Here is a 56,259-nt window from a genome sequence, read left to right as displayed (position 1 = left end):
AGCCGGCCCCGGGGCGGCGCGGACGCCGGCCGGCGAAGAAGAAGTCGAAGGGCAAGAAGGCCCTGCTGTGGACCGGCGGCACCACGGCGTTCGTCGTGCTCGTGGCCGGCGTCGGCGGTTACGTCTACCTGAAGCATCTCGAGGGCAATGTCGCGACGACGGACGTCGGCAACGCCGGCGCCAGCAGCTTCAGCAAGGACGAGGCCTTCAACATCCTCGTCATCGGCACCGACAAGCGCACCGGTGCGGGCAACGAGGGCTACGGCGACAAGGGCAGCGCCGGCCACGCCGACACCACGATCCTGCTGCACGTGGCCAAGGACCGCTCCAACGCCACCGCGCTCAGCATCCCCCGTGACCTGATCGTCGACATCCCCGACTGCCCGACGAAGCAGGCGGACGGAACGGAGACGGTCGTCCCCGGGGAGCAGGACGTCCGCTTCAACACGAGCCTCGGCGAGAGCGGCCGGGACGCCGGCTGCACCATGCGCACGGTGAAGGAGGCGACCGGCATCCAGCCGGACCACTTCATGATGGCCGACTTCAACGCGGTCAAGACGCTGACCACCGCCGTCGACGGCGTCGAGGTCTGCGTGGAACACGCCGTCGACGACGAGAAGTCCCATCTCAAGCTCCCCGCGGGCAAGTCCATGGTCGAGGGCGAGCAGGCCCTCGCCTTCGTCCGTACCCGGCACGCGTTCGGCAACGAGGGCGACCTGGACCGCATCAAGGTGCAACAGCAGTTCCTCGGCTCGCTGATGCGGAAGATGTCCTCCAGCGACACCCTCACCAGCCCCACCAAGCTGGTGAAGCTTGCCGAGGCCGCCACCAAGGCACTGACCGTGGACAGCGCCATCGGCAACGTGGGCACACTCAAGGACATCGCCCTGGAACTGAAGAAGGTGCCGACGAAGAACATCACGTTCACGACGGTGCCGGTTATAGACAACCCCGCCGAGAAGGTCAAGGCGACGGTGGTCGTGAACGAGGCGAAGGCTCCGCAGGTCTTCGACATGATCCGGAACGACATATCGTTCACGGAGGTCAAGCAGCAGGAGAAGAAGGAGGTCGCAGCCGTCGCGGCCCGCCTCAAGGGCGAGAAGTCCGCCCCCTCCGAGGTCCGCGTCCGCATCCTCAACGGCGGCGCCCCGGCCGGCAGCGCCCAGCAGGAGCTGCAGTACCTCCAGACCGAGGCCGGTGTCACCAAGTCCGAGAACGCGGGCAACGCACCCGCGGACGTGGCGAAGACGACCCTGGAGTACGCCCCCGACCAGGCCGCCCAGGCCCGCGCCCTCGCCGAGATCCTCGGCCTCTCCGGCGCCGCCATGAAGCCCGGCGAGAGCGTCACCAACGCCCAGGGCCTGCCCACCATGACCCTCACCCTCGGCAAGGACTTCAAGGGAGCCGGAGTCAAGCTCAACGCCTCCGTCAAGAAGCCGGACCTGGACAACGAGTCCACGGCCGACCAGCAGTTGTGCGCCAGTTGACCTGACGGGTCTGTCGTACGTCTCACAGAGCGGCGAAGGGCCCGCGCGGGGGCGCGGGGTGGGGGAGGGACGCGGAAGTGACACAAAGCAGTGTGCAGCGGGAGGACACGCGGCCCGGCGCATCGGACGCCGCCGAGCGGGGCGGGGCGACCGACGAGGACGCCGAGGCCGGCAGACGCCGGACGCGCAGAGGACACCGTGCGCTGCGCTGGACCGCGGCGACGCTCGCCGTGCTCCTGGCCGGCGCGGCCGGTGCCGGGTACCTCTACTACCAGCACCTGAACGACAACCTCAAGAAGGACGTCCTGAACCTGGGCGACCACAAGGTCGCCGCCCCGACGCCGAACGCGGCCGGGCAGACCCCGCTGAACATCCTCGTCATCGGATCGGACGCCCGCGACAGCGAGGAGAACCAGCAACTCGGCGGCGCCCGCGAGACGTTCGGCTCCACGCCGCTGGCGGACGTGCAGATGCTGGTGCACCTGTCCGCCGACCGCAGCAACATGTCGGTCGTCAGCATGCCGCGCGACACCCTCGTACAGATCCCCAAGTGCACCGACCCGGACGACGGGAAGGTCTACCCGGCGAGCGAGGGCCGGGTGATGACCAACCAGAGCCTCGGACACGGCGGCCCCGGCTGCACGGTGGCCACCTGGCAGGAGCTCACCGGCATCCACATCGACCACTTCCTGATGGTCGACTTCGCGGGCGTGGTGTCGATGGCGGACGCCGTCGGCGGCGTCCCGGTCTGTGTGGACGCCAACATCCACTCACGCGACGGCGCGGGCCACGGCTCCGGTCTGAAGCTGGAGAAGGGCACGCACCCGGTCCAGGGCGAGCAGGCCCTGCAGTGGCTGCGCACCCGCTACGGCTTCGAGGACGGCAGCGACCTGGCCCGCGCCAAGGCGCAGCACATGTACCTGAACTCGATGGTCCGGACGCTGCGCGAGAACTCGACCCTGAGCAGCCCGAACAAGCTGCGCAGGCTCGCCGAGGAGGCCACCGGGGCGCTCACGGTCGACCCGGGCCTCGACACCGTCAAGAAGCTGTACGACCTCAGCACCGAGCTGCGCAAGGTGAAGCCGGAGCGCATCACCATGACCACGATGCCCAACCGGTACGTGGGCGCGCGCGTGGAGCCGACCGAGGACGCGCAGCAGCTCTTCCGGCTGGTGCGCGAGGACATCGCGCTGGACGGCAAGGACGCGAAGAAGAAGACCGACGGGACGGCGGGCGAGGAGACGGCGAAGGTCTCCGACGACCCGGCCGCCGACGACGACGAGATCGCGGTCCAGGTACGCAACGGCACCCGCACCGACCGCCTGGCCGCCGCCCGCGGACGTGCCAACACGGTCGCCGGGCTGCTGGTGGAGCAGGGCTTCGCCAAGGCGGTCGCCGACCCCTCGGTACTGCCGAGCGAGGACCGTACGGTCGTCCGCTACCCGAGCGCCGACCTGGAGGGCGACGCGCAGCGCATCGCCAAGGCCCTGGGTGTCCCGGCGAGTTCGGTGCAGCGCTCGACGGACGTCTCGGGTGTCACGCTCGTCGTGGGCGCCGACTGGCGCGAGGGTACGGCGTACAAGGCGCCCGCGTCCGACGACAGCACCCCGGAGTCGGCCGAGGCACTCAACGGCGCGGACGACGAGGCCTGCATGCACGTGAACCCGGCGTTCACCTGGTCCTGAGCGGCGTCACCGGGTCCCGGCGGCGTCCGCGTCCGGCTGGACCGCCGGGCGCCGCGAGGCGATGACCCGCTTCGCCAGCGACCGCGGGCTGGTCAGGAAGCCGTAGCCCCAGGACATGTGCATGGTCGCCAGCGCCACCGGGATCTGCGCCCGCGCCTTCAGCCCCAGCCCCTTGCCCGCCGGGAGCGACCCGGCGACGATCGCCGCGAGGTAGCCGCCGGGGACGACGAAGCCCCACGGGGTCAGCGCCGCGCCCACCACGACGCCGGCGGCTATGGCGCACACCGCGGTCGGCGGGGCCAGATAGCGCAGGTTGATGGAGCCGGAGTGGTAGCGGGCGACGACGTGCCGCCAGCGGCCGTAGTCCTTGTACTGCTTGGCCAGCGCCCGCACGCTCGGCCGGGGCCGGTAGGACACCTTCAGCTCCGGCGAGAACCAGATCAGGCCGCCGGCCTCGCGGATGCGGAAGTTCAGCTCCCAGTCCTGGGCGCGGATGAACTCCTCGTTGTACCCGCCCTGCTGCTCCAGCGCCTCGCGGCGGAACACGCCGAGGTAGACGGTCTCGGCGGGCGCCGCCTGGCCTCCCGTGTGGAAGGCCGCGTTGCCCACGCCGATCTTCGACGTCATCGCGGCGGCGACGGCGTCCTCCCAGGCGTTCTCGCCCTCGGCGTGCATGATGCCGCCGACGTTCTGCGCGCCGGTCTCCTCCAGCAGCCGTACGGCCGTGGCGATGTAGTTCGGCGACAGCATGCCGTGGCCGTCGACGCGGACGACGACCGGATGGCGGGAGGCCTTGATCGCGGCGTTCAGCGCGGCGGGCGTACGGCCGGTGGGGTTCGGCACGGTGTGCACGCGCGGATCCTCGGCGACGAGTTCGGCAGCGATCTCTTCCGTACGGTCCGAGGAGGGACCGACGGCGATCACGACCTCCATCTCGCCTGCGTACTCCTGGGCGAGGATGGCGCGGACGGCGCCGCGCAGGTGCCGCTCCTCGTTGAGGACGGGCATGATCACGGAAACGGCGGGCAGCCGCACGTCGGACTTGGCGTTCATCGGTGCTCACGTTACCGCGAACGGGGGACACGGTCGCGCGCCGCGGGGGTGACAGCTCCGGGCAGCAGATCGTATGGGCCTACGGTGCTCACGGATCCCACGTCCGGCCTCGGGTTCGTCCCGCAGGGCCCGTCCTCGCGGAGGTGCCACCTTGCCCACGCCGCCCCGCTCCCCCCGGGTCCCGGCCCCCACCCCCCGGGGCGGCCCCCGGGCCTCCCACCGCCCGCAGAAACCCCCCGTACGGAGGAAGAAGCCGCGGCGGGCCATGCGGGTGGTGACCGCGCTGTCGGTGGTCGTGCTCGCCTCCGCCGGGATCGGTCACGCGGTGCTCGCCGGCCTGGACGCGGACATCGCGCGGGTCGACGCCTTCAAGGACATGAAGAACCGGCCCCGGGCCGGGGACGGCATGAACGTGCTGCTGGTCGGCACCGACGGCCGCGACCGGATCAGCGAGGAGGAGCGGAGGAAGTACCGGCTCGGCGGCGCCCCCTGCCACTGCACCGACACGATCATGATCGTGCACATCTCGGAGGACCGGGAGCGCGCCAGCGTCGTCAGCCTGCCCCGCGACTCGTACGCCGAGACGCCGGGCCACACCGACGCGACGACCGGCGAACACCACGAGGGGCACCCCCTCAAGCTGAACGCGGCCTACGCCGAGGGCGGACCGCAGCTGACCATCCGCACCGTGGAGAACATGACCCACGTGAAGATCGACCACTACCTGGAGGTCGACTTCACCAGCTTCATGAAGACGGTGGACGTGCTCGGCGGCGTGCAGATCTGCACCGTCCAGCACCTCAAGGACAGCTACACGGGGCTCGACCTGGCGCCCGGCACCCACAGGCTGATGGGCGGGCAGGCGCTGCAGTACGTCCGCGCCCGCCACCTCGACGGGGCCTCCGACCTGAGCCGGATGCAGCGGCAGCAGCGCTTCCTGGCCGCCCTGATCGACCGGGCGACCTCCTCGGGGCTGCTGCTGAACCCGCTCAAGTTCCGCGACGTCACCCACGCGGTGCTCGGCTCGGTACGGGCCGACAAGGGCTTCGGCACCGACGAACTGCTGGCCCTCGGACGGGCGATGCGCACCTTCTCGCCGTCCTCCTCCGAGTTCACGACCGTGCCGATCGGGCAGATGGGCTACGCCGTGAAAGGGGTCGGCTCGACCCTGAAGTGGGACCCCGCCAAGTCCGAGCGGCTCTTCGCCGCCCTGCGCGAGGACAAGCCGCTGACCGCGCACAAACCGCGGCCGAAGGGACCGGCCCCGGCGCGCGTCCCGGTGGACCCGGCGCAGATCCGCGTCCAGGTCGAGAACGGCACGCACACCGCCGGGCTCGGCAAGCGGGTGGACGACGCCCTGGCGGCCACCGGGTTCCGCACCACCCGGACACCGAGGAACGCCACCGACCGGGCCGTCGGGCGGACCGTCGTCGCCTACGACCCGCACTGGGACCGTTCGGCGAAATCCCTGGCCGCCGCGCTGCCCGGCAGCGAGCTGCGGCCGGTCGAGGGCCAGGGCGCGACACTGAAGGTGATCGCGGGGGCCGACTTCAAGGAGGTCGTGAAGGTGAAGCCGGCCGACCCGCCGCAGGAGTCGGGCACGGTGGTGCGCGGCGACGAGGTGGTGTGCGGGGACCGGTGACCAGCCGGGGTCTGCTGCGGCCCCCTGGGCCCCTCAGTCGCCGGAGACGGTGACCTTCTCGTCGTTCTTCAGCTGGTCGACCAGCGTCTTCACCTTCTCGGTGTCCCACTTCAGATTGCCGCCGACGGTGCCCGAGACCGGCATGTTCATCGACGTGCCGTCGCCGCCGCTGACGCTCTTCATCGCCCAGAACATGCTCGCCAGGTCGAACAGGCCCATGTCCTTGTCGACGACGAGGGAGTCCAGGCCGGCGCCCATGGTCGGGTACAGCGTGAACGGGTTGAGGACCGTCGACGGGGTGGCCACCTGGTTCGCCAGCGCCGACAGGAACTTCTGCTGGTTCTTCGTCCGGTCCAGGTCGGAACCGGCCAGCGCGTACCGGGTGCGGACGAAGGCCAGGGCCTCCTCGCCGTTCAGGGTCTGCTTGCCCTTCTTGAGGTCGGCGCCGGACTTGGTGTCCTTGATGTCCTGCGGGATGTCCATCTCGACGCCGCCGACCGCGTCCACGATGTTGGCGAAGCCGGCGAAGCCGATCTCGACGTAGTGGTCGATGTGCAGCCCGGTGTTGTGCTCGACGGTGCGGACCAGCAGCTCGGGCCCGTCCTCCGCGTAGGCGGCGTTCAGCTTCACCTGCCGGCCGGTGCCCGGGTACTTCTTACCGGACTCGGAGCCGACGAAGCTCGGGATCTCCACGTTGGAGTCGCGGGGCAGCGAGACCAGCGTCGACCCGTTGTCCCCGGTGTGCAGGATCATCATCGAGTCGGTGCGCTTGCCCTCGGCGGAGCCGGTGTGCAGGTCCTTCTTCTGCTCGTCGGTCATGCCCTCGCGGCTGTCGGAGCCGACGATCAGGTAGTTCGTGCCCTCGCCCGCCTCCGGCCGCTCGATGACCTTGGACAGGTCGACCTCGCGGTTGAGCTTGGAGTCGGCCCAGAAGTAGGTGCCGACGGTGGTCACGACCAGCGCGGTCACCACCGTGATCGCGGTCCACTTGATGCGGCGCCGCCAGTCCGGCGCGGGCCGCCCCGGACGCGGGCCCTGGCCCGGGCCCGCGGGGCCACGGCCGCCGGGGGTGCCGTAGACCTGGCCGGTGTTGTAGCCGCTGTCGTATCCGTCCTGACCGCCGTGGCCCTGGCCGTCGACGTAGGACGGCTGCTGCGGCACCCCGCTGCTGTACGGCGGGGCCGACGGGCCCGGGCCGGGCGGCGGCGTCGCGCCGCGGCGGACCTGCCGCATCACGCGTGCGCTCTCGGGCCGTGCGCTCGAGCTGCCGCGTCCGTATCCGCCGCCGCGGTTGTCGCCGGACCATCCCTCGGGCCAATCATTCATGCGCACCAGTGTGCAGGTCCGCACTGCGGGCCATACAAGGGTCGTCGGAAAATAGGGTCGGCGCTGTTGCGAAGCTGACACAAAAATACTCGTACGTCGCCCCGGCATAAGGTAGAGGCCATGACAGACCAGGCAGAACAGGCCTCGGCCGCACACTCGGCGACACCGGAGATCCCGGGCAAGCCGACCTCGGCCTCCCGCACCACCCTCAGCCACATCATGACCCACAGCGACACCAACCTGCTGGGCACGGTGCACGGCGGCGTGATCATGAAGCTCGTCGACGACGCCGCGGGCGCCGTGGCCGGACGGCACTCCGGCGGCCCCGCCGTCACCGCGTCCATGGACGAGATGGCGTTCCTCGAACCGGTCCGCGTCGGCGACCTCGTCCATGTGAAGGCCCAGGTCAACTGGACCGGCCGCAGCTCCATGGAGGTCGGCGTAAGAGTCATGGCCGAGCGCTGGAACGAGTCCACGCCCGCCACCCAGGTCGGTTCGGCCTACCTGGTCTTCGCCGCGGTGGACGCGGACGGCAAGCCACGCACGGTCCCGCCGGTCCTCCCGGAGACCGAGAAGGACAAACGCCGCTACCAGGAGGCCCAGATCCGCCGCACCCACCGCCTGGCCCGCCGCCGCGCGATCATGGACCTGCGGGAGCGACGGGCGGCGGAGGGGTACGAGGACTGAGCCCTCCCGGACTCCCCCGGCGCGCGGGTGCCGGTTACGGCAGGTTGCGCGCCATGACGATGCGCTGGACCTGGTTGGTGCCCTCGTAGATCTGCGTGATCTTCGCGTCGCGCATCATGCGCTCCACCGGGTAGTCCCGGGTGTAGCCGTAGCCGCCGAGGAGCTGGACCGCGTCCGTGGTGACCTCCATCGCGACGTCCGAGGCGAAGCACTTGGCGGCGGCGCCCTGGAAGGTGAGGTCGCTGTCGCCGCGCTCGGACTTGGCGGCGGCGGCGTACGTCAGCTGGCGGGCGGCCTCGATCTTCATGGCCATGTCGGCGAGCATGAACTGGATGCCCTGGAAGTCGGCGATCGGCTTGCCGAACTGCTTGCGCTCCCTGACGTAGCCCTTGGCGTAGTCGAGGGCGCCCTGGGCGATGCCGAGGGCCTGGGCGGCGATGGTGATGCGGGTGTGGTCCAGCGTCTTCATCGCGGTGGCGAAGCCGGTGCCCTCCTCGCCGATCATGCGGTCGGCGGGGATGCGGACGTTGTCCAGGTAGACCTCGCGGGTGGGCGAGCCCTTGATGCCGAGCTTCTTCTCCGGGGCGCCGAAGGAGACGCCCTCGTCGGACTTCTCGACGACGAAGGCGGAGATGCCCTTGGAGCGCTTGGTCGGGTCGGTGACGGCCATCACCGTGTAGTACTCCGACTCGCCGGCGTTGGTGATCCAGCGCTTCACGCCGTTGAGGATCCAGAAGTCGCCGTCGCGGACGGCCTTGGTCTTCATGCCGGCCGCGTCGGAGCCCGCGTCGGGCTCGGAGAGGCAGTAGGAGAACATGCCGTCGCCCTTGGCGAGCGGGGTCATGTACTTCTTCTTCAGCTCCTCGGAGCCGGAGAGGATCACCGGGAGCGAGCCGAGCTTGTTCACGGCGGGAATGAGGGAGGAGCTGGCGCAGACGCGGGCGACCTCCTCGATGACGATCACCGTGGCGAGCGCGTCGGCGCCCGCGCCGCCGTACTCCTCGGGGACGTGCACCGCGTGCAGGTCGTTCGCGGTCAGGGCGTCGAGGGCCTCCTGCGGGAAGCGGGCCTCCTCGTCCACCGCGGCGGCGTACGGCGCGATCTTCGCCTCGGCCAGGGAGCGGACGGCGTCCCGGAGCATGTCGTGCTCCTCGGACGGGCGGTACAGGTCGAAGTCAGCCGATCCGGCCAAGGTCTCTCACGCTCCAAAACGCTGTGATGCTGGGCACGCTAACTACCGTTAAGTAACCCAAATTTTAGAGCCCCTCCGGGTTCGTGGGTAGGTGAGCTTGGCGACAGCCGCCCGCGGGCCGTCCCGACCGGCCGCGGCACCGCCCCCGATATGCTCGGGCGCGCACCTCCGCCGTACATCTCTGGAGTACCCATGGCCCTCAAGATCACCGTGATCGGCACCGGCTACCTCGGCGCGACCCATGCGGCGGCCATGGCCGAGCTCGGTTTCGAGGTGCTGGGTCTGGACGTCGTCCCCGAGAAGATCGAGATGCTCCAGCGGGGCGAGGTCCCCATGTACGAGCCGGGGCTGGAGGAGCTGCTGCGCCGGCACGTCGCCGGGATCGAGGGCGCCAGCGGGCGGCTGCGCTTCACCACCGACTTCGCCGAGGTCGCGGCCTTCGGCGACGTGCACTTCCTGTGCGTGAACACACCGCAGAAGCACGGCGAGTACGCCTGTGACATGTCGTACGTCGACTCCGCGCTGGCCTCGCTGGCGCCGCACCTGACGGGGCCCGCGCTCGTCGTCGGCAAGTCGACCGTGCCCGTGGGCTCCGCCGACCGGCTCGCCGCCTACCTCGCCGCGCACGCGCCGGCCGGCGAGGACGCGGAGCTGGCCTGGAACCCGGAGTTCCTGCGCGAGGGCTTCGCCGTCCAGGACACGCTGCACCCCGACCGGATCGTGGTCGGCGTGCGCAGTGAGCGGGCCGAGAAGCTGCTGCGCGAGGTGTACGCGACGCCGGTGGAGGAGGGCTCGCCGTTCGTCGTCACGGACTTCCCGACGGCCGAGCTGGTGAAGACCGCCGCGAACTCCTTCCTCGCCACCAAGATCTCCTTCATCAACGCGATGGCGGAGGTCTGCGAGGCCGCGGGCGGCGACGTCGCCAAGCTGGCCGAGGCGATCGGGTACGACGACCGGATCGGGAAGAAGTTCCTGCGGGCCGGGATCGGGTTCGGCGGCGGCTGTCTGCCGAAGGACATCCGGGCGTTCATGGCGCGCGCCGGTGAGCTGGGCGCCGACCAGGCGCTGACCTTCCTGCGCGAGATCGACTCGATCAACATGCGCCAGCGGGGTCAGATGGTGGAGCTGACCCGGCAGGCGCTGGGCGGCGGCCCCTTCCTGGGCAAGCGGGTCGCGGTGCTCGGCGCCACGTTCAAGCCCGACTCGGACGACGTACGGGACTCGCCCGCGCTGAACGTCGCCGGGCAGGTCCACCTCCAGGGCGCGCAGGTGACGGTGTACGACCCCAAGGGCATGGACAACGCCCGCCGCCTGTTCCCGACCCTCGGCTACGCCGACTCCGCGCTGGAGGCGGTGCGGGGCGCCGACGTCGTCCTGCACCTGACGGAGTGGCGGGAGTTCCGCGAGCTGGACCCGCAGGCGCTGGGCGAGGTCGTGTCGGCCAAGGTCGTCCTGGACGGCCGCAACGCCCTGGACCCCGAGGTGTGGCGGAAGGCCGGCTGGACGTACCGGGCGATGGGGCGCCCGACGGCATAGCCGTAGGGGGACGAACGGGTGACGCCGGTTCGGCCGAGGCTCAGTCGGCCGAACCGGCGTCCGTCGCATTGTGCACCACGGGGCGGCCCGCCGGCCGGTGAATCCCCCTGTGGATCACACGTCTGACCACACGTCCGATCACACACCTTTGGCCCGGTACCGGCGCATCTTGGCGCGGGCCCCGCACACCTGCATGGAGCACCAGCGGCCGCGTCCGGCCGGGCTGCGGTCGTAGTACGCCCAGTGGCAGTCGGCGGCCTCGCAGGCCTTCAGCCGGGTCCAGGTGCCCGCGAGCAGCGCCTCGGCGACGGCGGCGGCGACGCGGGCGGCCAGGGAGCCCTCCCCCGCCGGGGCGAGGGCGGCTGAGCCGTCGGCCCGGTCGACGGTGACCACCAGCGGGGCCTCGGCCAGCAGCTCGCCCAGCGGGGTGACCGCGCGGTGCGGCGGGTGGCCGGCGTGGGCGAGCAGGGTCGCGCGCAGGGACTCGCGCAGTGCACGCGCCCCGGGTACGCCGTCCTCCGTCAGGCCGAAACACGCCCGGTTCTCCGGCGTGTCCAGCGAGTCGGCGCCCGTCTCGATGTCCAACGTGTTCACCAGGGTCCGGATCAGCTCCAGACCATCCGGCGCCGGCCATCTCTCACTCATGCTTGCGACGTTACCGCCAATGGGGGAGCATGGAGTAACCGTTACCAGTTACCCGCATATTGCCGGTAACCGATGCAGGCAACCGCAGTGGGTAACACAGACCGCGGACTTCAAGGAGGAAGTCATGGCTGTCGCCGAACTGGGCGTCGTCGTCCTGGACTGTCCCGACCCTCACGCGCTGGCGCGTTTCTACGCCGACGTGCTCGGCGGCACCGTCGAGGACAAGAGCGACGACCAGTACGAGTGGGTCGACCTGAAGCTGCCCGGCGGGCAGACGCTGGCCTTCCAGGGCTCCCCTGGCTACGTACCCCCGAAGTGGCCCGGACCCGACGGGGCGCAGCAGTTCCACCTCGACCTCGACGTGAAGGACCTGGACGCGGCGGAGAAGGCCGTACTGGAACTGGGTGCGAAGCCGCTGGACACGGAGGACCGCGCCCGCTCCTTCCGGGTTTACGCCGACCCGGCCGGGCACCCGTTCTGCCTCTGCGCCTGCTGAGCGCCGAGCCGCCGACACCGCCGACACCGCCGACACCGCCGACAGCAGGAGGAGCCTTCATGGCACCCGCGGTACGTTTCCGTTCCGTCGTCGTCGACTGCCCCGAGCCCCGCGAGCTGGCGCGTTTCTACGCGCAGGTCGGGGGCGGCACGCCCGAGGAGCAGGACCCCGACTGGGTGGTGCTCCAGGTGCCCGGCGGGCCGCGGCTCGCCTTCCAGCGGGCGCCGGGGCTCACCCCGCCGGAGTGGCCGCGCTCCGACCGCAACGCGCAGCAGTTCCACCTGGACTTCGACGGCGGGTCGACCTGGGCTGAGATGGACGCGGCGCACGAGAAGGTGCTCGCGCTGGGCGCCCGCCCCCTGGACCTGGAGGACCGGGAGAAGAAGGACTTCATGGTGTACGCCGATCCGGCAGGGCATCCGTTCTGCCTCTGCCGGATCGAGCACACCTGACGAGGAGACGGCTCAGCCGTCCAGGTCCGCCAAGCTCGCGTGGGACGGCCCCCGCGTCGCCTGGAGCCCGCGGGCCACGTCCTCGGCGGCGCCCAGGACCCGGACCGCGTTCTTCCAGGTCAGCTTGGCGAGGTCGGCCTGGGACCAGCCGCGGTCGAGCAGCTCGGCGATCAGGTGCGGATAGCCGGAGACGTCGCCGAGGCCGTCGGGCGTGAAGGCCGTGCCGTCGTAGTCGCCGCCGATGCCGAGGTGGTCGATGCCGGCGACCTCGCGCATGTGGTCGAGGTGGTCGGCGACCGTGGACACCGTGGCGACGGGGCGCGGGGTGCGCTCCTCGAAGGCGCGGTGGACCTTCATCGCCTCGGGGCTGGTGTCCAGGTGGTGGAAGCCGTGCGCGCGCATGTTCTCATCGGCCTCGGCCGTCCAGTCCACGGCGGCCTGGAGCACGAACTTCGGCACGAACGTCACCATCGCCATGCCGCCGTTGGCGGGCAGCCGCTCCAGTACGTCGTCCGGGATGTTGCGCGGGTGGTCGCAGACGGCCCGGGAGGAGGAGTGCGAGAAGATCACCGGCGCGGTGGAGGTGTCCAGCGCGTCACGCATCGTCGTCGCCGCCACGTGCGAGAGGTCGACCAGCATGCCCTCCCGGTTCATCTCCCGCACGACCTCGCGGCCGAACGCCGACAGACCGCCGACGGCCGGCTCGTCGGTCGCCGAGTCCGCCCACGCCACGTTGTCGTTGTGGGTGAGCGTCAGGTAGCGCACGCCGAGCGCGTACAGCGCGCGGAGGGTGGCGAGGGAGTTGTCGATGGAGTGGCCGCCCTCGGCGCCCATCAGCGACGCGATCCGCCCCTCGGCGCGCGCGACCTCCATGTCGGCGGCGGTCAGCGCGGCCCGCAGGTCCCCGGGGTGGCGGTCGATCAGCCGCCGCACGCAGTCGATCTGCTCCAGCGTCGCCGTCACCGCGCCGGGCAGGTCCGAGCGGACGTACACCGACCAGTACTGCGCGCCGACCCCACCCGAGCGCAGCCGGGCGAGGTCGGTGTGCAGGTGGGCGGACTGGTCGGCGGCGATGTCCCGGGCGTCGAGGTCGTAGCGGACCTGCTCGCGCAGCGCCCAGGGCAGGTCGTTGTGGCCGTCGACGACGGGGAACTCGCGCAGCAGCTCCCGGGCCCGCTCCAGGGACGTCATCCGGCTCACTTCCCGAAGCCGAAGCCGGCCGCCGAGCCCGCGACCTTGTTGCGCAGCCGCTTGCCCTTCTCGGTGGCCTGGTCGTTCAGCTCCTGCTGGAACTCGCGCATCCGTCCCTGCAGCTCCTCGTCGTGCGCGGCGAGCATCCGGGCGGCCAGCAGACCGGCGTTGCGCGCTCCGCCGACCGAGACGGTGGCGACCGGCACGCCGGCCGGCATCTGCACGATGGACAGGAGGCTGTCCATGCCGTCCAGGTACTTCAGCGGCACCGGCACACCGATGACCGGCAGCGGGGTGACGGAGGCGAGCATGCCGGGCAGGTGGGCGGCGCCCCCCGCTCCGGCGACGATCGCCTTCAGTCCACGTCCGGCGGCCTGCTCGCCGTACGCGATCATCTCGTGCGGCATGCGGTGCGCGGAGACGACGTCGACCTCGTAGGGGATCTCGAACTCGTCGAGTGCCTTGGCGGCGGCCTCCATGACGGGCCAGTCGGAGTCCGACCCCATGACGATGCCTACGACCGGGCTCTCCGGGCTGGCCTGGCTCATTCGGTGATCGTCCCTCTCAGGTAGCCGGCAGCGTGACGGGCGCGCTCCAGCACGTCGTCCAGGTCGTCGCCGTAGGTGTTGACGTGGCCGACCTTGCGGCCGGGCTTCACGTCCTTGCCGTACATGTGGATCTTCAGCTGCGGGTCGCGGGCCATGCAGTGCAGGTACGCGGAGTACATGTCCGGGTAGTCGCCGCCGAGGACGTTGACCATGACCGTCCACTCGGCGCGCGGGCGCGGGTCGCCGAGGGGGAGGTCGAGGACCGCGCGGACGTGGTTGGCGAACTGCGAGGTGATCGCGCCGTCCATCGTCCAGTGGCCGGAGTTGTGCGGGCGCATCGCCAGTTCGTTGACGAGGATGCGGCCGTCGCGGGTCTGGAACAGCTCGACGGCGAGGTGGCCCACGACGTCCAGTTCCTTGGCGATGCTGAGCGCCATCTCCTCGGCCTGGAGCGCCAGCGCCCGGTCGAGGTCGGGGGCGGGTGCGATCACCGTGTCGCAGACGCCCTTCACCTGCTGCGACTCGACGACGGGGTACGCCACCGCCTGGCCGTGCGGGGAGCGGACGACGTTGGCGGCGAGCTCGCGGACGAAGTCGACCTTCTCCTCCGCGAGCACGGGCACACCGGCGCGGAACGGCTCGGCGGCCTCCTCGACGGAGTCCACCACCCACACGCCCTTGCCGTCGTAGCCCCCGCGGACCGTCTTGAGCACGACGGGGAAACCGTCGCCCTCGGTGGCGCCCTCCGCGGCGAACGCGGCCACGTCGGCCGGATCGCTCACGATCCGGTGGCGCGGGCAGGGCACGCCGATCGAGTCGAGCTTCGCGCGCATCACGCCCTTGTCCTGGGCGTGCACGAGCGCGTCGGGCCCCGGGCGCACGGGGATACCGTCCGCCTCCAGGGCACGAAGGTGCTCGGTGGGTACATGTTCGTGATCGAAAGTGATCACATCGCAGCCCCTCGCGAACGCGCGCAGCGTGTCCAGGTCGCGGTAGTCGCCGATGACGACATCGCTGACGACCTGCGCCGCGGAATCCTGAGGGGTGTCACTGAGGAGCTTGAACCTGATGCCCAGCGGGATGCCCGACTCGTGTGTCATACGAGCGAGCTGGCCACCGCCGACCATGCCGACTACCGGGAACGTCACACCCCTAGCGTATCGGCCGCGCGGCGCCCACCTGTTTACCGGCCGTTTCCCCGGCCGCCCCGCCGCCCGTTCCCGCCGCCCTTCCCGTCGTCCGGCAACCGTCCGCAGGAAGATCGCGCGTCCGGGTGGTTAGCATGAACGGATTGACGCCAACCGATGGACGGGGGCCTGTACGACCATGGGACATGGTTCCTCGGGTGCTCATACGGCTCCCCCGACGCCCCCTGCGCGCCCTGCGCCCCGTGGCACGGTGCGGGAGCGGATCGACCGGCTGGTCCGTGAGGTCGTGAAGTTCGGCGCGGTGGGCGGCGCGGGGGTTCTGGTCAACCTCCTCGTGTTCAACCTGGTGCGGCACACGACCGACCTCCAGGTGGTGCGGGCCAGCATCGTCGCGACCGTCGTCGCGATCGTCTTCAACTACCTGGGCTTCCGGTACTTCACCTACCGCGACCGCGACAAGAGCCGCCGGACGCGTGAGATGTCGCTGTTCCTGCTGTTCAGCGCGGTCGGGCTGGTGATCGAGAACGGCGTGCTGTACACGGCGACGTACGGTTTCGGCTGGGACAGCCCGCTGCAGAGCAACATCTTCAAGTTCCTCGGCATCGGCATCGGCACGCTGTTCCGCTTCTGGTCGTACCGCTCCTGGGTCTTCCGCACCCTGCCGGCCCGCGAGCCGGTGACACGGGCGGAGAACCTCCCGGAGCGCGAACCGGAGCCCGAGCAGCCGACCGAGCAGCCGACGGCGGTACGCACCAGGGACGGCGCCCCCGCGGGCCACCGCTGAACCGGCGCGCACGCCCGGCCGAACCGGTACGCACGCCCGTCGAGGGCGGCTAGCGCACCGTCTCCCCCGAGTCCCCGGACGACTTCTTCGGCGGCTGCGTACGGGACAGGAACAGGCCGAACACCGGGGGGCGGCCCTGGAGGAGCTCCAGCCGGCCGCCGTCCGCCTCGGCCAGGTCGCGGGCGACGGCGAGGCCGATGCCCGTCGAGTTCCGTCCGCTGATCGCCCGCTCGAAGATCCGCGCCCCCAGGTCGCCCGGGACGCCGGGGCCCTCGTCGGTGACCTCGACCACAGCCTGGTTGCCGGTCACCCGGGTCCGCAGGGCCACCGTGCCGCCGCCGTGCATCAGGGAGTTCTCGATCAGCGCGGCCAGCACCTGGGCCACCGCCCCCGGGGTGCCCACGGCCGTCAGATGCCGCTTGCCGGAGCTGACGATCGCCCGGCCCTCGCTGCGGTAGGCGGGGCGCCACTCGTCGATCTGCTGCTGGATGACGTCGTCCAGCTCGAAGGTGACGGCGGAGCCGTTGCGGGGGTCGCGGGAGTTGGTCAGCAGCCGGTCCACGACGTCCGTCAGCCGCTCCACCTGCGACAGCGCGATCGTCGCCTCCTCCTTCACCGTCTCCGGGTCGTCGGTGAGGGTGATCTCCTCCAGCCGCATGGACAGCGCGGTCAGCGGCGTACGCAGCTGGTGGGAGGCGTCGGCGGCCAGACGGCGCTCGGCGGTGAGCATCCGGGCGATGCGCTCGGCCGAGGAGTCCAGCACGTCCGCGACGCGGTCCAGCTCGGGGACGCCGTACCGCTTGTGGCGGGGGCGCGGGTCGCCGGAGCCGAGGCGTTCGGCGGTCTCGGCGAGGTCGGTGAGCGGGGAGGCGAGGCGGTTGGCCTGCCGGATCGCCAGCAGCACCGCGGCGATCACCGCGAGCAGCGCGACCAGGCCGATGATCAGCAGGGTCCGGCCGACCTCGCGGGTCACCGAGGAGCTGGGCTCCTCGACGAGGACCGTCTCGCCCTCCTCGCCGGTGGCCCTGCCCCGGATGACCTCGCCGGACGGCCTGCTGCCGACCTCGATGACCGGCTGACCGGGGATGCGGATCACGGCGTACCGGGCGTCCCGGACCTGCTCCCGCAGGAACCTCGCGTCGACGGACCCGGCACCGAGCAGCCGGCTGTCCACGATGCTGGCCAGGCGCACCGCCTCCAGGTCGACGCGCTCCTGGGCGGTGCTGCTGATCGTGCGGGTCTCGACGATCACGAGGGAGACGCCGAAGACGGCGATCACGACGAGCACCACGGCGAGCGTGGACTGGATCAGTCGACGGCGCATGTCCTCTTACCGCTCTTGCCCGGGCAGGCCCTGCGGGCGCTCAGTTCTTCTCGGAGCTCAGATTCTTCTCGGAGCTCAGTTCTCTCGGAGCTCAGTTCTCTCGGAGCTCAGTTCTTTTCGAAGCGGAAGCCCACGCCGCGCACGGTGGCGATGTAGCGGGGGTTCGCCGCGTCGTCCCCCAGCTTCTTGCGCAGCCAGGAGATGTGCATGTCGAGGGTCTTGGTCGAGGACCACCAGGTGGTGTCCCAGACCTCGCGCATCAGCTGGTCCCGGGTGACGACCCGCCCGGCGTCGCGCACCAGCACCCGCAGCAGGTCGAACTCCTTGGCGGTGAGCTGGAGCTCCTCGTCGCCCATCCAGGCGCGGTGCGACTCGACGTCGATGCGCACGCCGTGCGTGGCGGGCGGCTGCTGGGGCTCGGCGGCACCGCGCCGCAGCAGGGCCCGGACCCTGGCGAGCAGCTCGGCGAGGCGGAAGGGCTTGGTGACGTAGTCGTCGGCACCCGCGTCCAGACCGACGACGGTGTCCACCTCGTCGGCGCGCGCGGTCAGGATGAGGATCGGCACGGCGTGGCCCTCGGACCGCAGCCTGCGGGCGACCTCCAGCCCGTCCATGCCGGGCAGCCCGAGGTCCAGGACGACCAGGTCCATACTGCCCTGCAGCCCGGCGTCAAGTGCCGTGGGTCCGTCCTCACGCACCTCGACCTCGTACCCTTCCCGGCGCAGGGCGCGGGCCAGCGGCTCCGAGATGGACGCGTCGTCCTCGGCGAGCAGTACACGGGTCATGAGCTGATGGTAGTCCGCTTGGAGCAGCGCCCGGGGTGAGATCACCCCGAGGACCTCTTACCCTCGGACAAGCCGGACACCCGCGCATGAGCCGCCCTGTCGACCCCCGGTGCGGGCCTGCGGCTGTGGGGTGCCATCCTGTAATGGACCTTCGAAAGATCGTTCGCGGTTCCATTATTACCTGTGATCCGTGTCTCAAGTCCTTCCATACCGGGCGGTGTCCTGCCGTATGGTGAATCAGCGCCTGTAGCACCCCGGGGACCTTTGGCGACAGTTCGACGCTGAAGGTCTCTTTTGTGTGCGGGTCGGCCCCTGGCCGGCCTTGAAAGGAATGACCTGTGGCCGGGCCTCACCGCGTGCCGTGGCGCGCGGAGGCGTGGATCCCGGTGGCCGCCGCCCACCGCTTCGTGATCCGGAGCGGATTCCCTCAGGCGTGGGACGGGCGGGGAAGGCCGCCGGTGCCGGCCGCCCCCCACCGGGCGCGCATCGCCTCATGAGCGCGTCCCGACCAGCAAGGATCGACCATGGCGTCCAGCCTGACGAAGGACTCGGTCACTCCGGGCACCCCCGGATCCGAGAAGACCTTCTTCGGCCACCCCCGCGGACTGGCCACTCTCTTCATGACCGAGATGTGGGAGCGGTTCTCCTACTACGGCATGAGGGCTCTGCTCCCGCTGTACCTGGTGGCCCCCGGTGGCCTCGGCATGAACGCCGGCACCGCGACCGCGATCTACTCGGTGTACCTCTCCCTGGTGTACCTGCTCACGATGCCGGGCGGCTGGTTCGGCGACCGCGTCTGGGGCCCCCGCAAGACCGTCGCCGTCGCCGGCGGTGTGATCATGCTCGGCCACCTGACGCTGGCGCTGCCGTCCTCCGGCACGTTCTTCGCGGGACTCGGCCTGGTCGCCATCGGCTCGGGTCTGCTGAAGGCCAACATCTCGACGATGGTCGGCCAGCTGTACAACGGTCCCGACGACCCGCGCCGCGACGGTGGCTTCACCGTCTTCTACATGGGCATCAACCTCGGTGCCTTCGCGGCGCCGCTGATCATCGGCACCATCGGTGAGAACGTCAACTGGCACCTGGGCTTCGCGCTCGCCGCGGTCGGCATGGGTCTGGGCGTGATCCAGTTCCTGATCGGCAGCCGCCACCTGGCTCCGCACTCCAGTGTCGTCCCGAAGCCGCTGTCGGTGGAGGAGAAGACCTCCACGCTGCGCAAGGCCGCGTTCTGGGCCGCGCTCGCCGTCGTCTTCTACGCGATCGTCGGCTTCTCCGGCGTCTACACCCTGAACTGGATCCTGGTCCCGCTGACGCTGCTCGGCGTGATCATCCCGGTGCTGGTGCTGACCCGCATCAAGCGCGACAAGTCGCTGGACCGCGCCGAGCAGTCCAAGATGTCGGCGTACATCTGGTTCTTCGTCGCCGCGGCCGTCTTCTGGATGATCTACGACCAGGGCGGCTCGACCCTGGCGATCTTCGCGGACTCCTCGACCAACACCAGCGTCCTGGGCTGGGACTTCCCGGTCTCCTGGTTCCAGTCGGTGAACCCGGTCATCATCATGGCCCTGGCCCCGGTCTTCGCCACGGTGTGGCTGGCGCTCGCCCGCCGCGGCAAGGAGCCGAGCACGATCGTGAAGTTCTCGTTCGGCCTGGTGCTGGTCGGCGCGTCCTTCTTCCTCTTCCTGGCCCCGCTGGCCATCGCGGACGGCGGTCACAAGGCGGCCGCACTGTGGCTGGTGGCGATCTACTTCGTGCAGACCTGCGGTGAGCTGATGCTCTCCCCGGTCGGCCTGTCGGTCACCACGAAGATGGCGCCCGTGAAGTACGCCTCGCAGATGATGGGCGTCTGGTTCCTGGCCGTCACCGCCGGTGACGCCACGACCGGCCTGCTCTCCATCGCCGGCGTCGACCTCAACAAGACGGGCATCGTGGCCGCGGAGGCCGCGCTCGCCGTCCTCGCCGGTGTCGCGATCTGGATGTACCGCAAGCGCGTCAAGGAACTCATGGGCGACGTCCGCTGAGGCCTACCGGCCGGGCCTTGCCTGGGAAGGGCCACCGCATCCGCGTGGATGGGGTGGCCCTTCGGGCGTTTCCGGGCCGCTGAGAGCGCGGACGGGCGTGGGCGGGAGCGCACGGCAGGCGTGGGGGCGAGGGGTCACGAGGCGCGGCTGGGGGCCAGGGCCACAGGACGCCGTGAGGGCGAGGGACACACAGGACGCCGCCGGGGGCGAGGAGACAGGGTGCCGCTGGGAGGGCACAGGACGCGACCGGGGCCAGGGAAGCAGGACACCGCCGGGGGCCACGGGGCCACAGGACTCGACCGGGGCCAGGGTCGCAGGACACCGCCGGGGGCGAGGAGACAGGACGCGCGGCCTGGATGCAGAGGGCGCGGAGGAGAGACGCGCCGCAGGCCTACGCCTACGCCGGTGCTCCCAGCTCCGCCCACACCCTCTTGCCCGCGACCCCGGGCGTACGGACCACGCCCCAGTCCAGGCACAGCCGCTGCACGATGAACATGCCGTGGCCGCCGGGACGCCCCGCGCGATGCGGGGTGCGCGGCGCCGGCTGCCCCGTGCCGCGGTCGGAGACCTCCAGCCGGATCACCTTCTTCTCACAGGTGATCCGCAGCTCGTCCGGCCCCTCGGCATGCAGACACGCGTTGGTGACCAGCTCGGACACGACGAGCAGGACGTCCTCGGCGGCGGCGCGCTGGTCCGCGGTGGCGGAGGGCAGCCAGCCCCAGGCGTACAGCGCCTGACGGGTGAAGTCGCGCGCGAGCGGCACGACGCCGCTCTGGTCGTCGAAGCTCAGCCTGCGAACCTGCCGCCCACCGCCACCCCCGGGCACGGGCATGGACACGGAAGAGGACGGGGACGCGGGCGCACCGATCACGGCGGCCTGCCCCGCGGACACGTCCTCCTCGGACTCCCCGGTCCCGGGCACGCCCCCCTCGGACACCCCGGAAGCGCCACTGGGCTCCGGACCGCGGTCGCCCGGCGGGTAGGGCCGGGTGGTGCTCATCAGCGCTTCACCTCACCGATTCACCAGTTCACGTTTCAAAGTCGTACACAGTCAGTTCAGGCACAGTAAGTCCAGGGTGTCTCCTGCCCGACCGGGCCGTCCGAACACCCCTGTATTCGCCACGAAACTCAGATCGGGGCGAACACCCCAGCCCCGGAGGACGCACGAGACCCGCCGACGGCCGGAAAGGAACAGCTCAGTCGGACGCGTCGGACAGGGCGGCCGCAAGCGTGTCATGGAGGGTGAAGACCGCTTCGGCCCCCGTGATCTCGAACACGCGGGCCACCACGGGCTGCATGGCCACCAGGTGTACACCGCCCCCCGCGGCCTCCGCCTTCAACCGCGCGCCGAGCAGGACGTTGAGTCCCGTGGAGTCGCAGAACTCCAGACGCGAGCAGTCGACGACGAGCCGGTTGAATCCCTTGGCGAGACAGTCCTCCAGCGGCTCGCGCAACAGATCGGCGGTGTGGTGATCCAACTCACCCGCCGGTGTCACGACGGCACTGGGGCCCTCTTCCCGTACTTCCACCAGAAGCCGGCCCGACTGGGCACTGCCGACCGTCCCGCGGTCCATGCCGTTTCTCTCTCCCGAGGTCGTGACTGCCTGCTGACGCCCTCGAACACTACGCCTTCCCACCTCAGTCCGACAGCCGAACAACCGCACACAAACGGACATACCAACACACAACACACTTGCGGTGGCCTCGGTAAACCCGGTAGGGCTAGTAGGAACACGTAACCGACACGGCCGGCTTTGGAGGCGCCGCACACCGCAGTGCACGTAATTGGCTTCGGCAGCCGTATGCCGAGAACGATGGAGGACATCATGTCACCCCGGCTCGACGGATCGCGTACCCAAGAAGCGACGTCGACACTCCCTCCGGAACATCTGGATCCCATCGAGCATCACGACGCGGTCGTCGACCACGACGACGCACTCGCCGGGCTTCCGGACATCCCCGCGTACGACGAGGTTGCTCCGGCGGACGCCAGGGCCCTGTCCAAGACCCTCTTCGAGCGGCTGGAGTCGCTGGAGGAAGGCACGCACGAGTACGCGTACGTACGCAACACGCTCGTCGAGCTCAACCTCGCGCTGGTCAAGTTCGCCGCCTCCCGCTTCCGCTCGCGCAGCGAGCCGATGGAGGACATCATCCAGGTCGGCACGATCGGCCTGATCAAGGCGATCGACCGCTTCGAGCTGTCGCGCGGTGTGGAATTCCCCACGTTCGCGATGCCGACCATCATCGGCGAGATCAAGCGCTTCTTCCGCGACACCTCGTGGTCCGTGCGCGTCCCGCGCCGCCTCCAGGAGCTGCGGCTCGACCTGGCCAAGGCCGGCGACGAGCTGGCCCAGCGGCTGGACCGCGCCCCGACGGTGAGCGAACTGGCCGAGCACCTCGGTCTGTCCCGGGACGAGGTCGTCGAGGGCATGGCGGCGTCCAACGCCTACACCGCCTCCTCGCTGGACGCCCAGCCGGAGGAGGACGACGCCGAGGGCGCGCTCGCCGACCGCATCGGCTACGAGGACCACGGGCTCGAGGGCATCGAGTACGTCGAGTCGCTGAAGCCGCTGATCGCCGAACTGCCCGCCCGGGACCGGAAGATCCTCTCCCTGCGTTTCGTCGCCGGCATGACCCAGTCGGAGATCGGCGAGGAGCTGGGGATCTCCCAGATGCACGTCTCACGTCTGCTGTCGCGGACCCTCGTACGGCTGCGCAAGGGGCTCACGGTCGAGGAGTAGTCCTCAGGCCCTGACCGGGTGTCGCTTGCCCTCCAGGGGGGCGGTCCGAAGCCGGGCCGCCCCCCTTCGGGCTGCCGCCGCCCCTCAGACGGAGTTGGCGAACAGCGCGGCCGTCGGCAGGAACGGCACCAGGACGCACAGCAGCCAGAACGAGCGCGGGGCGAGGGCGGTCCTGCGCCGCAGGGGTTCATTGGCCAGCCACCAGATGAGCCCGAACAACGCGACCACCGGTACGACGATCACCAGCCAGAGCGCCATGCCGTCGTTCTCCGTCGGGTTGCGCATGGTCCAACCGAGCTCGGCCAGCGGCCAGTTCACCAGCAGGTACCACACGAGCCAGATCGGCACCACGGCCGGAACGCCGAGCAGCAGGTTCACCAGGAACGGCGCGCCCCATGCCCACCAGTGCCTCGCCATCCGCCCCGTCCCCCGTTCCCACCGATGCTCGTTCGCTCACACCTTACGCACGCCCCGCCGCCACACCCCCGCGACCAGCGGCACCCCCGGCCGGTAGGCCAGGTGGACATGGCTCGGGGCGTCGAGCAGCGTCAGGTCGGCGTACGCGCCCGGAGTCAGGCGTCCGACGTCGTCGCGGCGCAGGGCCGCGGCGCCGCCCGCGGTGGCCGACCAGACCGCCTCGTCCGGCGTCATCCCCATGTCCCGTACGGCGAGGGCGATGCAGAAGGGCACGGAGGACGTGAAGGACGAGCCGGGGTTGCAGTCGGTGGACAGGGCGACCGTGGCACCGGCGTCGATCAGGCGCCGGGCGTCGGGCCACTGGGCGCGGGTGGAGAACTCGGCGCCGGGAAGCAGGGTGGCGACCGTGCGGCTGTGCGCGAGGGCGTCCACGTCGGCGTCGGTGAGGTGGGTGCAGTGGTCGGCGCTGGCGGCGTCGAGTTCGACGGCGAGCTGGACGCCGGGGCCGTGGGAGAGCTGGTTGGCGTGGATGCGGGGGTGCAGGCCCCTGGCCTTGCCCGCCGTGAGGATGGCGCGGGCCTGGTCGCCGTCGAAGGCGCCCTTCTCGCAGAACACGTCGATCCAGCGGGCGTGCGGGGCGCAGGCGTCGAGCATCTCGCCGGTGACGAGGGCGACGTAGGCGGCGGGGTCGTCGGCGAGTTCGGGGGCGACGATGTGGGCGCCGAGGAAGGTGACCTCGTCGGTGTGGCGGGCGGCGACGCGCAGGGCGCGGGACTCGTCGGCGACGGTCAGGCCGTAGCCGGACTTGGTCTCGAAGGTGGTGGTGCCCTGGCGCAGGGCCTCTTCGAGGTAGCGGGTGAGGCCCGCCTCCAGTTCCGCGTCGCTCGCGGCGCGGGTGGCGGCGACGGTGGTGCGGATGCCGCCGGCGCTGTAGGGGCGGCCGGACATGCGGGCGTTGAACTCCTCGGTGCGGTCGCCCGCGAAGAGGAGGTGGGAGTGGGAGTCGACGAAGCCGGGGAGGACCGCACGGCCACCGGCGTCGACGCGATTGTCAGTGGCGGGTGCTTTGCTTGATTCACCGGTCCACGCGATGCGGTCGCCGTCGATGACGACGGCCGCGTCCCGGACCAGTCCGAGGGGGGAGTTGTCGCCGAGGGAGGGGTCGTTGGTGACGAGTGCGGCGATGTTGGTGATGACGGTGCTGCTGCTCATGGGGTCCGTGACGTCCTCGTGGGGGTGGGGGCGGGCGGTGGTCGTCGCTAGGAGCGCAGGGCTTCGACGGCCCGCGCGAGGGCCTGCGGCACATCGGGTACGAGGGTGTGGGCGCCGTCGCGTACGACGTGCCGTCCACCCACGATCGTGTGCCGTACGTCCGCTGCCGTCGCGGCGAATACGGCCGTCTCGGCGCCGAGCCTGGGCAGCGGCCCCGCTGTTCTGACCGAGTCCAGGGCGACCGTGGTGAGGTCGGCGCGGGTCCCGGCCTCGAGGGTGCCGACGTCGTCCCAGCCGAGGGCGGCGTGGCCGTCGGCGGTGGCGGCGCGCAGCAGGGCGGCGGCGGTCCAGTGGCCGCGGGTGCGGGTGCGCAGGCGCTCGTTGAGCTCCATGGCGCGCGCCTCTTCCAGCAGGTCGACGACGGCGTGGCTGTCGGAGCCGAGGGAGAGCGGGGAGCCCGCCTGCTGAAGGGCTGCTGCCGGGCCGATGCCGTCGGCGAGGTCCCGTTCCGTGGTCGGGCACATGCAGGTGCCGGTGCGACTGCCGCCGAGCAGGGCGATGTCCTCGTCGGTGAGGTGGGTGTTGTGGACGCCTGTGGTGCGGGGTCCGAGCACGCCGTGGTCGGCGAGGAGCCGGGTGGGGGTGCACCCGTGGGCGTCGCGGCAGGCGTCGTTCTCGGCGGTCTGCTCGGACAGGTGCACATGCAGCGGGGCCCGCCGTTCCTCAGCCCAGCGCGCCACGGTCGCCAACTGGTCGGCGGGCACGGCCCGTACGGAGTGGATCGCCGCGCCGATCCGTGCGTGATCCCGTTCCTTGAGAACTGAACAGCGTTCCGCCCAGGCGTCCGCCGTGCCGTCGGAGAAGCGGCGCTGGTGGGTGTTGGGGGGCTGCCCGAAGCCGGAGGACAGGTAGCAGGTGTCGAGGAGGGTGATGCGGATGCCGGCGTCGGCGGCGGCCTCGATCAGGGCCTCGCCCATCGCGTTGGGGTCGGCGTAGGGGGTGCCGCCGGGGGCGTGGTGGACGTAGTGGAACTCGCCGACGGTGGTGATGCCGGCGAGGGCCATCTCGGCGTACACGGCGCGGGCGAGGTCGCGGTAGGTCTCCGGGGTGAGCCGGTCGGCGACGGAGTACATGACCTCGCGCCAGGTCCAGAACGTGCCGGAGCCGACCTGGACGGTGCCGCGCAGGGCGCGGTGGAACGCGTGCGAGTGGGCGTTCGCCAGCCCCGGCAGCGTCAGACCGCGCAGGATCTCGGCGCCGGGGGGCGGGGTGGGGGTGCCCGTGCGGAGCTCGGTGATGCGGCCGTCACGCACATCGACGGTGACGCCCGGCTCGACATGGGTGCCGAACCACGCGTGCTCCAGCCAGTACGTCCGGGTCCGCTCGGTGGGGGTCACGTGCAGGCCAGTCCTTCCAGTGCGTCGGCGAGTGCGCTCACCCCGGCCACGCAGTCGTCCTCGGCGGCGTACTCGGCCGGGGAGTGCGAGACGCCGGTGGGGTTGCGCACGAACAGCATGGCGGTCGGGATGCGTCCGGAGAGGATTCCGGCGTCGTGTCCCGCACCGGTGCCGAGGACGGGCACCTTCAGCTCCGCGCCGCTGCCTCCTGCGTCGTTGCCTTCCGTGTCGCTGCCCAGGATGCGGGCGAGTTCGTCGCGCAGGGCGTGGTCGAACTCGACGACGGGCGTGAAGGACTCGCGTACGACGTCGAGGTCGACGCCATGGGCGGTGGCGTACTCGCGGGCGGCCTTCTCCACCCCGCCGACCACCGTGTCCAGGCTCTCCTGGTCGGCGGCGCGGGAGTCGAGCCAGCCGCGCACGAGGGACGGGATGGCGTTGACGCCGTTCGGCTCGACGCTGATCTTGCCGAAGGTGGCGACGGCGCCGGCGAGTTCGGCCTCGCGGCGGGCGGCCAGGACGGTCTCGGCGTAGCTCAGCATCGGGTCGCGCCGGTCGGCGAGCCGGGTGGTGCCGGCGTGGTTGGCCTCGCCGCGGAAGTCGAAGCGCCATCGTCCGTGCGGCCAGATGGCGCTCGCGATGCCGATGCGGTCGCCGGACAGGTCGAGGGCGCGGCCCTGTTCGACGTGGAGTTCGACGAAGGCGCCGATGCGGGCGAGCCGTTCGGGGTCGGGGCCGATGGCGTCCGGGTCGTATCCGGCGTTCTCCATGGCCTGCGGGAGCGTGATGCCGTCGCCGTCGGTGAGGCGGTGGGCCTGCTCGACGGTGAGCGCGCCGGCGGTGAGCCGGGAGCCGACGCAGGCGAGGCCGAAGCGGGCGCCCTCCTCGTCGCCGAAGTTGACGATGCCGACCGGTCGGGTGAGCCGGGCTCCTCGCGCGCGCAGCTCGTCCAGGGCCGCGAAGGCGGAGACGACGCCGAGGGGGCCGTCGAAGGCGCCGCCGTCGGGTACGGAGTCCAGGTGGGAGCCGGTGACGACGGCGTTCCCGGCGGCCGGGTCACCGAGCCAGGCCCACTGGTTGCCGTTGCGGTCGAGCTCGTAGGTCAGCCCGCGCGCCTCGGCCTGCTCCCGGAACCAGGCCCGGCAGTCGGCATCGGCGCCGGTCCAGGCGTAGCGGCGGTAGCCGCCGGAGGCGGAGCTGCGGCCGACCGGCAGCAGCTCCGCCCACATGCGGTGGAAGCTCACGCCGTGCCGCCTTCACGCATGGGCACGCGCACGCCCTTGTCCTCGGCGACGGACTCCGCGATGTCGTACCCGGCGTCGACGTGCCGGATGACGCCCATGCCGGGGTCGTTGGTGAGGACCCGGCGGATCTTCTCGCCGGCGAGGGCGGTGCCGTCGGCGACCGTCACCTGCCCGGCGTGGATGGAGCGGCCCATGCCGACGCCGCCGCCGTGGTGGAGGGAGACCCAGGAGGCGCCGGAGGCCACGTTGACCATGGCGTTGAGCAGCGGCCAGTCGGCGATGGCGTCGGAGCCGTCGAGCATGGCCTCGGTCTCGCGGTACGGGGAGGCGACGGAGCCGCAGTCGAGGTGGTCGCGGCCGATGACGATCGGCGCGGCCAGCTCGCCGCTCGCGACCATGTCGTTGAACCGCTCGCCGGCCTTGTCGCGCTCGCCGTAGCCGAGCCAGCAGATGCGGGCGGGCAGGCCCTGGAAGTGGACGCGCTCGCCGGCCATCTTGATCCAGCGGGCCAGGGACTCGTTCTCCGGGAAGAGGTCGAGGATCGCCTTGTCGGTCTTGGCGATGTCGGCGGGGTCGCCGGACAGGGCGGCCCAGCGGAAGGGGCCCTTGCCCTCGCAGAAGAGGGGGCGGATGTAGGCGGGAACGAAGCCGGGGAAGGCGAAGGCCCGGTCGTAGCCGGCGAGCTGGGCCTCGCCGCGGATGGAGTTGCCGTAGTCGAAGACCTCGGCGCCGGCGTCCTGGAAGCCGACCATGGCCTCGACGTGCCGGGCCATGGACTCGCGGGCCCGGGTGGTGAAGCCGGCCGGGTCCTTGGCGGCGGCGTCGGCCATGTCGTCGAAGGCGATGCCGACGGGGAGGTACGCCAGCGGGTCGTGGGCCGAGGTCTGGTCGGTCACGATGTCGATCGGGGCGCCCATGGCGAGCAGCTGCGGCACCAGCTCGGCGGCGTTGCCGAGGACGCCGATGGAGAGCGGCCTGCGCTGGTCGCGGGCCTCGGTGGCCAGGTGGAGGGCGTGGTCGAGGGAGTCGGCCCTGACGTCGAGGTAGCGGTGCTCGATGCGGCGGTCGATGGCGCGCGGGTCGCAGTCGATGCAGATCGCGACGCCGTCGTTCATGGTGACGGCCAGTGGCTGGGCGCCGCCCATGCCGCCGAGGCCGGCGGTGAGGGTGATGGTTCCGGCGAGGGTGCCGCCGAACTTCTTGGCGGCGACGGCGGCGAAGGTCTCGTAGGTGCCCTGGAGGATGCCCTGGGTGCCGATGTAGATCCAGGAGCCGGCGGTCATCTGCCCGTACATGGTCAGGCCGAGGGCCTCCAGGCGGCGGAACTCCTCCCAGTTGGCCCAGTCGCCGACGAGGTTGGAGTTGGCGATGAGGACGCGCGGGGCCCACTCGTGGGTCTGCATGACGCCGACCGGGCGGCCCGACTGGACGAGCATCGTCTCGTCCTGCTTGAGGGTCTGCAGGGTGCGGACCATGGCGTCGAAGGACCGCCAGTCGCGGGCCGCCTTGCCGGTGCCGCCGTAGACGACGAGCTTGTCGGGGTGCTCGGCGACCTCGGGGTCGAGGTTGTTCTGGAGCATCCGCAGGGCGGCCTCCTGCTGCCAGCCCAGTGCGCTCGGCTCGGTGCCGCGCGGCGCGCGGACGGGGCGGGGTCCGGACATGGTCTGCCTCCTGGTGGCTTGCTCCCGGCGGATTGTTACTGGAGATATTCACATCCTCGCCTCATGAATAGAACTAGTCAATACGTCCGTGTCCCGGCGCGGACGTGTCGCGGGTGTTTGGCTGTATGCGCTGGACGGATGTGTCCGGGCGGATGTGCTGGACGGACGACGAGGGGACGGAGGATCGCGTGAGCGACGGCACGGACATGGGCGGGGACCTCGGCGGCACCGGAGCGGAGCGGGCCGCGCGGCGGGATGCGGCGGTGCGGGCGGCCGTGGAACAGGGGCTGCTGGGGCCCGACGCCCCGATCGTCGGACTGCTGGACGTCGCGGGCATCCGGGAGTCGGCGGCGGAGCTGCGGGCGGCCTTCGAGGCGGTGACGGCACCCGGGACACCCGTGCTGCACGCCTTCGCGGTGAAGGCGACCCCGCTGGTCGCGGTGGTGCGGCTGCTGCACGAGGAGGGCATCGGCGCGGAGGTCGCGAGCCCGGGTGAGCTGGCGCTGGCGCGGGCGGCGGGGGTGCCGGCGGAGCGGACGGTGCTGGACTCGCCCGCCAAGACGCCGGACGAGCTGCGGGAGGCGCTGGCGCTGGGCATCGCCCTCAACGCGGACAATCCGCAGGAGCTGGAGCGGCTCGACCGCCTGATGGCCGGGGCGGCGAGCCGGTCGCCGCTCGGCATCCGGGTGAACCCGCAGGTCGGCGGGGGCTCCATCGAGGCGCTGTCGACGGCGACGGCGACCTCGAAGTTCGGGGTGGCGCTGCGCGACGAGGGGGCGCGCGAGTGGGTGGTGCGGGCGTACCTGGACCGGCCGTGGCTGACCCGGCTGCACGCGCACACCGGGTCACAGGGCATCCCGCTGGCCCTGATGGCCGAGGGAGTGGCCGAGACGTACGCGCTCGCCGAGGAGATCAACGGGCGGGCCGGGCGCCGGCAGATCGACACGCTGGACATCGGCGGCGGGCTGCCGGTGAACTTCGCCTCGGACGAGACGACACCGACGTACGCCGAGTACGCGCGGGTGCTGCGCGAGGCGGTGCCGGGGCTGCTCGACGGGCGGTACGGGCTGGTCACCGAGTTCGGGCGGTCACTGCTGGCCAAGCACGGCACGGTGGTGGCGCGCGTGGAGTACGCCAAGAGCGCCGGGGGGCGGCCGGTCGCGGTGACGCACGCTGGCGTGCAAGTCGCGACGCGGACGGTGTACGCGCCGGGGGCGTGGCCGCTGCGGATCGCCGCGTACGACGGCAAGGGGGTGCCGAAGGAGGGGCCCGCGGTGGTGCAGGACGTGGCCGGGCCGGCCTGCTTCGCGGGGGACCTGCTGGCGGCGGGACGTGCCTTGCCGATGCTGGAGCAGGGGGACTACGCGGCGGCGCTGGACACGGGGGCGTACTACTTCGCGCATCACTACGCGTACAACTCGCTGGCACGTCCCGGGGTGTACGGGTTCGGGGCGGACGGCTTGGGGGGTGTCGCCTTCGCGACCGTGCGGGAGGCCCAGTCGGTGGCGGAGATCGTGTCGGAGGCGGGCGGGGCGCACGCGGACGCGCTGACGTCCCCGTTCCGGTCGTCCTGACGCGGCTCGGACGACGCCGTCAGGGGCGCGGGGCGGTGGCACGTGCGGCCACCGCCGCGAGGGCGCGACCGGCCACGCGGCACCCGCACCCGCACCCGCACCCGACGCGGCCCCCGCACCCGGCGCGGAACCGACATCCGCCCGGCATCACACCAGTGCCGCCGCCTTCCGCCGCGCCCCGCCCGGGGCCGCGTCGCCCGCCGCGATGCCCGTGCTGCGGTAGGCCTTGACCGCCTTGCCCGCCGGGCGGCCGGCGTTGCGGGCGAGCCAGTCGACGCGGACCCACAGGAGGGCTCCCTCGGCCTGTTCGCGGCGGCCGATCCAGGCGGACTTCAGCCACAGGCCGGTGCCGCAGCCGGCCATCAGCAGTCCGGCGGCGGCGGGCACGGCGAAGGCGCTGCCGAGGGCGGCGAGGAAGGCGAGGAACAGCCACCAGCGGTGGCCGCGGCGCCAGTTGCGTACGGTCACCGCGCGGTCCTGGAGCACGTCGTGCTTGCCGGCGCGGGCGGCCGAGCCGGCCAGGACGGTGTACCGCTTCCGGCGGACGGTCGCCACGACGGCGGTCGCGACGAGGAACAGCGCGGCGCCGGCCAGGACGCCGATCCGCCGCCCGGTCAGTCCCGGCACCAGCACCCCGATGCCCGCCGCCACCACGCCCAGCCACCACAGCGGTGCCGCCCCCGCCCTTACGACGACGGCGACCCGAGCCAGCCCCTGTCCTCCGCGCGCCACGTCCGGCCTCCTGTCCCAGTCCTGCTGCTGCGCCCTGTTGCTGCGCGCTGCTGCTGCGTTGCGTCTGAAGGGTGTGAGGCGAGGCAGGTTAACGGGAGAACGTGAGACGAGTCTGAGAACACGGCCGCGGACGGGCCCGCGCTCCGCGTCAGTCCACGAAGAGCCCCCGCGCCGCGGCCTTCGCGTCGAACTCCTCCAGCCGGGCCTGGGCGTCCGGCAGGTCGTCGCACATGGCTTCCAGCAGGACCCGGCCGAGCAGCATCGGCGCACAGGCGGTGTCGAAGGCGAGGCCGGTCCCGACGGCGGCTGGCAGCAGCAGGTCGGACACCTTGGCGACCGGCGCGAAGGCGGAGTCGGCGACGGTCACCACCGTGAGCCCCGCCTCCTTCGCGTGGGCGAGCGTGTCGACGACCTCGCGCGGATGCCGGGGCAGGGCGAAGCAGAGCAGGGACGTCGCCCCGGCCCGTACGGCGGCGTCGATGCGGTCGTGGATCATCGTGCCGCCCTCGCCCAGCAGCCGGACGTCCGGGTGGACCTTGGCGGCGAAGTAGGCGAAGCCGTGCGCCTGGGCCGCCGCCGCGCGCAGCCCGAGCACCGGCAGCGGCCGGCTCCGGGCGAGCAGGCGGCCCGCCTCCGCCACCGGCCCCGGGTCGGCCAGCGCCTCCGCCAGGTGCCGCAGGTTCTCGATCTCGGCCGCCACGGCCTGCTGGTACTCGTTGCCGGACCCGGTGTCCGCGGCCGGTTCCGCGGGCGCGACCTCGCGCAGATGGCGGCGCAGCGCCGGGTAGCCGTCGAAGCCGAGGGCGACGGCGAAACGCGTCACGGACGGCTGGCTGACCCCGGCCAGCTCGGCCAGCTCCACACTCGACAGGAAGGGCACGTCGGCGGCGCGCCGCACCATACTGTGCGCGATGCGCCGCTGGGTCGGCGTCAGCCGGTGCCCCTCGAAGAGCGTCTGCAACCGCGCGGCCGGGCTGTCGGTCCCGCTCATGCCGTGCTCCCCCTCGACCTATTCACGTATCCGGGATTCTGCATACCGTTATACAGCGAGGCCGCGCGCCGCACGATGCCGAGCATCCTCCGCGGACCGCCCGCCGCGACCGCTCCGCCGCGACCGGCCCGCTCCGGCCGTCCCCCGCCGAAGACGGGGGCTAGCCCCCGTGCCGACGCCGGTCCGGATGCCTACCGTGGACGGCATGACCGGAATGGACGAGCGGGATCTCAAGAAGGAACTCGACGCCACGCTGCAGACCCGCAGGGAACTCGGCGAGGAGTACGAGTCCGCACTGGTCGACTCGTTCCTGGAGAAGGTCGACCGGCGCATCGACGGTGCGGTCGAGCGGCGCGTGCGCCGGCAGCTCGCCGAGCAGCAGATGACGGCGGCCCGGGACAGCCGGTCGCCGACGCCGACGGACTCCTTCGGCGAGCGCTTCGGCTTCGGCATCGTCTCGCTGGTCCTCGCGGTCCCGCTGTCCGCGATCGGCGGCGGCGTCGCGCACCTCCCCGGGCTGCTGGTCACCTGGGCGGGCATCGTCGGCGTCAACGTCGTCCAGGCCGCCCGCACCAACCCGGGCCTCTTCGGCCGCCGCCGGCCCGCCGAGAAGGACGACGCCTGGGAAGACTGAGGCTCCTGGGAAGTCAGACGCCTGGGCGGAGGCTGAGACGCCTGGGCGAAGGCTGAACCGAAGACTGCGCGGGGACCGCCGCACCCCCATCGCTGGGGGGCGGGACGACGGCGGTCCCCGCGGGGGACGCGGCGCCGGGACCGAGAGGCCGGGCGGCGCGTCCGTGGCGTCCATGGAGGTCCGGGAGCCGCTCCGGAAGGTCCGTGACGCCGTTCGGTGCCGGCCGGGACGGGGAGCCGCTCCCGCCCTGCCGACAACCCCTACTCTGCCGGGCCAGTGTTAAGCGTGTGCTGCGCGAACGTGACGCCCGCGTACCACTTCCGCGAAGTCCACGAAGATCACCTGGCCCCTCAAGTGCGGCCCCGGAACCGACGGTTCACCCCGCGTTCACCACCGCTTCCCGTGACGGGACGTCACTTGCCGCTGTTGGCGAGGAAGGACAGCAGGTCCTGACGGCTCACCACACCGGTCGGCTTGCCCTCGACGAGGACGATCGCCGCGTCGGCGGAGCCCAGCACCGACATCAGGTCCGCCACCGGCTCGCCGGAGCCCACCTGCGGCAGCGGGGCCGACATGTGCTTCTCCAGCGGGTCCTCCAGCGAGGCGCGCTTGGCGAACAGGGCGTCCAGCAGCTCGCGCTCCACGACCGAGCCGACGACCTCGGCGGCCATCACGTCCGGGTGACCGGCGCCGGGCTTGACGATCGGCATCTGTGAGACGCCGTACTCGCGCAGCACCTCGATGGCCTGGCCGACGGTCTCGTCCGGGTGCATGTGGACGAGGGAGGGGATGGAGCCGCCCTCCTTGTGGTTCAGGACCTCGGCGACGCGGGCGCTGGGGCCGGCGTCCTCCAGGAAGCCGTAGTCGGCCATCCACTCGTCGTTGAAGATCTTGCTGAGGTAGCCGCGCCCGCTGTCCGGCAGCAGGACGACCACCACGTCGTCCTCGCCGAGCCGCTCGGCCACCTCCAGCGCCGCGACGACCGCCATGCCGCAGGAGCCGCCCACCAGCAGGCCCTCCTCCTTGGCGAGGCGGCGGGTCATCTGGAAGGAGTCCTTGTCGGAGACGGCGACGATCTCGTCGGCGACGTCCCGGTCGTAGGCGCTCGGCCAGAAGTCCTCACCGACGCCCTCGACCAGGTACGGCCGCCCGGAGCCGCCCGAGTAGACGGACCCCTCGGGATCGGCGCCGATCACCTTCACCGCACCGTCGCTGGCCTCCTTGAGGTAGCGGCCGGTGCCGGAGATGGTGCCGCCGGTGCCGACGCCGGCGACGAAGTGGGTGATCTTCCCCGCCGTCTGCTCCCACAGCTCGGGGCCGGTCGAGTGGTAGTGGGAGAGCGGGTTGTGCGGGTTGGAGTACTGGTCCGGCTTCCAGGCGCCCGGCGTCTCGCGGACCAGCCGGTCGGAGACGTTGTAGTAGGAGTCCGGGTGCTCGGGGGCGACCGCGGTCGGGCAGACGACGACCTCGGCGCCGTAGGCGCGCAGTACGTTGATCTTGTCGGTGGACACCTTGTCCGGGCAGACGAAGATGCACTTGTAGCCCTTCTGCTGGGCCACGATCGCGAGCCCCACGCCCGTGTTGCCGCTGGTCGGCTCCACGATCGTGCCGCCGGGCTGCAGCTCTCCGCTCTTCTCTGCGGCCTCGATCATGCGCAGGGCGATGCGGTCCTTCACGGAACCGCCCGGGTTGAAGTACTCCACCTTGGCCAGGACGGTCGCCCTGATGCCCTTGGTCACGCTGTTGAGCCTCACCAGCGGGGTGTTGCCGACGAGGCTGATCATCGAGTCGTGGAATTGCACCGTGGTCTCCGGATGCTGCAAAAGATGCGGTCGTAGTGGTTCCGTCAGCCTATGGCCTGCCGCCCCGCCGGTGCCCCGTGCCGGTCGTTCACTCCCTGTTGAGATTGGGCGACCGTCCGTACGGGGCAAGCACTGGTTGTACGGCTTCGAGGAGGTGGCGGCGACGTATGACGAGCATGTCGAGGGCGCGGGTGGCCCGGCGGATCGCGGCCGGCGCGGCCTACGGCGGTGGCGGGATCGGGCTGGCCGGCGCGGCCACCTTCGGTCTGCTGCTGGCGGAGGTGGCGCTGGCCAGGCGCCGGGTGGGCATCGGCACACCCAACCGGGTGCCCAACGCGCAGGGACTGTACGGCGACATTCTGCCGGTGGCCGGCGATCCGCCGCTGCGGTTGATGATGCTGGGCGACTCCACGGCGGCCGGGCAGGGCGTGCACCGGGCCGGGCAGACGCCGGGCGCGCTGCTGGCGTCGGGGCTCGCGGCCGTGGCGGAGCGGCCGGTGGAGCTGAGGTCGGTCGCGGCGCCGGGGGCGTGCTCGGACGACCTGGACCGGCAGGTGGCCCTGGTGCTCGGGGATCCGGACCGGGTCCCCGACATCTGCGTGATCATGATCGGCGCGAACGACGTCACCCACCGAATGCCCGCGACCCGCTCGGTCCGGCACCTGTCGGGGGCGGTACGACGGCTGCGGACGGCCGGCGCGGAGGTGGTCGTCGGCACCTGCCCGGACCTGGGCACGATCGAACCGGTACGGCAGCCGCTGCGCTGGCTGGCCCGGCGGACCTCGCGGCAGCTGGCGGCGGCGCAGACGATCGGCGTCGTGGAGCAGGGCGGGCGCACGGTGTCGCTGGGCGACCTCCTGGGCCCGGAGTTCGCGCAGAACCCGCGGGAGCTGTTCGGGCCGGACAACTACCACCCCTCCGCGGAGGGCTACGCCACGGCCGCGATGGCGGTCCTGCCGTCGGTCTGCGCCGCCCTCGGCCTGTGGCCGGCCGAGGAGGAGCGCCCCGACGCGATGCGCCGCGAGGGCTTCCTGCCCGTGGCCCGGGCGGCGGCCGAGGCCGCGTCCGAGGCGGGCACGGAGGTGGCGGCGGCGATGCCGACGGGGCCGCGGGGGCCCTGGGCGCTGCTGAAGCGCCGGCGGCGGCGTCGGGTATCGGAGGCGGAACCCACCAGCCCGTCCGGCGTTTGAGGGCGAGGTCGTCCAGGCCGATGGGGGTCTGGGGGTGCAGCCCCCAGGGCATCCGCCACAGGACCGCGGGACAAAGTCCGCTCGACCGCCGGAGGCCAAAGCAAGCGCTTAGAAAGTTGCGGTCCATGTCACATGGCCAGACCCGTGACCCAGGCCATACGTCGGGGTAACTTCCCAACCAGCCCTGCCTGCCCCTTACCGACTCGCCTCTGGAGCCGTGATGCCCGAAGCCGTGATCGTCTCAGCCGCCCGCTCCCCCATCGGTCGTGCTTTCAAGGGCTCGCTGAAGGACCTGCGCCCCGACGACCTGGCCGCCACGATCATCCAGGCCGCCCTCGCCAAGGTCCCCGAGCTGGACCCGCGGGACATCGACGACCTGATGCTCGGCTGCGGCCTGCCCGGCGGCGAGCAGGGCAACAACCTCGGCCGCATCGTCGCCGTCGAGATGGGCATGGACCACCTGCCCGGCTGCACCATCACCCGGTACTGCTCCTCGTCGCTGCAGACCTCCCGCATGGCCCTGCACGCCATCAAGGCCGGCGAGGGCGACGTCTTCATCTCGGCCGGTGTCGAGATGGTCTCCCGGTTCGCCAAGGGCAACTCCGACAGCCTGCCGGACACCCGCAACCCGCTGTTCGCCGAGGCGGAGGCCCGTACCGCCGAGGTGGCCCAGCAGGAGGGCACCACCTGGCACGACCCGCGCGAGGACGGCCTGGTCCCCGACCCGTACATCGCGATGGGCCAGACCGCCGAGAACCTCGCCCGCGCCAAGGGCGTCACCCGGCAGGACATGGACGAGTTCGGCGTCCGCTCGCAGAACCTCGCCGAGGAAGCCATCAAGAACGGCTTCTGGGAGCGCGAGATCACCCCGGTGACGCTGCCGGACGGCACGGTGGTCTCCAAGGACGACGGGCCCCGCGCCGGCGTCACCCTGGAGGGCGTCCAGGGCCTGAAGCCCGTCTTCCGCCCCGACGGCCTGGTCACCGCCGGCAACTGCTGCCCGCTCAACGACGGTGCCGCCGCCCTCGTGATCATGAGCGACACCAAGGCCCGCGAGCTGGGCCTGACCCCGCTCGCCCGCATCGTCTCCACCGGTGTCTCCGGCCTCTCCCCCGAGATCATGGGCCTCGGCCCGGTCGAGGCGAGCAAGCAGGCGCTGTCCCGCGCCGGGCTGACCATCGACGACATCGACCTGGTCGAGATCAACGAGGCGTTCGCCGCCCAGGTGATCCCCTCCTACCGCGACCTCGGCATCCCGCTGGAGAAGCTGAACGTCAACGGTGGCGCCATCGCCGTCGGCCACCCCTTCGGCATGACCGGCGCCCGCATCACCGGCACGCTCATCAACTCCCTGCAGTGGCACGACAAGCAGTTCGGCCTGGAGACCATGTGCGTCGGCGGCGGCCAGGGCATGGCCATGGTCATCGAGCGCCTGAGCTGACCGGCACACCCCGGCACACCGCCGCGCGCGACCGCCCCCTGAAGGACGGTCAGTAGCACCCGCGCGACCCAGCGTGACACCACGGCCCGGAACCCCGACGACCCAGGGTTCTGGGCCGTTTTGTGACCCAATCTCCCCCAGGATGTGACCTACCTCTCCCGTCACCTCGATTTACGCAGGTCAGACCAGCAACACCCCCACCTTCCGGACCCAAAGTCCTGTCCGTTTCGTGACGTTACGCACTGACAGACGGATAGTCCTCCCTTCAAGCTGATGTAGGAAGTCGGGGGTCGACTTTGAACCGGGAGTACGTCAGTGAGCGCCATGCCGATCGCCCTGCTGCTCACCACGGCCGCCACCGGCGCCGTGGGCGTCGCCGTCCTGCGCAGCGTTCTGGTGCTGCGCCGGCAGGTGGCGGCCCTGCGCACGGAGCTGGCCGAGAGCCGCGCCGCCGCCACGCGGGGCCGGGTGCCCGCCGCCCGCACCACCGCCGACGCCGACGAGATACGCGCCGCCGTCACGGAGGCGCTCGCCGAGGAGCGGGAGCGGGAGCTCGCCGAGGCGCGGGCCTTCTGGGCCGCCCAGGAGTCGCGGGACGCCTCCGAGGCGCCGCTGCTGCTCGGCCTGTCCGACAGTGAGCTGTTCCTGCCCCGCCAGGCGGATTTCGTGGGCCTGGAGCCCGTCGTCGAGCCGGGTGCGGACACCGACGAGCCGACCGCGAAGGACGCGGGCAGCAGGGAGTCCGCCGAACTGGCCGCCGCCCGCCGCCGGCACCCCTCGCACCCGGACTTCGTACCGAACCCGTCACCGGCCGTGAACGACCACGAGCGCACCGTCGCCACCCTCGAGGAGCTGGCCGAGTCGAATGTCGCGCTCGCCGACGTCCGCCCGGGCCCGCTGGGCACGCTCGACGTGTACGTCTTCGCCGACGGGACCACGCTGTGCATGACGCCGGGCCACCGCGAGACCGCGGAGCGCCTGGCCGCCGCGCTGGGCGCGGGCAAGACGCCGTACCTCCTCGGCGGCTCGGGGATCTCCGGCGCCTACACGCTGACCTTCGCCTGCGGCGAGGAGAACGTCTACATCCTGGCGGACCGCGTCATCGCGTCCCTCTAGACCCCGGCCCGCTTGCGCGCCTCCTCCACCAGCGCCACCGCTTCCTCCACCTGGCCCTCGTCGCTCAGCACGAGGGCCAAGTCGTGTGCGGCGACGGCGATCTGGTCGGCGGCGGCGAACATCCCGGCGTCCGGCATCTCCCGGGGCTCCGCGTCCGGGTCCTCCGCGAGCTGGGCGCGCCGCGCCAACTCCCTGGCCAGCCCCAGCGCCTCGGCGGCGGCCCCGCGTTGCAGCCTGCTCTGCGGCGCGGCGCGCAGGCGGTCGGCGAAGTCGTCCACGGCACGGGTCAAAGGCGTCGTATCAACCACGGCGCGAGCGTACGCGGCGGTGCGAGACTGTTGCCAACGGGCGAACGCTCAGGCACGGTGACCTGAAGGACCGGCTTACATCCCCTTTCGTCCGGAGGCGCCGATGTCCCAAGTCTTCTCCGAGGAGACCCATCGCAATATGCTCGCCCGCATCCCCCATTGCACCGGTCGTGAGATCTCCGACTGGCTGCGCACCGTCGAGGACGGCCCCTCCCTCTTCCGCTTCGAGGAGAAGGTCAGCTGGCTCCGCAGTGAACACGACCTCGCGTACGGCCACGCGAAGGCGATCATCCACGAGTACGACCTGAGAAGGGCCGCGCGCAAGCTGCTCTGAGTGTGCGCCGTCCCCACGACACGACGAAGGGCCCCGGGCTTGCCCGGGGCCCTTCGTCACTGGTCGTCGCTGCTGGTCGCTACTAGTCGCTGCTGTTCAGGATCGCGATCAGCCGCAGGAACTCCAGGTACAGCCACACCAGCGTCAGCGTGAGGCCGAAGGCGGCGAGCCAGGCCTCCTCGCGCGGGGCGCCGTAGGCCAGGCCGTCCTCGACCTGCTTGAAGTCCATGGCCAGGAAGCAGGCGCCGAGGATGATGCCGACGATGCCGAAGACGACACCGAGCGCGCCGCTGCGGAAGCCGAGGCCGTCTCCGCCGCCGAAGACGGCGAACAGCAGGTTCACCATCATCAGGAAGACGAAGCCGAGCGCGGCCGCCATCACGAAGCCGTAGAAGCGGCGGTTGACGCGGATCCAGCCGGCCTTGTACGCGATCAGCACACCGGCGAAGACCGCCATCGTGCCGATCACGGCCTGCATGGCCGCGCCGTCGGCGATGCGGTTGTCGACGACGCTGGAGACGACGCCGAGGAAGACACCCTCGAACGCCGCGTACGACAGGATCAGCGCGGGCGAGGCCTTGCGCTTGAAGGACTGGACGAGCGCCAGGACCATGCCGATCAGCGCGGCGCCGATGCCGATGCCGTAGGACCGGCCGATGTTGGCGTCGTCCACGGGCAGCAGCGCCCACGCGAGCGCGGCCGTCACGATGAGCGTGCCGAGCGTGCTCGCCGTGCGGATGACGACGTCGTCCATCGTCATCCGGCCGGTGGTGGCCGGCGCCTGCGGCGGCGCGCCGTGCTGCAGGTCCTGCTGGGCGTACGGGTTCTGCGCGTACGGGTTCTGGGCGTACGGGTTACCGGCGGGCTGGGCGTACGGGGTGCCCTGCGCGCCCTGCGCGTACGGGTTGCCCTGCGTGGCGACGGCGGGGCCCCCGGCCTGCGGCGCGGCGTTGAAGCCCGCGTAGCCGTTGTCGCGGCTGAACCCCCGTCGCGAGAAGACCGGGTTTCTGCTCCTCATTTCACTCCTCCATGGCCACACTGCGCAGCCTTGGCTCAAGAGTAATAGAACGGCAAAGGAATGACCCTACTGCTTGGGGAGGATCTTTCCCTGGCACTGACGGACAACACGCTACGCGGAACAGTGATTCCCCTCACTGCCGGGGCGTTCACCCGATCGGGAAGCCGGTGTAGGCCTCGGCGAGGTCGGTCTCGGCGGCGCGGGAGCCGGCGATCCGGTCCAGCCGCGCCACCTGGAGGCGGTCGTCGAAGGGCGTGGCGTCGGGTGCGCGGTGCAGCAGCGTCGTCATGTCGTACGAGAAGCGCTCGGCCTGCCAGACGCGGCGCAGGCAGGTCGCGGAGTAGGCGTCGAGGAGCTCGTCGGAGCCGGTCCGCGTGCGGTGGGCCAGCGCCCGCGCGAAGGTGACGACGTCCCCGACGGCGAGGTTGAGGCCCTTGGCGCCGGTCGGCGGCACGATGTGCGCGGCGTCGCCGGCCAGGAAGAGGCGGCCGTGCCGCATGGGCTCGTGGACGTAGGAGCGCATCGGCGTGACCGACTTCTGGGTGATCGGGCCGCGGGCCAGCGTCCAGTCGTCGGCGGTCTCGAAGCGGCGTTCCAGTTCGTCCCAGATCTGCTCGTCGCTCCACGTCTCGGCGTCGGTGTCCGCGGGGACCTGGAGGTAGAGGCGGGAGACGGACGGGGAGCGCATGGAGAGCAGGGCGAAGCCGCGGTCGTGGCGGGCGTAGACCAGCTCGTCGTGGGAGGGGGCGACGTCGGCGAGGATGCCGAGCCAGCCGAAGGGGTACGTCCGCTCGAAGGTGCGCCCGTCCGGGACCGCCGCGCGGGCCACGCCCCAGAAGCCGTCGCAGCCGACGACGTAGTCGCACTCCAGGACGTCCTCCGCGCCGTCCGGACCGCCGTGGCGGAAGCGGACGCGCGGGTGGTCGGTCTCGGCGCCCTCCACGGCCAGCGCCTCGGTCTCGAACAGCAGCGGGCCGCCCTCCTTGAGCTGGAGGGCGATGAGGTCCTTGCAGACCTCGGTCTGGGCGTAGACCATGACGGACTTGCCGCCGGTGAGCGCGGGGAAGTCGACGCGGTGGCGGCGCCGGTCGAACCGCAGCTCGATGCCGTCGTGGCGCAGCCCCTCGCGGTCCATCCGCTCCCCGGCCCCGGCCTCGCGCAGGACGTCCACCGTGCCCTGCTCCAGGATTCCGGCGCGCTGCCGCCGCTCGACGTAGGCGCGGTCGCGGCTCTCCAGGACGACCGAGTCGATCCCGGCGTTGTGGAGCAGCCGGGCCAGCAGGAGTCCGGCGGGGCCGGCCCCGATGATGCCGACGGTGGTGCGCATCGGTCGTTCCCTTCGATCGGCGTCGTTGCCATGAACACGTTGTTCGCGTAGTGAAATTTCCTTCACTTCTGCTCAGCTGAGTTTCTGCGCCTGGGGTGCCGCTGTCAACGGTTTCCGGCGGACTCGGGCCATCACGTACCAGGGCGCCCTCGGTGTCGACGGCGAGTCCGGTGGACCCGGAGGCCTCGATCCGGCGGATCCCGGGCAGGCCCGCCACCCGGGTGGGACGCGCGGAGCTGTGCTCCGACCGGTCCCCGTCGCCCAGCGCACCGCTCACGCCCCGGCCCCAGGCCCGGACCGCGCCGTCCTCGTCGAGGGCGTGGGCGAGGTATCGCCCCCGCCGCGCACATCCCGGAGCACGGTGAGCCGCGTGCCGTCGGTGTCCGTCGGAGCGCAGGGCGAAGGAGTTAAGCCCGGCCCCGTGCGAGGGAATCCGGGGGACATGTGGAGGGGGCGAACGCCGGCACAGCGGTGGTGCCCGGAGCCGGACTTGAACCGGCACGCCCGCGAAGGGGCAGCGAGGTTTAAGCTCGCCGTGTCTGCATTCCACCATCCGGGCAGGCCATGGGCTCCGCGTCGATCGTCTTGAGCCTATCGGGACGCACCCCGCGAACAGTGGGCGGGCGGACCGATGTTGTCTTATTTTATTGGCGCCTGAGGGGGCATCAGCTCCCGGGTCGGGCCATCCCTACTTGCCAACAGCCTGGCGGGCGGCGGTCGGCCACGCATACGGAATGACGTAATTTCACCGCCTCGACCAGGACGCCCGCCCCGTTCTCACGCCCCCGCGCGCGGCGTGCTCGCCAGGTACCTGTCAGGGGCGGACGTCAGGGGCGCACGTCATCCTCAGGTAGTACACCGGGCCGGGGCGTCCGACCGAAGTCGCCCCCCGGAACCGGAACAGCGGCTGACTCCACGGCGCCCGACGGCCGGAAGGATGGAGAACGTCCCCGAGCACACGCCGTACCGACAGGAGCGCCCTTCCGTGACCACCGCACCCATCGCCGACCGGTCCACCGCCGTGGCCGCACGCGCCACGGAGCTTTCCAAGATCTACGGCCAGGGCGAGACCCAGGTGGTCGCCCTGGACCGCGTCTCCGTCGAGTTCCGGCAGGCCGAGTTCACCGCGATCATGGGCCCGTCCGGCTCCGGCAAGTCCACGCTGATGCACTGCGTCGCCGGGCTGGACACCTTCTCCTCCGGCTCCGTGCGCATCGGCGACACCGAACTGGGCTCCCTGAAGGACAAGCAGCTCACGAAGTTGCGCCGGGACAAGATCGGCTTCATCTTCCAGGCGTTCAACCTGCTGCCGACGCTCACCGCGCTGGAGAACATCACGCTCCCGATGGACATCGCGGGCCGCAAGCCGGACAAGCAGTGGCTGGACTCCGTGATCCAGATGGTCGGCCTCTCCGGCCGCCTCGGTCACCGTCCCTCCCAGCTCTCCGGCGGGCAGCAGCAGCGCGTGGCCGTGGCCCGGGCGCTGGCCTCCCGGCCGGAGATCATCTTCGGTGACGAGCCGACCGGAAACCTCGACTCGCGCTCCGGCGCCGAGGTGCTGGGCTTCCTGCGCAACTCCGTGCGGGAGCTGGGGCAGACGGTCGTCATGGTCACCCACGACCCGGTGGCCGCGGCCTACGCGGACCGGGTGGTCTTCCTCGCGGACGGCCGCATCGTCGACGAGGTGTACGGGCCGACGGCCGACTCGGTGCTGGACCGCATGAAGCGGTTCGACGCCAAGGGCCGCACCAGCTGACGCGCCCCGTCCGCTCCCCCACCCCGTACCTCCGGACAGAGAAGACCCATGTTCCGTACCGCCTTGCGCAACGTTCTCGCGCACAAGGCCAGGCTGTTGATGACCGTGCTCGCCGTGATGCTCGGCGTGGCGTTCGTGTCGGGCACCCTGGTCTTCACCAACACCATCTCCGACGCCCTGCAGAACAGCTCCGCCAAGGGCTTCGACCAGGTCGACGTGGCCGTGACCGCCGAGTACCAGGACTCCGAGGGCGACAAGGTCGGTGAGCTTCCCGAGCTGACCGAGGCCCTCCTCGACGACAGCGCGAAGGTGCCCGGCGCGGCCTCCGCCATCGGCGTCGTGTCCGGCTTCACCGCCGTCGCCGACAAGGACGGCGACCTGATCGGCGACGGCTGGAGCACCAAGGGCGGCAACTACTGGGGGCAGAAGGACCCCCGGTACCCGCTGACCGACGGTCGCGCGCCGAAGGGCGAGGGCGAGATCCTCATCGGCTCCAAGACCGCCGAGCGCACCGGTTACGGGGTCGGCGACACCGTGCGGATGTCCGTCGACGGCCCGGTCATCACCCCGAAGGTCGTCGGCGTCTTCACCACCGATGACGGCGGCGTCGCGGCCGGCGGCAGCCTCACTCTCTTCGACACGGCGACCGCGCAGAAGGTCTTGGGCAAGCCGGGCACGTACGACGAGATCGACGTCAAGGCGAAGGACGGGATCTCGCAGGCCGCGCTGAAGGCGCAGCTGGACCAGGCGCTGCCGAAGGACCTCGTCGAGACCACCACCGGCGAGAAGCTCGCCGACGACCAGGCGGAGATGATCGCCTCGTCGATGAGCGGCATGAAGCAGGGGCTGCTGGTCTTCGCCGGCATCGCGCTCTTCGTCGGCACGTTCATCATCGCCAACACCTTCACGATGCTGGTCGCCCAGCGCACCAAGGAACTGGCCCTGATGCGCGCGGTCGGCGCCTCCCGCCGGCAGGTGACGCGGTCGGTGCTGATCGAGGCGTTCGTGGTCGGCGTGGTCGCCGCGGTGACCGGTCTGCTCGCGGGCATCGGCATCGGGGCCGGGATGCGTTCCCTGATGGGCTCGATGGGCGAGGTCGTGCCCGACGGGCCGCTGGTGGTCTCGACCGACACGATCGTCGCAGCCCTCGCGGTCGGCGTCCTGGTGACCATGCTGGCGGCGTGGCTGCCGGGCCGTCGCGCGGCGAAGATCCCGCCGGTCGCGGCGATGAGCAGCGTGCACGCCAAGGCGACCACCAAGTCGCTGGTCCTGCGCAACACGCTGGGCGCGCTGGTCTCGGCCGCCGGCGTCGCGGTCGTCCTCGCGGCGACGACGATGAGCGGCTCGGACGGGCAGGCCCCGATGGGCCTGGGCGCGGTGCTGCTGATCATCGGCGTGTTCATCCTGACGCCGCTGCTGTCCCGCCCGCTGATCGCCGCCGCGGCGCCGGTGCTGCGCGTGTTCGGCGTCTCCGGCAAGCTCGCCCGGCAGAACTCGGTGCGCAATCCGCGCCGCACCGCCGCCACCGCCTCCGCGCTGATGATCGGCCTCACCCTGATCACCGGCATGACGGTGATGGCGGGCAGCCTGCAGAAGTCGATCGACAAGATGGCGTCGGCGGCGATCGAGGCCGACTACGTGGTCTCCATGGCCAACAGCACCCCTCTCTCCCCGGACGTCGCCGAGAAGCTCGCCGAGGCCGACGGGGTCACCGCCCTCAGCCCGCTGCGCAACGCGGAGTCCCGCATCGACGGGCAGACCGAGTACCTCACCGGCGTCACCGGCTCCGCCATCGGCAGGCTCACCGACCTGAAGGTCGAGCAGGGCGCCTTCCAGGTGGGCGGCACCGACGTCGTCGTGGACGCCGACACGGCCAAGGACCACGGCTGGAAGGCCGGCTCCGCCTTCACCGTCGCCTACGAGGACGGCAAGAAGCAGCAGTTGAAGGTCGCCGGTGTCTACGAGGGCAACGAGATGATCCGCGGCATCATGGTCGACCTGCCCACCGTCGCCCCGCACCAGTCGGACCCGGTCGACATGCAGGTGATGGTGAAGATGTCCGACGGGACCTCGTCGGCCGCGAAGGACAGCCTGGTGAAGGCGCTGGAGACCAACCCGGCGATCAAGATCCAGGACAAGCAGGACATCTCCAACGAGATCGCGAAGATGTTCACGCTGATGCTGAACATGCTCTACGGCCTGCTGGCCATGGCCGTGATCGTGGCCGTCCTCGGCGTCATCAACACCCTGGCCATGTCGGTCTTCGAGCGCTCCCAGGAGATCGGGATGCTCCGGGCGATCGGCCTGGACCGCAAGGGCATCAAGCGGATGGTCCGCCTGGAGTCCCTGGTGATCTCCCTCTTCGGCGGGGTGCTCGGCATCGGCCTGGGCGTGTTCTTCGGCTGGGCCGCCGGCGAGCTGATGGGCACGACGATCGCGACGTACGAACTGGTCCTGCCCTGGGGCCGGATCGGCGTCTTCCTGCTGCTGGCCGCCGTGGTCGGTGTCCTGGCGGCGCTGTGGCCGGCCCGCCGGGCGGCACGGCTGAACATGCTCCAGGCCATCAAGGCGGAGTAACGGGAGCAGGCGGTACGGACGAGTCCGGTACGGACGAGAAGGGCCCCGTTCCCGGGTGGGAGCGGGGCCCTCGCGCGTCGGCCAGGGGTGGGACCGGGACTCAGTTCCAGGTGCGGGCGCGCAGCGGCATCCCGGAGCCGCCCGCTTCCGGGGTCTTCACGGCGAGGACCTGGTTGACGCCGATGCGGTTGCGCTCGAAGGCGACGGCGGAGGCGGCCATGTACAGCCGCCACACGCGGGCGCGGCCGGGGCTGACGAGCCGGACGGCCGCCGCCCATTCGGACTCCAGGTTGGCGACCCAGCGGCGCAGGGTGAGCGCGTAGTGCTCGCGGATCGACTCCACGTCGCGCACCTCGAAGCCGGCGCGCTCCAACTGGGTGACGGTGGTGCCGACGGGGGCGAGTTCGCCGTCGGGGAAGACATAGGCGTCGATGAACTCGTCGACGCGGTAGGTGGATTCGTCCCGCTGGGGGCGGCGGGCGATCTGGTGGTTCAGCAGCCGTCCGCCGGGCTTGAGGAGCGCGAACAGGTCGGTGGCGTACTCCAGATAGCGCTCGGCGCCGACGTGCTCGGCCATGCCGATGGAGGAGATGGCGTCGTAGGGCCCGTCGGCGACGTCCCGGTAGTCCTGGACGCGGATCTCGACCCGGTCGGTGAGTCCCTCGTCGGCGACGCGCTTGCGGGCGTACGCGGCCTGCTCGTGGGAGAGGGTGACACCGACGACGCTCACGCCGTGCTCACGGGCCGCGTGGATCGCCATGGAGCCCCAGCCGCAGCCGACGTCCAGCAGCCGCTGACCGGGCCTCAGCCCCAGCTTCCGGCTGACCAGTTCGAGCTTGTCGCGCTGCGCGTCCTCCAGGGTGCCGCCCTCGGACTCGGGGGCCGGCCAGTAGGCGCAGGAGTACACCATGGACGGGCCGAGGACGAGTTCGTAGAAGTCGTTGCCGACGTCGTAGTGGTGGCTGATGGCTCGCCTGTCGCTGCGCTTGGTGTGCAGGTGGGCGCGGGAGCGGCGGACCTCCTCCGGCGGCGGGGCGGGCGGCAGCGGCGGGCCGGCGAGCCTGACCAGGCCGCGTACGGCGGCCCGGACCTCCGGGTCGCGGAGCGCCTCGGCGAGGCCGCGGGCGTCCTCACCGCGCTCCCAGACGAGGCCGGCCATCAGGCCGAGGGTGGTGAAGAGGTCGCCGTCCACGTCGACGTCGCCGGCCACCCAGGCGCGGGCCAGTCCGAGTTCGCCCGGCTTGAACAGCAGGCGGCGCAGGGCCCTGCGGTTGCGGACGACGAGAGTGGGCGCGCCCGGCGGACCCGCCTGCGAACCGTCCCAGGCACGGATGCGCACCGGGAGGGGCGCCCCCAGCAACTGTTCGAAGAGGTTCTGCAGCCGCAGCGCGGCGTCAGCCATGGCGTACCTCCAAGACGAGCGATCCCGGACATGTCCAACACCACGTAAACACCTGGGAGCCCGCCGTACAGTCCCCGGCGCGCGTTACGAGACAGCAAAATACTTGTACACACCACGAGTACTGCCGCGGATGTGCGCGGGGCAACGCGAAGGGGCCGCCCGCACCACGGATGGCGGGCGGCCCCTTCGGGGACTGCTACGGCTGGGAGTGACCGGAGGTCAGGAGGCCTTGGCCTCGGTCTTCGCCGCCGGCTTGTCGCTCTTGTCGGCCTTCGGCGCGGCCGGTGCCGGCTTGGCGGCCTCGTAGAACTCCTCGCGCGGGCTCTCCATCGCACCGAGGGAGACGACCTCGCGCTTGAGGAACATGCCGAGCGTCCAGTCCGCGAAGACGCGGATCTTGCGGTTCCAGGTCGGCATCGCGAGACCGTGGTAGCCGCGGTGCATGTACCAGGCGAGACGTCCCTTGAGCTTGATCTTCATCTTGCCCATGACGATCATCGCGACGCCCTTGTGGAGGCCGAGGCCCGCCACCGCGCCCTTGTTGGCGTGGCTGTACTCCTTCTGCGGGAAGCCCCGCATGCCGGAGACCACGTTGTCGCCGAGGACCTTGGCCTGGCGCAGCGCGTGCTGGGCGTTCGGCGGGCACCAGGCGTTCTCGTTGCCCGCCTTGCGACCGACGAGGTCGGGCACCTGGGCGTTGTCGCCCGCGGCCCAGATGTAGTCGGTGCCCTGGACCTGGAGGGTGGGCGCGCAGTCGACGTGACCGCGGGGGCCCAGCGGAAGGCCGAAGCGGGACAGGGCCGGGTTCGGCTTGACGCCGGCCGTCCACACGATGGTGTTGGAGTCGACCTCCAGGCCGTTCTTCAGCACCACGTGGCCGTCGACGCAGGAGTCCATGGAGGTGGACAGGTAGACCTCGACGCCGCGGCCCTCGAGGTGCTCCTTGCCGTACTGGCCGAGCTTGGGACCGACCTCGGGGAGGATCTTGTCGGCGGCGTCCACGAGGATGAAGCGCATGTCCTCGCGGGAGACGTTCTTGTAGTACTTGGCCGCGTCGCGGGCCATGTCCTCGACCTCACCGATGGTCTCCGCGCCGGCGAAACCGCCGCCGATGAAGACGAAGGTGAGCGCCTTGCGGCGGATCTCCTCGTCGGTGGTGGAGTCGGCCTTGTCCAGCTGCTCCAGCACGTGGTTGCGCAGGCCGATGGACTCCTCGATCCCCTTCATGCCGATGCCCTGCTCGGCGAGGCCGGGGATCGGGAAGGTGCGGGAGACCGCGCCCATGGCGATGACCAGGTAGTCGAAGGGCAGCTCGTACGCCTCGCCGACCAGCGGGGCGATCGTGGCGACCTTGCGGTCCTGGTCGATGGTGGTGACCCGGCCGGTGAGGACCTCCGCCTTGGGAAGCACGCGCCTGAGGGGGACGACGACGTGCCGCGGGGAGATGTTGCCGGCGGCGGCTTCGGGGAGGAAGGGCTGGTAGGTCATGTACGACCGCGGGTCGACGACGGTGACGGTCGCCTCGCCGTAACGCATCTTCTTCTGGATGCGTCGAGCTGCGTACAGGCCTACGTACCCACCGCCTACTACGAGGATCCTGGGACGCTCCGTGGTGCTCATGCCATCGAGTATCCACCCGTCCCAGGGGGGTGGTTCGTGCGCCCCTTCACAAGCTCATGTAAGGGCTGTGTTACCATTCGCCGCCCACGTGACCTAGGTCATGGTGAGGAAGGGAACCAGCCCGCTCCCCACCCCGTTGTCAATGCCGCGTGAGCTGCCCGTCCGCAGCGCCGGGGGCGGTGGACCACCCTCCCCGACCCTCGCTCCGGGACCCCCTCCGGACACCGCCCTGAACACGTTCAAAGGGCAGTCGAACCCCCAAAAGGGTCAACCGGCGCACTTTCGTCGTCCGACAGGGCCAAATTCCTTGTGAAGAACTTCACGAAGTTTCCCGACGGGATGTCATCAGGGGGCCCTCACGGGCCCCCCGAAGGCGCTCAAACGGTGTCCGGCCTGCTCAGACCACGAGCTCTCAGGCCGCCGGCCCAGGGCCTAGGCGACCGACCACGCGATGCCGTCCAGGATGTCGTGCTCGCTCACGACGACCTCCTCCGCACCCGTGCGCTCCATGATCGTGAGCAGTACGAGGGCCCCGGCGGCGATCACGTCGACACGGCCCGGGTGCATCGAGGGCACCGCCGCACGCTCGGCGTGGGTGGAGTGCAGCAGCCAGTCGGTGATCTCGCGGACCCGGTCGCGGGAGATCCGCGAGTGGTGGATGGCGGCCGAGTCGTACTCGGGCAGCTCCTGCGCGATCGCGGACACCGTCGTCACCGAGCCGGCCAGCCCCACCATCGTGCGCGCCTCGCGCAGCGGCACGGTCCGCTCGGCCAGGTCCAGGGCGGCCACGATGTCGGCCCGCATCGCCGCGACCTGCTCCGACTCCGGCGGGTCGGTGACCTTCCCGTCGCGCACCAGGTGCCGCTCGGTCATCCGCACACAGCCGACGTCCACCGAGCGGGCCGCGCGCACATGGTCGTCGCCGACGACGAACTCGGTCGAGCCGCCGCCGATGTCCACGACCAGGTAGGGCTTGTCCAGGTGGTCCCGCCCCGCCAGCTCCCTGGTGGCGCCGGTGAAGGAGAACTCGGCCTCCTGGTCCCCGGAGATGACCTCCGGCTCCACACCGAGGATGTCGAGCACCCCGCGCACGAAGTCGTCCCGGTTCTCCGCGTCCCGGGAGGCGGACGTCGCCACGAAGCGCAGCCGCTCCACGCCGTACTCCTTGACGACCTCGGCGTACTCGCGGCAGGCGGCGAAGGTCCGCTCCAGCGCCTCGGGCGCCAGCCGCCCGGTGCGGTCGACGCCCTGGCCGAGCCGCACGATGGTCATGCGGCGGTCCAGGTCGGTCAGCTCGCCCGTGGCCGGGTCCGCGTCGGCGACGAGCAGCCGGATGGAGTTCGTACCGCAGTCGATGGCGGCGACACGGGTCACTGGGCGTCCTCCTCGGCCGTCTCGTTGACCGTCACGCACGGCCCCTTGCGCCACCACTCGGGCAGCATCGCGATCGCCTCGTCGCCCAGCGGGTTGACCCCCGGCCCGGCCGCCAGCGAGTGGGCGACCAGCACGTGCAGGCACTTCACGCGGTCCGGCATGCCGCCGGCGCTCGGGAAGCCGGTCAGCTCCTCGATCTCGTCGCGGCGCCGGATGTAGTCCTCGTGCGCGGCGCGGTAGGCGGCGGCGAGCACCGGGTCGGTGGCGAGGCGCTCGGTCATCTCCTTCATCACGCCGTTCGCCTCCAGCGTGCCGATCGCGGAGGCCGCCTTCGGGCACGTCAGGTAGTACAGCGTGGGGAACGGCGTGCCGTCGGGCAGCCGCGGCGCCGTCTCCACGACGTCCGGCTGTCCGCAGGGGCAGCGGTGCGCGATGGCGCGCAGGCCGCGCGGGGGCCGCCCGAGCTGCTGCTTGAACGCCTCGACGTCCGCGTCGGTGGGCTCGGTGCGCTCGGTGGTCGGCGGGGGAGTCTGCATGACTGTCTTCTGCTGGTCTTCCTGTTGAGTCACTGCCGGCGGGCGGCGTCGGCCTTGTCGACCGCGGCCCAGACGTTGCGGTACCAGGGGCGGTCGGCGGCGCCGACATCGGTGCGCGTCTGCTCGGCCGCGTCCGGGTCGACGACGACGAATCCAGTCTCCCCCGGCATCACGTAGTGCAGCCGCAGCCGGATCTGCTGCTCGGCGAAGGCGTCGTCCTGCCAGCGTGCCTTGAGGTCGCGCAGGTCCTCGACCCGCTGCCGGGTCGCCTCCTGCTCCTGCCGGAGGTCGGCGATCTCGGCGCGCTGGGCGACGTACTGCCGTATCGGGTAGGCGAGCGCCACGACGAGCGAGCAGAGCACCATCGCGAGCAGCGCGGCCCGGCCGGTCAGCCGGGAGCGACGGGCCTGGCGCTTGGTCTGCGAGCGGTAGACCCGGGCCGCGGTCTGCTCCCCGATGATCCGGATCCTGGTCGCGGTGGAGAAACGGTCCCGGTCCTTCACGGCCATCTGGTCTCCGCCTCCCGTGCACGCGCGTACGTCCCCGCACACGGTACGGGACCGAGTACGGGGACGTACGTACGACGCTGCCTACTTACGGGGTTCAGCCCTTGCTGTGCCTACTGGTCCGCGGAGCGCTGTGCCTACTGGTCCGCGGAGCGGAACCGCGGGAACGCGCTGCGGCCGGCGTACACCGCCGCGTCGTCGAGGATCTCCTCGATGCGCAGCAGCTGGTTGTACTTGGCGACACGCTCGGAGCGGGCCGGGGCGCCGGTCTTGATCTGGCCGCAGTTGGTGGCGACGGCCAGGTCGGCGATGGTGACGTCCTCGGTCTCACCCGAGCGGTGGGACATCATGCACTTGAAGCCGTTGCGCTGGGCCAGCTCCACGGCGTCCAGGGTCTCGGTCAGCGAGCCGATCTGGTTGACCTTGACGAGGAGCGCGTTGGCGGCGCCGTCCTCGATGCCGCGAGCGAGGCGCTCCGGGTTGGTCACGAACAGGTCGTCGCCGACGAGCTGGACCTTGTCACCGAGCTTGTCGGTGATGGTCTTCCAGCCCTCCCAGTCGTCCTCGAACAGCGGGTCCTCGATGGAGACCAGCGGGTACGCCTCGACCAGCTCGGCGTAGTACTCGGTCATCTCGGCGGCCGTGCGCTGCTTGCCCTCGAAGGTGTAGGCGCCGTCCTTGTAGAACTCGGACGCGGCGACGTCGAGCGCGAGGGCGATCTGCTCGCCGGGGGTGTAGCCGGCCTCCTTGATGGCCTCGAGGATGAGGTCGAGGGCCTCGCGGTTAGAGCCGAGGTTCGGGGCGAAGCCGCCCTCGTCGCCGAGGCCGGTGGCCAGGCCCTTGCTCTTCAGGACCTTCTTGAGGGTGTGGTAGACCTCGGTGCCCCAGCGCAGCGCCTCGGAGAAGGACTCGGCGCCGATCGGCGCGATCATGAACTCCTGGATGTCCACGTTGGAGTCGGCGTGCGAGCCGCCGTTCAGGATGTTCATCATCGGCACCGGCAGCAGGTGCGCGTTCGGACCGCCCAGGTAGCGGAAGAGCGGCAGGTCGGACGCCTCGGATGCGGCGTGGGCGACGGCGAGCGAGACGCCGAGGATGGCGTTGGCGCCGAGCGAGCCCTTGTTGTCGGTGGCGTCCAGGTCGAACATCGCCTGGTCGATCAGGCGCTGCTCGGTGGCGTCGTAGCCGACCAGCTCCGGGCCGATCTGCTCGATGACGGCGAGGACGGCCTTCTCGACGCCCTTGCCCAGGTAACGGCCCGGGTCGCCGTCACGGAGTTCGATGGCCTCGAAGGCGCCGGTGGAGGCACCGGACGGCACGGCGGCACGACCCGTGCTGCCGTCGTCGAGGCCGACCTCGACCTCGACCGTGGGGTTGCCTCGGGAGTCCAGGATTTCCCGGGCTACGACGACGTCGATGGACGGCACGAGCATCTCCTTCTTCAATGTGACGCTTCGGTGTGACGCGGGTCCGCAGGACCACAGGGGCTCTGCGGGACGAGCCTAACCGGCTCCGGGCGATCGGCCAGCCGGTCGCCCACCCCATGGACAGAACCGAGAGTAAATTGTTTCCGAACGGAACAAAGACGTTCCCGGAAACCGGGACGGAAACAGGGGCGGCAACAGGGGCGGTAGCAGGGCATAGAAATCCCGCCCCGGTGCGTACGGGGGAACACGCACCGGGGCGGGAGCAAGGGGGCCGCTGCCTACTTCAGGTGCAGCTGCTGACCCGGGTAGATCAGGTCGGCGTCGTCGACGATGTCGTCGTTCAGCTTGAACAGCTTCGCCCAGCCGCCGGCGACGTCGTGCTCCGCCGCGATCGAGCTGAGGGTGTCACCCTCGACGACCTTGTACTCGCCGTCGCCCTTCTCGACCTTCTCGCCGGTCGGGGTGGTGACGGTCTTCTTCTCGGCCTGCTTCTCGGCGGCCGGACGCTCGGAGGAGCGGGAGGCCTTCTGCTCGGTGGAGCGCTCGGCGGTGGAGCCGCTGTCCTGGCTCTGCGCGCTCTCGGAGCTGCCGGAACCCTGCGAGGAGCCGCCACCGGTGTACGCGGCGTTCGACAGGCCGGTGCCGCAGACCGGCCAGGCACCCTTGCCCTGGCCCGCGAGCACCTTCTCGGCGATCTGGATCTGCTGCGCCTTGGTCGCCCGGTCGGCGGTCGCGGCGTACTGCGTACCGCCGAAGGCGGCCCAGGTGGAGCTGGCGAACTGCAGACCGCCGTAGTAGCCGTTGCCGGTGTTGATGGCCCAGTTGCCGCCGGACTCGCACTGGGCGACGGCGTCCCACTCGGCCTCGGTGGCGGCGGAGGCGTTGCCGGCCGCCATCAGCGGAGCGGCGACGGCGGCACCGGTGACACCGGCGACGGCGATGACTCGGGTGGCCTTGGACGGACGACGGTGCTTGCCCTTGCCGGAAAACAGCATGGATCGATCCCCTCACCGACGCCTGCGAGGTGAGCTGTCGGGTTCGGGCCGGTTGAGTTGCCCGGCCGGGTTCCTCACGGAACTCGGCTCCACCCCTAGCCGCTCCGGCTCAACTGCCCGGTGCGGCACTTACCTTGGGTCCCCCGCTCCTGCCTGCGGCGCTTGACGCGACGACTGTTCCCGGGCTGCCGCTGGCAGGATTCGGCGTTGCGGCAACCGGGGCCCGCGATGACGAGCGGTCATGACCGTAGACACGCGCTCCGCGGATTTTCAAAGACGATCACGGCTTCTGAGACCTATATCTCACTAGATCCAAAACGGACATAGGACCTCTAACCGTGACGCGAACTCCCCCTACTTTTCGCCCGATTCGCCCGTGACCGTGAGCGTCTGACCGGGCAGGATGTGGTCCGGGTCGACCCCGACGACCTCCTTGTTGCCGGCGTAGAGCGAACGCCACCCGCCGTCGAGCTCGAGCGAGTCGGCGATGCCCCACAGGCTGTCGCCGGAACGGACGGTGTACGCGCCGCCCACGACCTCTCGCGCCTCACCCTCGTCACGCGAGGCGTGCCGGCCCGACGACTCGGCCGTACGGCCGTCCACTGCGCCCTCGTCGGCGCTGTCGCCGCGATGACGGCCCGAACCCGACTCCTCCTCGGTGCCGGTGAGGTTCGAAGAACCGTCACCTCGCTCCACCTTGTCCGTTTCATCACCCTTGGTGGTGGCTTCGGCCGAGCTGACGGACTGCTGCGGGTCGGCGCTCCCCGAGGGGTCGGATTCGGTGGACGCGCCTGACTTGGCCGATTCGTCCTCGGTGCTCGACGAAGGACCGGAAGTGGCCGAGGAGGAGGGCGAGGGCGACGTTCCGGCCGTCGGCTCCGACGTCCCGGCCGAACCGGAGGATCCGGATGAGTCGGCCGAACCGGACGAGTCGGTCGATCCGGTCGACTCAGGGGCGGTCGACGTCCCCGGCGCCTCCGACCCCCCCGTCCCCTCCGACGCACCGTCACCCGTGCCGCTGCCCGTGGACGCCGAGTCGTTGCCCAGACCCGCGAGCAGGCCGCAGGTCGGCCAGGCGGCGATGCCCTGGTCCGCGTGCAGGTTCTCGGCGACCCGTATCTGCTGCGAGCGGCTGGCCTGGTCGGCGCTCGGCGCGTACTCCAGACCGCCGTACTGCTCCCACACCTCCTGGGACAGCTGCAGGCCGCCGTAGTACCCGTTGCCACTGTTCTGGCTCCAGGAACCGCCGGTCTCGCACTCGGCGACCCGGTCCCAGTTCGCCCCGTCGGCCGCGTGGGCGCCGGTGGCGCCGAGGAGGGGGATCGCGATGGCGGAGCCGGTCACTCCGGCGGCGACGACCAGGGCGGGAGCCTGGCGGGGGCGGCGGTGACGACCGTTCCCGGAGAGCATGCGACGACCTTTCACGAGACAACGGGGACCGCGCGGCGGTGGTACTCGGGCCACGCTGATTCGTGAACGTATAGGCAGATGATCGCTTGTCACAAGTTCATGCCGCGCAGATCACGTGAAGATCACAGAGTTGAGCGCGTGTCACCTTTGTGTCGGCGGTGTGCCGTTGTCGGCCGATGACGCGACCGGCGTGAAGGAGACGGGCAGGGTGCGCAGACCGCGCATGATGAGCCCGCCGCGCCAGCGCAGCTCGGCCGGGTCCGCGGCCAGGCGCAGGTCCGGCAGGCGGGTGAGGAGCGTGGCGAGCGCCGTCTGCCCCTCCAGCCGGGCGAGCGGGGCACCGAGGCAGTAGTGGATGCCGTGTCCGTACCCGAGGTGCTGGCTGTCCCGGCGGGTGAGGTCCAGGGTGTCCGGGTCGTTGAACCGCTCCGGGTCCCGGTCGGCGGCGGCGAGGACGACCAGGACGGGGTCGCCGGCGGCGATGTCCTGTCCGCCGATGGTGAGCGGCCGGGTGGCGAAGCGCCAGGTGGCCAGCTCCACCGGGCCGTCGTAGCGCAGGAGTTCCTCGACTCCGGTCTCCAGCAGGTCGCGCTCGCCGGCGGCGAGGGACCGTTGCAGGAGGGCCCGCTGCCCGGGGTGGGTGAGCAGGGCGTACACCCCGTTTCCCACCAGGTTCACAGTGGTTTCGAACCCTGCGAACAGGAGGATGAAGGCCATGGCCGCGGCCTCGTTCTCGGTGAGGTGCTCGCCGTGGTCGGAGGCGCGGATGAGTCCGGAGATGAGGTCCTCACCGGGGCCGGGCTCGGGCGGCAGCGCCGCGCGCTTGCGGTGGATGAGGTCGGCGAGATAGCCCCGCATCTTCTTGACCGACCGCGCGACCCCGCCCCGCGGCCCGCCCCCGTGGCGGATCATCATGCCCGCCCAGTCCCGGAAGTCGTCCTGGTCCTCCCGGGGGACGCCGAGCAGGTCGCAGATGGCGTAGATGGGCAGCGGGAACGCGAACTCGTGGATCAGGTCGGCGGACCCCGTGGCGGCGAACCGGTCGATGAGGCCGTCGGCGAGCTCCTGCACCCGGGGCGCGAACTCGGCGACCCGGCGGGGCGTGAACGCCTTGCTGACCAGTCGCCGCAGCCGGGTGTGGTCCGGCGGGTCGATGTTCAGCAGGTGGGTCATCAGCTCGGCCTTGCGCTCCCCCGGAATGCCGGTCTTGCCCTTGGCGTGCGCGGGCTCGTCGTGGTGCGCCGGGTTCTTGGACAGCCGCGGGTCGGCCAGGGCCTGCCTGGCGTCGGCGTACCGGGTGACCAGCCAGGCCTCCACGCCGCTGGGCAGCCGCGTCCGGTGCACGGGCGAGTGCTCGCGCAGCCAGGCGTAGGCGGGGTACGGGTCGCTCGCGAACTCCCAGGTGAACAGCTCGGGGGCGGGGCTGTCGGGCGTGGAGTGGTCGGGCGTGGGGGTGTCGGGCGCGGGGTGGTCGGTCACCCCTTGACGGTATCCGGGGCACCCGGCGTGGCCGGG

49 protein-coding genes, 1 tRNA gene and 1 riboswitch (1 of these 51 only partly in view) are annotated in these 56,259 nt (G+C 71.3%); of the genes, 18 read left to right on the top strand and 32 right to left on the bottom strand.

The features are described 5' to 3' along the window. Positions 1–1,487 carry the 3' portion of an LCP family protein gene (locus ACIGO6_RS18125; RefSeq protein ID WP_399876936.1) on the top strand. It extends 226 nt beyond the left edge of the window, so 1,487 of the gene's 1,713 nt are visible here — the last part of the coding sequence; its start codon lies off the left edge, out of view; its stop codon occupies positions 1,485–1,487. A 77-nt stretch (positions 1,488–1,564) separates the two neighbouring features. Further along, positions 1,565–3,172, top strand: coding sequence for an LCP family protein (locus ACIGO6_RS18120; RefSeq protein ID WP_399876933.1), 1,608 nt, complete (start codon positions 1,565–1,567; stop codon positions 3,170–3,172). Positions 3,173–3,178: 6 nt separating this feature from the next. On the opposite strand, the gene ACIGO6_RS18115 is transcribed toward ACIGO6_RS18120, so the two are convergent. Further along, positions 3,179–4,225: a glycosyltransferase family 2 protein gene (locus ACIGO6_RS18115; protein WP_399876931.1), complete on the bottom strand. Its 1,047-nt coding sequence runs from the start codon at positions 4,223–4,225 to the stop codon at positions 3,179–3,181. Between the two features lie 265 nt (positions 4,226–4,490). On the opposite strand from ACIGO6_RS18115, the gene ACIGO6_RS18110 reads away from it, so the two are divergent. Beyond that, complete coding sequence (locus ACIGO6_RS18110) at positions 4,491–5,867, top strand: LCP family protein (RefSeq protein ID WP_399876928.1); 1,377 nt, start codon at positions 4,491–4,493, stop codon at positions 5,865–5,867. Positions 5,868–5,900: 33 nt separating this feature from the next. Here the strand turns inward: ACIGO6_RS18110 and ACIGO6_RS18105 are convergent, their stop codons facing one another. Next, positions 5,901–7,193 (bottom strand): LCP family protein, encoded by a 1,293-nt coding sequence (locus ACIGO6_RS18105; protein WP_399876925.1) that lies wholly within the window; start codon positions 7,191–7,193, stop codon positions 5,901–5,903. 120 nt (positions 7,194–7,313) lie between these two features. Between ACIGO6_RS18105 and ACIGO6_RS18100 the strand changes: the two genes are divergently transcribed. Next, on the top strand, positions 7,314–7,880 hold the full coding sequence (locus ACIGO6_RS18100) for an acyl-CoA thioesterase (protein ID WP_399876924.1): 567 nt from the start codon (positions 7,314–7,316) through the stop codon (positions 7,878–7,880). Positions 7,881–7,914: 34 nt separating this feature from the next. Here ACIGO6_RS18100 and ACIGO6_RS18095 read toward each other — a convergent pair whose 3' ends face one another. Beyond that, positions 7,915–9,072 (bottom strand): acyl-CoA dehydrogenase, encoded by a 1,158-nt coding sequence (locus ACIGO6_RS18095; RefSeq protein WP_399876922.1) that lies wholly within the window; start codon positions 9,070–9,072, stop codon positions 7,915–7,917. 192 nt (positions 9,073–9,264) lie between these two features. On the opposite strand from ACIGO6_RS18095, the gene ACIGO6_RS18090 reads away from it, so the two are divergent. Beyond that, the gene (locus tag ACIGO6_RS18090) at positions 9,265–10,608 is read left to right on the top strand and encodes a UDP-glucose dehydrogenase family protein (RefSeq protein WP_399876919.1); all 1,344 of its coding nucleotides are present in this window, start codon (positions 9,265–9,267) and stop codon (positions 10,606–10,608) included. A 138-nt stretch (positions 10,609–10,746) separates the two neighbouring features. On the opposite strand, the gene ACIGO6_RS18085 is transcribed toward ACIGO6_RS18090, so the two are convergent. After that, positions 10,747–11,253 carry a CGNR zinc finger domain-containing protein gene (locus tag ACIGO6_RS18085; RefSeq protein ID WP_399876916.1) on the bottom strand — a complete coding sequence of 169 codons (507 nt, stop codon included), beginning with the start codon at positions 11,251–11,253 and terminating at the stop codon, positions 10,747–10,749. A 124-nt stretch (positions 11,254–11,377) separates the two neighbouring features. Between ACIGO6_RS18085 and ACIGO6_RS18080 the strand changes: the two genes are divergently transcribed. Both ACIGO6_RS18080 and ACIGO6_RS18075 read left to right on the top strand, forming a co-directional pair. Next, positions 11,378–11,749, top strand: coding sequence for a VOC family protein (locus ACIGO6_RS18080; protein WP_399876912.1), 372 nt, complete (start codon positions 11,378–11,380; stop codon positions 11,747–11,749). A 59-nt stretch (positions 11,750–11,808) separates the two neighbouring features. Further along, positions 11,809–12,201 carry a VOC family protein gene (locus ACIGO6_RS18075; RefSeq protein ID WP_399876909.1) on the top strand — a complete coding sequence of 131 codons (393 nt, stop codon included), beginning with the start codon at positions 11,809–11,811 and terminating at the stop codon, positions 12,199–12,201. A gap of 12 nt (positions 12,202–12,213) precedes the next feature. Here ACIGO6_RS18075 and ACIGO6_RS18070 read toward each other — a convergent pair whose 3' ends face one another. The 3 genes from ACIGO6_RS18070 to ACIGO6_RS18060 are packed head-to-tail and all read right to left on the bottom strand — an operon-like array spanning position 12,214 to position 15,088. Then, entirely contained in the window at positions 12,214–13,392 is a 1,179-nt protein-coding gene (locus ACIGO6_RS18070) for a dipeptidase (protein ID WP_399877036.1), read from the bottom strand. A gap of 5 nt (positions 13,393–13,397) precedes the next feature. Then, on the bottom strand, positions 13,398–13,940 hold the full coding sequence (purE, locus tag ACIGO6_RS18065; RefSeq protein ID WP_399876907.1) for a 5-(carboxyamino)imidazole ribonucleotide mutase: 543 nt from the start codon (positions 13,938–13,940) through the stop codon (positions 13,398–13,400). After that, complete coding sequence (locus tag ACIGO6_RS18060) at positions 13,937–15,088, bottom strand: 5-(carboxyamino)imidazole ribonucleotide synthase (RefSeq protein ID WP_399876904.1); 1,152 nt, start codon at positions 15,086–15,088, stop codon at positions 13,937–13,939. The genes purE and ACIGO6_RS18060 overlap by 4 nt, the downstream gene beginning before the upstream one ends. Before the next feature lie 178 nt (positions 15,089–15,266). Between ACIGO6_RS18060 and ACIGO6_RS18055 the strand changes: the two genes are divergently transcribed. Next, complete coding sequence (locus ACIGO6_RS18055) at positions 15,267–15,872, top strand: GtrA family protein (RefSeq protein WP_399876901.1); 606 nt, start codon at positions 15,267–15,269, stop codon at positions 15,870–15,872. A gap of 49 nt (positions 15,873–15,921) precedes the next feature. On the opposite strand, the gene draK is transcribed toward ACIGO6_RS18055, so the two are convergent. Together draK and ACIGO6_RS18045 are read right to left on the bottom strand one after the other, a co-directional pair. Then, a complete protein-coding gene (gene draK, locus ACIGO6_RS18050; protein WP_399876900.1) occupies positions 15,922–17,196 on the bottom strand; it encodes a two-component system sensor histidine kinase DraK in 1,275 nt (424 codons plus the stop codon). 107 nt (positions 17,197–17,303) lie between these two features. Next, the gene (locus tag ACIGO6_RS18045; RefSeq protein WP_399876897.1) at positions 17,304–17,981 is read right to left on the bottom strand and encodes a response regulator transcription factor; all 678 of its coding nucleotides are present in this window, start codon (positions 17,979–17,981) and stop codon (positions 17,304–17,306) included. Between the two features lie 524 nt (positions 17,982–18,505). Here ACIGO6_RS18045 and ACIGO6_RS18040 point away from each other — a divergent pair. Next, a complete protein-coding gene (locus ACIGO6_RS18040) occupies positions 18,506–20,002 on the top strand; it encodes an oligopeptide:H+ symporter (RefSeq protein WP_399876895.1) in 1,497 nt (498 codons plus the stop codon). A gap of 397 nt (positions 20,003–20,399) precedes the next feature. On the opposite strand, the gene ACIGO6_RS18035 is transcribed toward ACIGO6_RS18040, so the two are convergent. Both ACIGO6_RS18035 and ACIGO6_RS18030 read right to left on the bottom strand, forming a co-directional pair. After that, entirely contained in the window at positions 20,400–21,002 is a 603-nt protein-coding gene (locus tag ACIGO6_RS18035) for an ATP-binding protein (protein WP_399876892.1), read from the bottom strand. A gap of 196 nt (positions 21,003–21,198) precedes the next feature. Further along, complete coding sequence (locus ACIGO6_RS18030; RefSeq protein ID WP_399876891.1) at positions 21,199–21,576, bottom strand: STAS domain-containing protein; 378 nt, start codon at positions 21,574–21,576, stop codon at positions 21,199–21,201. 240 nt (positions 21,577–21,816) lie between these two features. Here ACIGO6_RS18030 and ACIGO6_RS18025 point away from each other — a divergent pair, with 240 nt between their 5' ends. Beyond that, positions 21,817–22,743: an RNA polymerase sigma factor SigF gene (locus tag ACIGO6_RS18025; RefSeq protein ID WP_399876890.1), complete on the top strand. Its 927-nt coding sequence runs from the start codon at positions 21,817–21,819 to the stop codon at positions 22,741–22,743. An 84-nt stretch (positions 22,744–22,827) separates the two neighbouring features. Here ACIGO6_RS18025 and ACIGO6_RS18020 read toward each other — a convergent pair whose 3' ends face one another. Genes ACIGO6_RS18020 through hutU form a run of 5 tightly spaced genes read right to left on the bottom strand, consistent with a single transcriptional unit; the run spans position 22,828 to position 28,674 of the window. Further along, complete coding sequence (locus ACIGO6_RS18020; RefSeq protein WP_399876887.1) at positions 22,828–23,160, bottom strand: hypothetical protein; 333 nt, start codon at positions 23,158–23,160, stop codon at positions 22,828–22,830. 36 nt (positions 23,161–23,196) lie between these two features. Beyond that, the gene (gene hutI / locus ACIGO6_RS18015; RefSeq protein ID WP_399876885.1) at positions 23,197–24,372 is read right to left on the bottom strand and encodes an imidazolonepropionase; all 1,176 of its coding nucleotides are present in this window, start codon (positions 24,370–24,372) and stop codon (positions 23,197–23,199) included. A gap of 47 nt (positions 24,373–24,419) precedes the next feature. Continuing rightward, the gene (locus tag ACIGO6_RS18010; RefSeq protein ID WP_399876883.1) at positions 24,420–25,769 is read right to left on the bottom strand and encodes a formimidoylglutamate deiminase; all 1,350 of its coding nucleotides are present in this window, start codon (positions 25,767–25,769) and stop codon (positions 24,420–24,422) included. Further along, positions 25,766–27,013: an allantoate amidohydrolase gene (locus ACIGO6_RS18005; RefSeq protein ID WP_399876880.1), complete on the bottom strand. Its 1,248-nt coding sequence runs from the start codon at positions 27,011–27,013 to the stop codon at positions 25,766–25,768. The genes ACIGO6_RS18010 and ACIGO6_RS18005 overlap by 4 nt, the downstream gene beginning before the upstream one ends. Beyond that, the gene (gene hutU / locus ACIGO6_RS18000; RefSeq protein WP_399876877.1) at positions 27,010–28,674 is read right to left on the bottom strand and encodes a urocanate hydratase; all 1,665 of its coding nucleotides are present in this window, start codon (positions 28,672–28,674) and stop codon (positions 27,010–27,012) included. Before hutU ends, ACIGO6_RS18005 begins: the two co-directional genes overlap by 4 nt. A gap of 206 nt (positions 28,675–28,880) precedes the next feature. Between hutU and ACIGO6_RS17995 the strand changes: the two genes are divergently transcribed. Further along, positions 28,881–30,248, top strand: a complete 1,368-nt coding sequence (locus ACIGO6_RS17995) for a diaminopimelate decarboxylase (RefSeq protein ID WP_399877034.1) — start codon at positions 28,881–28,883, stop codon at positions 30,246–30,248. 147 nt (positions 30,249–30,395) lie between these two features. Here ACIGO6_RS17995 and ACIGO6_RS17990 read toward each other — a convergent pair whose 3' ends face one another. Continuing rightward, the gene (locus tag ACIGO6_RS17990; protein ID WP_399876876.1) at positions 30,396–30,980 is read right to left on the bottom strand and encodes a hypothetical protein; all 585 of its coding nucleotides are present in this window, start codon (positions 30,978–30,980) and stop codon (positions 30,396–30,398) included. 148 nt (positions 30,981–31,128) lie between these two features. Further along, positions 31,129–31,971, bottom strand: a complete 843-nt coding sequence (locus ACIGO6_RS17985; RefSeq protein ID WP_399876873.1) for a MurR/RpiR family transcriptional regulator — start codon at positions 31,969–31,971, stop codon at positions 31,129–31,131. Between the two features lie 205 nt (positions 31,972–32,176). Here ACIGO6_RS17985 and ACIGO6_RS17980 point away from each other — a divergent pair, with 205 nt between their 5' ends. Further along, positions 32,177–32,605 (top strand): hypothetical protein, encoded by a 429-nt coding sequence (locus ACIGO6_RS17980; protein ID WP_399876871.1) that lies wholly within the window; start codon positions 32,177–32,179, stop codon positions 32,603–32,605. A gap of 413 nt (positions 32,606–33,018) precedes the next feature. On the opposite strand, the gene ACIGO6_RS17975 is transcribed toward ACIGO6_RS17980, so the two are convergent. Next, positions 33,019–34,407: a cystathionine beta-synthase gene (locus tag ACIGO6_RS17975; protein WP_399876869.1), complete on the bottom strand. Its 1,389-nt coding sequence runs from the start codon at positions 34,405–34,407 to the stop codon at positions 33,019–33,021. Positions 34,408–34,574: 167 nt separating this feature from the next. Between ACIGO6_RS17975 and ACIGO6_RS17970 the strand changes: the two genes are divergently transcribed. The 3 genes from ACIGO6_RS17970 (at position 34,575) to ACIGO6_RS17960 (ending at position 38,154) form a co-directional block, all read left to right on the top strand. Next, a complete protein-coding gene (locus ACIGO6_RS17970; protein ID WP_399876866.1) occupies positions 34,575–35,597 on the top strand; it encodes an SGNH/GDSL hydrolase family protein in 1,023 nt (340 codons plus the stop codon). A 220-nt stretch (positions 35,598–35,817) separates the two neighbouring features. Next, positions 35,818–37,038 (top strand): acetyl-CoA C-acetyltransferase, encoded by a 1,221-nt coding sequence (locus tag ACIGO6_RS17965; protein WP_399876864.1) that lies wholly within the window; start codon positions 35,818–35,820, stop codon positions 37,036–37,038. Positions 37,039–37,353: 315 nt separating this feature from the next. After that, positions 37,354–38,154: a hypothetical protein gene (locus ACIGO6_RS17960; RefSeq protein ID WP_399876862.1), complete on the top strand. Its 801-nt coding sequence runs from the start codon at positions 37,354–37,356 to the stop codon at positions 38,152–38,154. Here the strand turns inward: ACIGO6_RS17960 and ACIGO6_RS17955 are convergent. Next, entirely contained in the window at positions 38,151–38,462 is a 312-nt protein-coding gene (locus tag ACIGO6_RS17955) for a hypothetical protein (RefSeq protein ID WP_399876859.1), read from the bottom strand. The two genes, ACIGO6_RS17960 and ACIGO6_RS17955, sit on opposite strands and share 4 nt — an antisense overlap. Positions 38,463–38,565: 103 nt before the next feature. On the opposite strand from ACIGO6_RS17955, the gene ACIGO6_RS17950 reads away from it, so the two are divergent. Beyond that, positions 38,566–38,796 (top strand): DUF4287 domain-containing protein, encoded by a 231-nt coding sequence (locus ACIGO6_RS17950; RefSeq protein ID WP_399876857.1) that lies wholly within the window; start codon positions 38,566–38,568, stop codon positions 38,794–38,796. An 82-nt stretch (positions 38,797–38,878) separates the two neighbouring features. Here ACIGO6_RS17950 and ACIGO6_RS17945 read toward each other — a convergent pair whose 3' ends face one another. The 3 genes from ACIGO6_RS17945 to ACIGO6_RS17935 all read right to left on the bottom strand — a co-directional run bounded on the left by ACIGO6_RS17945 (position 38,879) and on the right by ACIGO6_RS17935 (position 41,700). Beyond that, complete coding sequence (locus ACIGO6_RS17945; protein WP_399876855.1) at positions 38,879–39,814, bottom strand: Bax inhibitor-1/YccA family protein; 936 nt, start codon at positions 39,812–39,814, stop codon at positions 38,879–38,881. 148 nt (positions 39,815–39,962) lie between these two features. Further along, positions 39,963–41,141 (bottom strand): 4-hydroxybenzoate 3-monooxygenase, encoded by a 1,179-nt coding sequence (locus ACIGO6_RS17940; RefSeq protein ID WP_399876852.1) that lies wholly within the window; start codon positions 41,139–41,141, stop codon positions 39,963–39,965. A gap of 472 nt (positions 41,142–41,613) precedes the next feature. Then, positions 41,614–41,700: transfer RNA gene (locus ACIGO6_RS17935), tRNA-Leu, on the bottom strand. 426 nt (positions 41,701–42,126) lie between these two features. Here ACIGO6_RS17935 and ACIGO6_RS17930 point away from each other — a divergent pair. Together ACIGO6_RS17930 and ACIGO6_RS17925 are read left to right on the top strand one after the other, a co-directional pair. After that, positions 42,127–42,897, top strand: coding sequence for an ABC transporter ATP-binding protein (locus ACIGO6_RS17930; RefSeq protein ID WP_399876849.1), 771 nt, complete (start codon positions 42,127–42,129; stop codon positions 42,895–42,897). A gap of 48 nt (positions 42,898–42,945) precedes the next feature. After that, on the top strand, positions 42,946–45,474 hold the full coding sequence (locus ACIGO6_RS17925) for an ABC transporter permease (protein ID WP_399876846.1): 2,529 nt from the start codon (positions 42,946–42,948) through the stop codon (positions 45,472–45,474). A gap of 100 nt (positions 45,475–45,574) precedes the next feature. Here ACIGO6_RS17925 and ACIGO6_RS17920 read toward each other — a convergent pair whose 3' ends face one another. The 9 genes from ACIGO6_RS17920 to ACIGO6_RS17880 all read right to left on the bottom strand — a co-directional run bounded on the left by ACIGO6_RS17920 (position 45,575) and on the right by ACIGO6_RS17880 (position 56,223). Continuing rightward, positions 45,575–46,876, bottom strand: a complete 1,302-nt coding sequence (locus ACIGO6_RS17920; protein WP_399876843.1) for a class I SAM-dependent methyltransferase — start codon at positions 46,874–46,876, stop codon at positions 45,575–45,577. A 219-nt stretch (positions 46,877–47,095) separates the two neighbouring features. After that, complete coding sequence (locus ACIGO6_RS17915) at positions 47,096–48,496, bottom strand: NAD(P)/FAD-dependent oxidoreductase (RefSeq protein WP_399876841.1); 1,401 nt, start codon at positions 48,494–48,496, stop codon at positions 47,096–47,098. Positions 48,497–48,928: 432 nt separating this feature from the next. Further along, positions 48,929–49,870 carry an exopolyphosphatase gene (locus ACIGO6_RS17910; RefSeq protein WP_399876838.1) on the bottom strand — a complete coding sequence of 314 codons (942 nt, stop codon included), beginning with the start codon at positions 49,868–49,870 and terminating at the stop codon, positions 48,929–48,931. Next, the gene (locus ACIGO6_RS17905) at positions 49,867–50,406 is read right to left on the bottom strand and encodes a DUF501 domain-containing protein (RefSeq protein WP_399876836.1); all 540 of its coding nucleotides are present in this window, start codon (positions 50,404–50,406) and stop codon (positions 49,867–49,869) included. Before ACIGO6_RS17905 ends, ACIGO6_RS17910 begins: the two co-directional genes overlap by 4 nt. Before the next feature lie 29 nt (positions 50,407–50,435). Continuing rightward, a complete protein-coding gene (locus ACIGO6_RS17900; RefSeq protein WP_399876835.1) occupies positions 50,436–50,915 on the bottom strand; it encodes a septum formation initiator family protein in 480 nt (159 codons plus the stop codon). A 134-nt stretch (positions 50,916–51,049) separates the two neighbouring features. Further along, positions 51,050–52,339: a phosphopyruvate hydratase gene (gene eno / locus ACIGO6_RS17895; protein WP_399876832.1), complete on the bottom strand. Its 1,290-nt coding sequence runs from the start codon at positions 52,337–52,339 to the stop codon at positions 51,050–51,052. A 278-nt stretch (positions 52,340–52,617) separates the two neighbouring features. Then, positions 52,618–53,334, bottom strand: coding sequence for a transglycosylase family protein (locus tag ACIGO6_RS17890; protein ID WP_399876830.1), 717 nt, complete (start codon positions 53,332–53,334; stop codon positions 52,618–52,620). 4 nt (positions 53,335–53,338) lie between these two features. Further along, positions 53,339–53,505, bottom strand: a riboswitch (cyclic di-AMP (ydaO/yuaA leader). Positions 53,506–53,688: 183 nt separating this feature from the next. Then, positions 53,689–54,744 (bottom strand): transglycosylase family protein, encoded by a 1,056-nt coding sequence (locus tag ACIGO6_RS17885; protein WP_399876828.1) that lies wholly within the window; start codon positions 54,742–54,744, stop codon positions 53,689–53,691. Between the two features lie 141 nt (positions 54,745–54,885). Beyond that, the gene (locus ACIGO6_RS17880) at positions 54,886–56,223 is read right to left on the bottom strand and encodes a cytochrome P450 (protein WP_399876825.1); all 1,338 of its coding nucleotides are present in this window, start codon (positions 56,221–56,223) and stop codon (positions 54,886–54,888) included. Positions 56,224–56,259: the final 36 nt, after the last annotated feature.

The sequence above is a fragment of the Streptomyces sp. NPDC053750 genome (assembly GCF_044544295.1).
Lineage (GTDB): Bacteria > Actinomycetota > Actinomycetes > Streptomycetales > Streptomycetaceae > Streptomyces.
Note: the sequence above shows the minus strand (reverse complement) of the source record. Positions and strands in the feature narration are given on the sequence as shown.

What these genes read in the sequence shown, in the direction of transcription:
- ACIGO6_RS18045 (WP_399876897.1), bottom strand. Translation starts at nt 17,981, where the DNA reads ATGACCCGTGTACTGCTCGCCGAGGACGACGCGTCCATCTCGGAGCCG.
- ACIGO6_RS17890 (WP_399876830.1), bottom strand. Translation starts at nt 53,334, where the DNA reads ATGCTGTTTTCCGGCAAGGGCAAGCACCGTCGTCCGTCCAAGGCCACC.
- ACIGO6_RS18030 (WP_399876891.1), bottom strand. Translation starts at nt 21,576, where the DNA reads ATGGACCGCGGGACGGTCGGCAGTGCCCAGTCGGGCCGGCTTCTGGTG.
- hutI (WP_399876885.1), bottom strand. Translation starts at nt 24,372, where the DNA reads ATGAGCAGCAGCACCGTCATCACCAACATCGCCGCACTCGTCACCAAC.
- ACIGO6_RS18075 (WP_399876909.1), top strand. Translation starts at nt 11,809, where the DNA reads ATGGCACCCGCGGTACGTTTCCGTTCCGTCGTCGTCGACTGCCCCGAG.
- ACIGO6_RS17980 (WP_399876871.1), top strand. Translation starts at nt 32,177, where the DNA reads ATGACCGGAATGGACGAGCGGGATCTCAAGAAGGAACTCGACGCCACG.
- draK (WP_399876900.1), bottom strand. Translation starts at nt 17,196, where the DNA reads ATGCGCCGTCGACTGATCCAGTCCACGCTCGCCGTGGTGCTCGTCGTG.
- ACIGO6_RS18090 (WP_399876919.1), top strand. Translation starts at nt 9,265, where the DNA reads ATGGCCCTCAAGATCACCGTGATCGGCACCGGCTACCTCGGCGCGACC.
- hutU (WP_399876877.1), bottom strand. Translation starts at nt 28,674, where the DNA reads ATGTCCGGACCCCGCCCCGTCCGCGCGCCGCGCGGCACCGAGCCGAGC.
- ACIGO6_RS17905 (WP_399876836.1), bottom strand. Translation starts at nt 50,406, where the DNA reads ATGCAGACTCCCCCGCCGACCACCGAGCGCACCGAGCCCACCGACGCG.
- ACIGO6_RS18100 (WP_399876924.1), top strand. Translation starts at nt 7,314, where the DNA reads ATGACAGACCAGGCAGAACAGGCCTCGGCCGCACACTCGGCGACACCG.
- ACIGO6_RS17985 (WP_399876873.1), bottom strand. Translation starts at nt 31,971, where the DNA reads ATGAGCGGGACCGACAGCCCGGCCGCGCGGTTGCAGACGCTCTTCGAG.
- ACIGO6_RS17900 (WP_399876835.1), bottom strand. Translation starts at nt 50,915, where the DNA reads ATGGCCGTGAAGGACCGGGACCGTTTCTCCACCGCGACCAGGATCCGG.
- ACIGO6_RS18025 (WP_399876890.1), top strand. Translation starts at nt 21,817, where the DNA reads ATGGAGGACATCATGTCACCCCGGCTCGACGGATCGCGTACCCAAGAA.
- ACIGO6_RS17925 (WP_399876846.1), top strand. Translation starts at nt 42,946, where the DNA reads ATGTTCCGTACCGCCTTGCGCAACGTTCTCGCGCACAAGGCCAGGCTG.
- ACIGO6_RS17945 (WP_399876855.1), bottom strand. Translation starts at nt 39,814, where the DNA reads ATGAGGAGCAGAAACCCGGTCTTCTCGCGACGGGGGTTCAGCCGCGAC.
- ACIGO6_RS17965 (WP_399876864.1), top strand. Translation starts at nt 35,818, where the DNA reads ATGCCCGAAGCCGTGATCGTCTCAGCCGCCCGCTCCCCCATCGGTCGT.
- ACIGO6_RS17920 (WP_399876843.1), bottom strand. Translation starts at nt 46,876, where the DNA reads ATGGCTGACGCCGCGCTGCGGCTGCAGAACCTCTTCGAACAGTTGCTG.
- ACIGO6_RS18070 (WP_399877036.1), bottom strand. Translation starts at nt 13,392, where the DNA reads ATGACGTCCCTGGAGCGGGCCCGGGAGCTGCTGCGCGAGTTCCCCGTC.
- ACIGO6_RS17995 (WP_399877034.1), top strand. Translation starts at nt 28,881, where the DNA reads ATGGGCGGGGACCTCGGCGGCACCGGAGCGGAGCGGGCCGCGCGGCGG.
- ACIGO6_RS18085 (WP_399876916.1), bottom strand. Translation starts at nt 11,253, where the DNA reads ATGAGTGAGAGATGGCCGGCGCCGGATGGTCTGGAGCTGATCCGGACC.
- ACIGO6_RS18115 (WP_399876931.1), bottom strand. Translation starts at nt 4,225, where the DNA reads ATGAACGCCAAGTCCGACGTGCGGCTGCCCGCCGTTTCCGTGATCATG.
- ACIGO6_RS17970 (WP_399876866.1), top strand. Translation starts at nt 34,575, where the DNA reads ATGACGAGCATGTCGAGGGCGCGGGTGGCCCGGCGGATCGCGGCCGGC.
- ACIGO6_RS17915 (WP_399876841.1), bottom strand. Translation starts at nt 48,496, where the DNA reads ATGAGCACCACGGAGCGTCCCAGGATCCTCGTAGTAGGCGGTGGGTAC.
- ACIGO6_RS17950 (WP_399876857.1), top strand. Translation starts at nt 38,566, where the DNA reads ATGTCCCAAGTCTTCTCCGAGGAGACCCATCGCAATATGCTCGCCCGC.
- ACIGO6_RS18035 (WP_399876892.1), bottom strand. Translation starts at nt 21,002, where the DNA reads ATGAGCACCACCCGGCCCTACCCGCCGGGCGACCGCGGTCCGGAGCCC.
- ACIGO6_RS17885 (WP_399876828.1), bottom strand. Translation starts at nt 54,744, where the DNA reads ATGCTCTCCGGGAACGGTCGTCACCGCCGCCCCCGCCAGGCTCCCGCC.
- purE (WP_399876907.1), bottom strand. Translation starts at nt 13,940, where the DNA reads ATGAGCCAGGCCAGCCCGGAGAGCCCGGTCGTAGGCATCGTCATGGGG.
- ACIGO6_RS18040 (WP_399876895.1), top strand. Translation starts at nt 18,506, where the DNA reads ATGGCGTCCAGCCTGACGAAGGACTCGGTCACTCCGGGCACCCCCGGA.
- ACIGO6_RS18105 (WP_399876925.1), bottom strand. Translation starts at nt 7,193, where the DNA reads ATGAATGATTGGCCCGAGGGATGGTCCGGCGACAACCGCGGCGGCGGA.
- ACIGO6_RS18020 (WP_399876887.1), bottom strand. Translation starts at nt 23,160, where the DNA reads ATGGCGAGGCACTGGTGGGCATGGGGCGCGCCGTTCCTGGTGAACCTG.
- ACIGO6_RS18110 (WP_399876928.1), top strand. Translation starts at nt 4,491, where the DNA reads ATGCGGGTGGTGACCGCGCTGTCGGTGGTCGTGCTCGCCTCCGCCGGG.
- ACIGO6_RS17940 (WP_399876852.1), bottom strand. Translation starts at nt 41,141, where the DNA reads ATGCGCACCACCGTCGGCATCATCGGGGCCGGCCCCGCCGGACTCCTG.
- ACIGO6_RS18055 (WP_399876901.1), top strand. Translation starts at nt 15,267, where the DNA reads ATGGGACATGGTTCCTCGGGTGCTCATACGGCTCCCCCGACGCCCCCT.
- ACIGO6_RS18080 (WP_399876912.1), top strand. Translation starts at nt 11,378, where the DNA reads ATGGCTGTCGCCGAACTGGGCGTCGTCGTCCTGGACTGTCCCGACCCT.